The sequence below is a fragment of the Anaerotignum neopropionicum genome (genome assembly GCF_001571775.1).
GTDB classification, from domain to species: domain Bacteria; phylum Bacillota; class Clostridia; order Lachnospirales; family Anaerotignaceae; genus Chakrabartyella; species Chakrabartyella neopropionicum.
The window spans coordinates 173015-230685 of record NZ_LRVM01000003.1 but is presented as its reverse complement, the minus strand read 5'-3'; the positions used below and the strand labels follow the sequence as shown (position 1 = coordinate 230685).

44 protein-coding genes, 1 pseudogene, 1 riboswitch and 2 other annotated features (2 of these 48 running past the window's edge) are annotated in these 57671 nt (G+C 39.9%); of the genes and pseudogenes, 38 read left to right on the top strand and 7 right to left on the bottom strand.

Going from position 1 to position 57671, the window contains the following annotated elements; all coding sequences use genetic code 11:
* The 9 genes from CLNEO_RS06700 to CLNEO_RS06655 form a co-directional block, all read left to right on the top strand.
* Nucleotides 1-316: the 3' portion of an FtsB family cell division protein gene (locus CLNEO_RS06700; RefSeq protein ID WP_066086288.1), read on the top strand. Its footprint begins 224 nt before the window's first position; the window shows 316 of its 540 coding nt (coding positions 225-540); the start codon falls outside the window, past its left edge; it ends in the stop codon at nt 314-316.
* A gap of 5 nt (nt 317-321) precedes the next feature.
* On the top strand, nt 322-2532 hold the full coding sequence (locus CLNEO_RS06695; RefSeq protein ID WP_066086287.1) for a penicillin-binding transpeptidase domain-containing protein: 2211 nt from the start codon (nt 322-324) through the stop codon (nt 2530-2532).
* A 206-nt stretch (nt 2533-2738) separates the two neighbouring features.
* Complete coding sequence (locus tag CLNEO_RS06690) at nt 2739-4682, top strand: penicillin-binding transpeptidase domain-containing protein (protein WP_066086284.1); 1944 nt, start codon at nt 2739-2741, stop codon at nt 4680-4682.
* Between the two features lie 351 nt (nt 4683-5033).
* Nucleotides 5034-6488, top strand: coding sequence for a UDP-N-acetylmuramoyl-L-alanyl-D-glutamate--2,6-diaminopimelate ligase (locus tag CLNEO_RS06680; protein WP_066086280.1), 1455 nt, complete (start codon nt 5034-5036; stop codon nt 6486-6488).
* Nucleotides 6485-7870 carry a UDP-N-acetylmuramoyl-tripeptide--D-alanyl-D-alanine ligase gene (locus tag CLNEO_RS06675; RefSeq protein ID WP_066086278.1) on the top strand — a complete coding sequence of 462 codons (1386 nt, stop codon included), beginning with the start codon at nt 6485-6487 and terminating at the stop codon, nt 7868-7870. The genes CLNEO_RS06680 and CLNEO_RS06675 overlap by 4 nt, the downstream gene beginning before the upstream one ends.
* A gap of 1 nt (nt 7871) precedes the next feature.
* Nucleotides 7872-8858, top strand: coding sequence for a phospho-N-acetylmuramoyl-pentapeptide-transferase (mraY, locus tag CLNEO_RS06670; protein WP_330382572.1), 987 nt, complete (start codon nt 7872-7874; stop codon nt 8856-8858).
* A gap of 223 nt (nt 8859-9081) precedes the next feature.
* Nucleotides 9082-10437, top strand: a complete 1356-nt coding sequence (gene murD / locus CLNEO_RS06665) for a UDP-N-acetylmuramoyl-L-alanine--D-glutamate ligase (RefSeq protein WP_066086275.1) — start codon at nt 9082-9084, stop codon at nt 10435-10437.
* 616 nt (nt 10438-11053) lie between these two features.
* Complete coding sequence (ftsW, locus tag CLNEO_RS06660; protein WP_083531888.1) at nt 11054-12193, top strand: putative lipid II flippase FtsW; 1140 nt, start codon at nt 11054-11056, stop codon at nt 12191-12193.
* Between the two features lie 149 nt (nt 12194-12342).
* Nucleotides 12343-12565: a binding site (T-box leader), on the top strand.
* 369 nt (nt 12566-12934) lie between these two features.
* On the top strand, nt 12935-15568 hold the full coding sequence (locus CLNEO_RS06655) for a valine--tRNA ligase (protein WP_066086272.1): 2634 nt from the start codon (nt 12935-12937) through the stop codon (nt 15566-15568).
* 233 nt (nt 15569-15801) lie between these two features.
* On the opposite strand, the gene CLNEO_RS06650 is transcribed toward CLNEO_RS06655, so the two are convergent.
* Nucleotides 15802-16830, bottom strand: a complete 1029-nt coding sequence (locus CLNEO_RS06650) for a hypothetical protein (RefSeq protein WP_066086269.1) — start codon at nt 16828-16830, stop codon at nt 15802-15804.
* A 362-nt stretch (nt 16831-17192) separates the two neighbouring features.
* On the opposite strand from CLNEO_RS06650, the gene CLNEO_RS06640 reads away from it, so the two are divergent.
* From CLNEO_RS06640 to ligA, 5 genes are all read left to right on the top strand, one after another.
* Nucleotides 17193-18434, top strand: coding sequence for a serine hydroxymethyltransferase (locus CLNEO_RS06640; protein WP_066086264.1), 1242 nt, complete (start codon nt 17193-17195; stop codon nt 18432-18434).
* Nucleotides 18435-18871: 437 nt separating this feature from the next.
* Complete coding sequence (locus CLNEO_RS06635; protein ID WP_066086262.1) at nt 18872-19618, top strand: phosphatase; 747 nt, start codon at nt 18872-18874, stop codon at nt 19616-19618.
* Between the two features lie 56 nt (nt 19619-19674).
* Nucleotides 19675-19980: a YerC/YecD family TrpR-related protein gene (locus CLNEO_RS06630; protein ID WP_066086259.1), complete on the top strand. Its 306-nt coding sequence runs from the start codon at nt 19675-19677 to the stop codon at nt 19978-19980.
* A 141-nt stretch (nt 19981-20121) separates the two neighbouring features.
* The gene (gene pcrA, locus CLNEO_RS15570; protein WP_066086257.1) at nt 20122-22377 is read left to right on the top strand and encodes a DNA helicase PcrA; all 2256 of its coding nucleotides are present in this window, start codon (nt 20122-20124) and stop codon (nt 22375-22377) included.
* Nucleotides 22378-22398: 21 nt separating this feature from the next.
* Entirely contained in the window at nt 22399-24372 is a 1974-nt protein-coding gene (gene ligA, locus CLNEO_RS15565) for an NAD-dependent DNA ligase LigA (RefSeq protein ID WP_066086255.1), read from the top strand.
* Between the two features lie 179 nt (nt 24373-24551).
* Here the strand turns inward: ligA and CLNEO_RS06615 are convergent, their stop codons facing one another.
* Nucleotides 24552-25880 carry an APC family permease gene (locus CLNEO_RS06615; protein WP_066086252.1) on the bottom strand — a complete coding sequence of 443 codons (1329 nt, stop codon included), beginning with the start codon at nt 25878-25880 and terminating at the stop codon, nt 24552-24554.
* 172 nt (nt 25881-26052) lie between these two features.
* Nucleotides 26053-26158, bottom strand: a riboswitch (glycine riboswitch).
* Nucleotides 26159-26338: 180 nt separating this feature from the next.
* On the opposite strand from CLNEO_RS06615, the gene CLNEO_RS06610 reads away from it, so the two are divergent.
* The 13 genes from CLNEO_RS06610 (at nt 26339) to CLNEO_RS06550 (ending at nt 39299) form a co-directional block, all read left to right on the top strand.
* Nucleotides 26339-27880: a putative polysaccharide biosynthesis protein gene (locus tag CLNEO_RS06610; protein ID WP_066086249.1), complete on the top strand. Its 1542-nt coding sequence runs from the start codon at nt 26339-26341 to the stop codon at nt 27878-27880.
* A gap of 822 nt (nt 27881-28702) precedes the next feature.
* On the top strand, nt 28703-29167 hold the full coding sequence (locus CLNEO_RS06605; protein ID WP_066086246.1) for a Na+/H+ antiporter subunit E: 465 nt from the start codon (nt 28703-28705) through the stop codon (nt 29165-29167).
* Nucleotides 29164-29484, top strand: a complete 321-nt coding sequence (locus tag CLNEO_RS06600) for a monovalent cation/H+ antiporter complex subunit F (RefSeq protein WP_066086244.1) — start codon at nt 29164-29166, stop codon at nt 29482-29484. Before CLNEO_RS06605 ends, CLNEO_RS06600 begins: the two co-directional genes overlap by 4 nt.
* Nucleotides 29481-29786 (top strand): cation:proton antiporter, encoded by a 306-nt coding sequence (locus CLNEO_RS06595; protein WP_066086242.1) that lies wholly within the window; start codon nt 29481-29483, stop codon nt 29784-29786. The genes CLNEO_RS06600 and CLNEO_RS06595 overlap by 4 nt, the downstream gene beginning before the upstream one ends.
* On the top strand, nt 29783-30037 hold the full coding sequence (locus tag CLNEO_RS06590; RefSeq protein WP_066086239.1) for a hydrogenase subunit MbhD domain-containing protein: 255 nt from the start codon (nt 29783-29785) through the stop codon (nt 30035-30037). Before CLNEO_RS06595 ends, CLNEO_RS06590 begins: the two co-directional genes overlap by 4 nt.
* 1 nt (nt 30038) lies before the next feature.
* The gene (mbhE, locus tag CLNEO_RS06585) at nt 30039-30944 is read left to right on the top strand and encodes a hydrogen gas-evolving membrane-bound hydrogenase subunit E (protein WP_066086237.1); all 906 of its coding nucleotides are present in this window, start codon (nt 30039-30041) and stop codon (nt 30942-30944) included.
* 2 nt (nt 30945-30946) lie between these two features.
* A complete protein-coding gene (locus CLNEO_RS06580) occupies nt 30947-31321 on the top strand; it encodes a sodium:proton antiporter (RefSeq protein WP_066086235.1) in 375 nt (124 codons plus the stop codon).
* Entirely contained in the window at nt 31321-32826 is a 1506-nt protein-coding gene (locus CLNEO_RS06575) for a complex I subunit 5 family protein (RefSeq protein WP_066086232.1), read from the top strand. Before CLNEO_RS06580 ends, CLNEO_RS06575 begins: the two co-directional genes overlap by 1 nt.
* A 32-nt stretch (nt 32827-32858) precedes the next feature.
* Nucleotides 32859-34325, top strand: a complete 1467-nt coding sequence (locus CLNEO_RS06570) for a complex I subunit 5 family protein (RefSeq protein WP_066086230.1) — start codon at nt 32859-32861, stop codon at nt 34323-34325.
* Nucleotides 34326-34343: 18 nt separating this feature from the next.
* Complete coding sequence (locus CLNEO_RS06565) at nt 34344-35822, top strand: complex I subunit 5 family protein (RefSeq protein ID WP_066086227.1); 1479 nt, start codon at nt 34344-34346, stop codon at nt 35820-35822.
* A gap of 18 nt (nt 35823-35840) precedes the next feature.
* A complete protein-coding gene (locus tag CLNEO_RS06560; protein ID WP_066086224.1) occupies nt 35841-37799 on the top strand; it encodes a complex I subunit 5 family protein in 1959 nt (652 codons plus the stop codon).
* A gap of 109 nt (nt 37800-37908) precedes the next feature.
* Nucleotides 37909-38985, top strand: a complete 1077-nt coding sequence (locus tag CLNEO_RS06555) for an FAD:protein FMN transferase (RefSeq protein ID WP_066086222.1) — start codon at nt 37909-37911, stop codon at nt 38983-38985.
* 11 nt (nt 38986-38996) lie between these two features.
* On the top strand, nt 38997-39299 hold the full coding sequence (locus CLNEO_RS06550; RefSeq protein ID WP_066086219.1) for a hypothetical protein: 303 nt from the start codon (nt 38997-38999) through the stop codon (nt 39297-39299).
* A 50-nt stretch (nt 39300-39349) separates the two neighbouring features.
* On the opposite strand, the gene CLNEO_RS06545 is transcribed toward CLNEO_RS06550, so the two are convergent.
* Nucleotides 39350-39805: a MarR family winged helix-turn-helix transcriptional regulator gene (locus CLNEO_RS06545; protein WP_066086215.1), complete on the bottom strand. Its 456-nt coding sequence runs from the start codon at nt 39803-39805 to the stop codon at nt 39350-39352.
* A 201-nt stretch (nt 39806-40006) separates the two neighbouring features.
* Here CLNEO_RS06545 and CLNEO_RS16750 point away from each other — a divergent pair.
* Nucleotides 40007-40526: pseudogene (locus tag CLNEO_RS16750) on the top strand (HXXEE domain-containing protein).
* A 140-nt stretch (nt 40527-40666) separates the two neighbouring features.
* Here CLNEO_RS16750 and CLNEO_RS06535 read toward each other — a convergent pair.
* Genes CLNEO_RS06535 through CLNEO_RS06525 form a run of 3 tightly spaced genes read right to left on the bottom strand, consistent with a single transcriptional unit; the run spans nt 40667 to nt 42610 of the window.
* Nucleotides 40667-41134, bottom strand: coding sequence for a VOC family protein (locus CLNEO_RS06535; protein ID WP_066086212.1), 468 nt, complete (start codon nt 41132-41134; stop codon nt 40667-40669).
* 26 nt (nt 41135-41160) lie between these two features.
* Nucleotides 41161-42324, bottom strand: a complete 1164-nt coding sequence (locus CLNEO_RS06530) for a UxaA family hydrolase (protein WP_066086210.1) — start codon at nt 42322-42324, stop codon at nt 41161-41163.
* 1 nt (nt 42325) lies between these two features.
* Entirely contained in the window at nt 42326-42610 is a 285-nt protein-coding gene (locus CLNEO_RS06525) for a UxaA family hydrolase (protein WP_066086207.1), read from the bottom strand.
* A gap of 260 nt (nt 42611-42870) precedes the next feature.
* Here CLNEO_RS06525 and CLNEO_RS06520 point away from each other — a divergent pair, with 260 nt between their 5' ends.
* Nucleotides 42871-43143, top strand: coding sequence for a hypothetical protein (locus tag CLNEO_RS06520; protein WP_066086203.1), 273 nt, complete (start codon nt 42871-42873; stop codon nt 43141-43143).
* Between the two features lie 50 nt (nt 43144-43193).
* On the opposite strand, the gene proS is transcribed toward CLNEO_RS06520, so the two are convergent.
* On the bottom strand, nt 43194-44630 hold the full coding sequence (gene proS / locus CLNEO_RS06515; protein WP_066086202.1) for a proline--tRNA ligase: 1437 nt from the start codon (nt 44628-44630) through the stop codon (nt 43194-43196).
* Between the two features lie 112 nt (nt 44631-44742).
* Nucleotides 44743-44942 (bottom strand) — a binding site (T-box leader).
* Nucleotides 44943-45117: 175 nt separating this feature from the next.
* Here proS and CLNEO_RS06510 point away from each other — a divergent pair.
* The 9 genes from CLNEO_RS06510 to CLNEO_RS06470 form a co-directional block, all read left to right on the top strand.
* Nucleotides 45118-45639 (top strand): cysteine hydrolase family protein, encoded by a 522-nt coding sequence (locus CLNEO_RS06510; RefSeq protein WP_066086200.1) that lies wholly within the window; start codon nt 45118-45120, stop codon nt 45637-45639.
* 9 nt (nt 45640-45648) lie between these two features.
* Complete coding sequence (locus CLNEO_RS06505) at nt 45649-46770, top strand: aminopeptidase (protein ID WP_066086197.1); 1122 nt, start codon at nt 45649-45651, stop codon at nt 46768-46770.
* A gap of 143 nt (nt 46771-46913) precedes the next feature.
* Nucleotides 46914-47309, top strand: a complete 396-nt coding sequence (locus tag CLNEO_RS06500) for a glutathione peroxidase (protein WP_334292147.1) — start codon at nt 46914-46916, stop codon at nt 47307-47309.
* Nucleotides 47310-48127: 818 nt separating this feature from the next.
* A complete protein-coding gene (locus tag CLNEO_RS06495) occupies nt 48128-48991 on the top strand; it encodes a response regulator (RefSeq protein WP_066086194.1) in 864 nt (287 codons plus the stop codon).
* On the top strand, nt 48984-49445 hold the full coding sequence (locus CLNEO_RS06490) for a chemotaxis protein CheX (protein WP_066086191.1): 462 nt from the start codon (nt 48984-48986) through the stop codon (nt 49443-49445). Before CLNEO_RS06495 ends, CLNEO_RS06490 begins: the two co-directional genes overlap by 8 nt.
* 515 nt (nt 49446-49960) lie before the next feature.
* Nucleotides 49961-51532, top strand: a complete 1572-nt coding sequence (locus tag CLNEO_RS06485) for a flagellin N-terminal helical domain-containing protein (protein ID WP_066086189.1) — start codon at nt 49961-49963, stop codon at nt 51530-51532.
* Between the two features lie 438 nt (nt 51533-51970).
* Nucleotides 51971-54976 (top strand): EAL domain-containing protein, encoded by a 3006-nt coding sequence (locus tag CLNEO_RS06480; protein WP_066086186.1) that lies wholly within the window; start codon nt 51971-51973, stop codon nt 54974-54976.
* Nucleotides 54977-55360: 384 nt separating this feature from the next.
* Nucleotides 55361-57190 (top strand): translational GTPase TypA, encoded by a 1830-nt coding sequence (gene typA, locus CLNEO_RS06475; protein ID WP_066086184.1) that lies wholly within the window; start codon nt 55361-55363, stop codon nt 57188-57190.
* A 31-nt stretch (nt 57191-57221) separates the two neighbouring features.
* Nucleotides 57222-57671, top strand: partial view of a putative polysaccharide biosynthesis protein gene (locus CLNEO_RS06470; protein WP_066086181.1) — the 5' portion only. The gene runs 1179 nt beyond the window's last position; only the first 450 of its 1629 coding nucleotides appear in the window; its start codon is at nt 57222-57224; its stop codon lies off the right edge, out of view.

Genomic DNA, 57671 nt, shown 5'->3' with positions numbered 1-57671 from the left:
CGGCAGCATTGCGTTTATGGGTATGCATGTAAAGGTTGCCCAGGAAAACTTTGCACTGAGAGAACAAAAAAGTCAACTGGCGGATTTACAGGCCAGCAATAACATATTAGAAGCGGAGCTAACGGAGCAAATTGACTTGGATTATATTAAAGAGCAGGCCGCAACCCGTTTGGGAATGGCTGAACCCCAACCGTATCAGATTGTTTACATAGATGTACCCAAGCAAAGCTATACCATTCAATATGCTGCGGACACAACTGACGAAGAAAAAAACACTGGATTTTTAAAATTTAAAAATTGGTTAAAAAAGGATTGATGCATATGAAAGAATCTACAACAAGAATAAAGGCTAATAATAAGTTTGCTTTTATTCTTTTTGTATTTATGTCAGTTTTTACAATTGTGTTGGGCAGAGTGATCTATCTGAAAGTTGTTCATGGTGAGGAATATGAAGCGGCTGCAAAAAATCAGCAGATAAACCGTTATGATGCGGTAGTTGCGGCAAACAGAGGTAGTATTCTTGATCGAAACCAACAGGTTTTGGCAATTTCTACGGCGGTCTACAACGTTGTTCTTGATCCTTTGGTTTTATCCCAAAACAAGGAGGATGCACAAGAAAAAACATTAACGACATTATGCCAATACTTTCCGGAGCTAGATTATACAACATTAAAGGAATATATTACAGTGAACCCTGCAACGGGAAAAATCAACCTTCCCAACCACTGGAAATATCTAGTTAAGGGGGTTGACCGCTCTTTAAAAGAAGAATTGGAAGCACTAAATTTAAAGGGAATTTACTTTGAGCAGACCAGTAAGCGTTCTTATCCGTTAAAAAATCTGGCTTGTCATTTGCTTGGTTTTATTCGTGGCGGAAGCCAGTGGGGGATTGAGGGGCAGTTTAATGATTATATGGTAGGAACCCCGGGGCGGTCCTTCATCCTTTATGATGGTGCTAACAATATTACCTATCAGGATTACCCGGCTCAAGACGGAGATACAGTGATTACAACAATTGATTATACCATTCAGCAATATGCGGATGATATTGTATCCCAAACCATGGAAGAGTGGCCCGCTGAGAATATTTCGGCAATGGTGGTGAATCCAAATACCGGGGAGATTTACGCTTTGGCGGAGTCAAATAACTTTGACTTGAATGACCCAAGTAAGCCGCCTCAGCTTGAAACCGAGTCTACTTTTCAGGCACAGTGGGAGTTGAAAAGCAGTGCTGAGCAATTGGAATATTTAAATAATATGTGGAAAAACTTTTCCATTAGCAGTACCTATGAGCCTGGATCTATCTACAAGCCTTTGGTTGCGGCGGCTGCGTTGGAGGAGGGCGTAATTACACCTGAAACAACCTTTTATTGCGGTGGATCCATTGATGTAAGTGGAACTGCAATTCGTTGTCATTTAAGAAGCGGACATGGAACGGTGAATGTGGAAGAAATTTTGGCGCAATCATGTAACGTGGGGATTATTCAAATTGCCCAAAGGCTTGGGGCAGAAAAAATATATCGTTATCAAAAGGAATTTGGCTTTGGGCAAAAAACTGGCATTGATTTGCCTGGAGAGGAGGATGCAGCAAATGTACTGCATTCCTTATCTACCATTGGACCTGTTGAATTGGCTACAATCTCATTTGGACAATCCTTTAACTGCACTACAATTCAGATTGTCACAGCATTTTCCGCTTTAATCAACGGTGGAAATATAATGAAACCTTATGTTGTTTCTCAAGTAATTGCGCCCAACGGGGATGTGGTGTATGACAAAAAGCCTGAAGTGGTGCGACAGGTTATTTCAAAAAAAACCTCTGATTATTTGCGCATTGCACTAAAGGCTACAGTGGAAAGAGGAACGGGCAAAAAAATTGATATTCCAGGCTATTCCATCGCATGTAAAACTGGTACAGCCGAGCAGGGTTCCAGAACAAGAGATGACCTATGGGCACTGACGCATATGGCTTATTTCCCGGCGGAAAATCCCCAGTATCTTGTAATGTCCGTAATTTATTTGCCGGAGGATTACGTGGATGGCGTGCAGAGCACAGCGCCCATGACAAAGTCCCTGATAGAAAAGATTATTAAATATAAAAACCTAGAGCCAACGGAAGGTACGGGGGAAGCGGCTGCACAGAAAAATCAGGGAACTGTGGTGATTCCCGATTATGTTGGAAGCTCAACCTATGATGTAGTGACCGATTTGGATGCCAAAGGCTTGACCTATAAGGTTGTGGGGACAGGCAATACCATTACGAACCAAGTGCCCAAAGCAGGGGCAACGGTTGAGGTGGGCAGTGAAATGATTTTGTATGTTGAAAAATCCTCCCAGGATACCGGGAAGGTTGTGGTGCCTAATGTGGTAGGCAAAACTTACAGTGACGCAACCTCAATATTGACAGCGGCCGGCTTTGAAGTGGTTTTCGAGGGCGATACCGACGGTGTTGTTTCATCCCAGGATCCTAAATATGGCGTATCCGTTGAAAAAGGCGGAGAGGTCAAAATAAAGCTTGTTCCTCAGACATAGGAAACAACACACAGTCAGTAACAAAGACCCAAAAAAGTGTGGCGTATACAATAATAAGGGATAGTTTCATATAAAATTTTAGGCGTGGTTTTATTTTTACGGTGCTTAGGGCTTGATAGGCTACGGTGTTTCCTGCCTAATTAAACGCATACACACCCTGTTTTTTCCATATATTTTTTATAAATGGAAAAGACAGGGGTGTTTTTATGGAGCGACCACCCATAGGTGTTAAGAAGAAGCTATTGGTTTTTCTGCTGGGTGCGATGTTTGGATTTTCCTTATTGCTTGGAAGAATTATCTATATTGAACTTTTCCGTGCGCAGCAATGGCAGGAGCTTGCATATGAACAGCAAACGAGAGACAGGCTGATTATGCCGAAAAGAGGAAGTATTTTGGACAGGAATGGCCAGGGAATTGCGTTGACGGAAACGGTAAACGCTGTTAGTGTTATTCCTATACAGGCAAAGGAAAAAGAAAAAACGGCGGCATATCTGGCGGAAAAGTTGAACTTAGATTATGAAACGGTTTTGGAAAAGGTGCGGGAAAATGTTGCCCTTGTACGAATTAAAACAAAGGTTGACAGTGAAGTGGCAGCGGAAATTCGCAAGGCGGAAATTCCCGGCGTTATGGTGGATGAGGATGTTCGGCGGGTGTATCCTTTTTCAGAAATGGCTGCACAGGTCATTGGCTTTGTGGGCAAGGATAATCAGGGCATTCTTGGCCTTGAAGCAAAATATGATGATGTTTTAGAGGGGAAGCAGGGAAAAATTTTAACCCTTACCGACTCCCGAGGAAATGAAGTGGACAGCCAACAGGATCGAATTCCGCCAGAGGATGGGAAAAACCTTATAACAACCATTGATGTGGTGATGCAGCAGTATGCGGAGCAAACCATTGCAAAGGCCGTGGAGTCAAAAAGTGCAGATCATGGGCTGATTATTGTGTTAAATCCTCAAAATGGGGAAATATATGCTATGGCAAATTATCCGTTTTTTGATTTAAACGATCCATTTACCATTAATGATGATGCTTTGGCGGAAATCTGGGATACCCTTTCGGAAAAGGAAAGAAACGATTACTTGAATACCATGTGGCGAAATACCGCTATCAATGACACCTATGAACCTGGCAGTACCTTTAAAATTGTCACCTCTGCCGCAGGGCTTGAAGAGGGCGTTGTTACACCCGAAAGCACATTTTATTGCAGAGGTTATTACATAGCAGGAGATAGAAAGATTAAATGCTGGCGCTATCCCCGCATTCACGGTGCAGAAACCTTCGTGGAGGGGGTGCAAAATTCTTGCAATCCTGTTTTTATGGAGGTTGCCGAGCGTCTGGGGGCAGAAAAATTTTTGAGTTATATGCAAAAATTCGGATTTGATCAAAAAACAGGAATTGACCTTGCTGGAGAAGCCGTGGGGATTATTCATAAGCTTGAAAACATTGGCCCTGTGGAATTGGCAACCATGAGCTTTGGGCAGTCTTTTCAGATCACCCCGCTGCAGCTTTTAAGGGCAGCCTCTACGATTGTAAATGGTGGGTATTTAGTTACACCTCATTTTGCAAAGGGGATTGCTGATGAAGAAGGAAATATGATTGAGGAATTTCAATATGATAAAGGTGAACAGGTGATATCAACCCAAACCTCAGAAACCATGAAAATGATTCTGGAAAGCGTTGTTTCCCAAGGCACAGGCAGTAAAGCATATATTCCTGGTTATCGCGTTGGTGGAAAGACTGCCACCTCGGAAAAACTGCCACGAAAAAATGGAAAATACATTGCTTCCTTTATGTCCTTTGCACCGGCGGAAAATCCCCAGGTATTGGCGCTTGTCTTGATTGATGAACCTCAAGGGGTTTATTATGGCGGTACCGTTGCAGGACCGGTGATGCAGGAGTTATTGAAAAATATTTTACCATATTTGGGAGTTGAACCGGTTTATACTGAAAAAGAGGCGGAAGAGGCAGCGAAGGAACAGGCCATTATGCCTGATGTAATCGGCATGACATTACAGGAAGCAAAAAATGCCATACAAAAAGAGGGGCTTACCGTTAGTGTTCGCGGCGAAGGCGAAGCTGTTCAAAGGCAATTGCCACCTAGTGGAGAAACGATTAACAAGGGAACAGAGGTTATCGTCTATTTGGAATAGGGATACAGAATAATTGGGAAAAAATGAGCCAATGCTATAAAAATATTTGGTAGAAAAACATAATTGTGGTATACTTTTTCCAGAATTAATTTGGAATATTATTGCTATACTTCTCTGTGGGTTAAAATGCTTTGATTGAGCTTGTAAAAGCCTTTTTCCCAGGGGGATAATGGAAAGGATAAATATATTTATATGGTTTGATGGCTTTCTGGAATATAAAGGATTGCAATCACGCTTCATAATGAGTAAAATGGTGAAGAGTTTTTTCATTTGTTTTGTTTTTGTGCTGGAGTGCTTTTGTAGCTACAAGCAGAAGGCGTTAAGCATTGCTAACCAAAGGAGGAAGCAGCCGTGGAATTAAATAAGCTGTTAAAAGGAGTTTCTTATAGTGTATTACAAGGAAATGCAAACATTGAAGTTAAAAAAATTGAGTATGATTCCAGAAAGGTAACTGCGGGAGATGTTTTTGTGTGCATCACCGGGTTTCAAAGGGATGGGCATACTTTTGCAGCGAAAGCGGTAAAAAGCGGTGCGGTCGCTTTGATTTGTGAATATGTTCCGGAGGGAATCGATAAAGAAGTTACAATTTTTCAAGTGGAAAACAGTCGAGAGGCTTTGGCTTTTATGGCAGTACAATATTTTAATCAACCTTCCCCCAAAATGCATGTGATCGGTGTTACAGGAACAAACGGCAAAACCACCACCACATATTTGATGAAGTCGATTTTAGACCATATGGAGAAAAAGGTTGGTGTGGTTGGTACCATTGAAAACCGTATTGGAGATCGAGTGCTTCATACGGAGCGAACCACTCCCGAATCCAAGGAATTACAGGAATTATTGGATACTATGGTGAAAGAGGACGTTAGCCATGTGGTAATGGAGGTTTCATCCCATTCCTTGGATTTACACAGGGTTGACGGCATTGAATATGAAATTGGAATTTTTACGAATTTAACGCAGGATCATTTGGATTATCATAAAACCATGGAAAATTATAAGGAAGCGAAGTCCAAATTATTTGAACGAGCCCAAAAAAGCGTTATTAATTTGGACGATGCCGCTGGTAGCTTTATGAGAGAAAGAGCGAAAGGGCAGGTGCTGACCTTTGCTGTTGAAAACGATGCTGATTTGCGGGCGAGGAATATTGAGATTTCCGCCGAGGGAACGGAATTTTCTTTGACTTGGGAAGAAAAGGAATACCATGTGCACTTAAGCACCCCAGGAAGGTTCAGCGTTTACAACGCTTTGGGCGCAATTGGTGCATGCTTGTTACTGGGAATTTCCATGACAGATATTCTTGTGGGTTTAAAAGAAAACCAGGGGGTAGCAGGACGATTCCAAGCGGTACGCAGTAAGAAAGGCTATCAAGGGGTGGTGGATTATGCCCACACCCCCGATGGCTTGGATAATATTTTAAAGACTGCCCGCGAATTTGCGAAGGGACGAATCATTACCATTTTTGGCTGTGGTGGCGACAGAGATAAAACAAAGCGACCCATTATGGGAGAAATCGCCGGCAATGGCTCCGACTATTGCATCATTACATCGGATAATCCAAGAACGGAGGATCCTTTGACCATTTTAAACGAAGTCGAGGCCGGGATGAAAAAAACCCAGTGTCCATACGAAAAAATTGCAGATAGGAGAGCGGCCATTTTGCAAGGTACAAAAATGGCAAAGACCGGTGATGTTATCATTATCGCAGGCAAGGGACACGAAAATTATCAGATATTCAAGGATTGTACCATTCACTTTGACGATATGGAAGAGATACGAAAGGCTTTTGGTGAGGATTGCATATGAAAAAAATGACGATTCGAGAAATCATGCAAGCAACAAATGCACAGGTGATTGCTGTTGATGGGCTGAATGAGGTTTTGGATAAAACCGTAGCCCATATCACGCAGGATTCCAGAGAGGTTACAAAGGAAAGTCTGTTTTTTGCGGTTCAAGGGGAGCGTATGGACGGGCATCAGTTTATTGAGGAATGTTATGAAAAGGGTGTTGCCGTCTGCTTATCTTCTAAGGTGATTGCACCAAAAAAAGGCAGTGCCTTGCTTTTGGTTCCCGATGTGAAAAAGGCTTTGTTAAAGCTGGCTGCCCATTACAGAAACAAATTTGACATTCCTTTTATCGGTATCACTGGCAGTGTTGGCAAAACAACAACCAAGGATATGGTTGCTTCGGTTTTAGCACAAAAATATGATGTTCTTTGGACACAGGGCAATTACAACAACGACATCGGTGTGCCTTTGACCTTATTCCGTTTGGAGGAGCATCATGAAATTGCTGTCATTGAAATGGGAATGAACCATTTTGGAGAAATTCATGCCTTAGCGGAGGTGGTTCGCCCCCATTTAGGGCTGATTTCCAATGTTGGGGTTGCTCATATTGAATATTTGGGCAGCAGAGAAGGTATCATGAAGGCGAAATGCGAAATGTTTGATTTCATGCCTGAAAAGGGTGTTGCGGTTTTGAATGCCGACAACGATATGCTGATTACCTTAGAAGGAAAGCTTACGCAAAAACTGCGCTGGTTTGGGGTGGAAAACAAAAAGGATGTGTATGCTGATAAACTTGAAATTCTGGGCATGGAAAAAACAAAATGTGCTATTCATACACCGGCAGGCTCCTTTGATGCGATTGTGCCTATGCCGGGGGAGCATATGATTTTGAATGCCCTTTCCGCAGTGGCAGTGGGACTTGAGATGGGTCTTAGCCTTGAAGAAATAAAGATGGGAATTGAAAGCTTTGTACCTACAAAAAATAGAATGAACGTAATGAAGCTGGAAAACAAGATGACGGTTTTAAACGATGTTTATAACGCAAATCCGGTATCCATGAAGGCTTCTTTGGATATTCTTGCAAATGCTGATGGTCGTAAGGTTGCAATATTAGGCTTTATGGGTGAGCTTGGAGAATATGCACTTGAAATGCATGAGGAAGTAGGCGCTTATGCTGCAGAAAAAGGAATTGATCTCCTTTTTTGCATCGGCAAATTTAGCGAGCAAATGGAGCAAGGGGCAAGAGATGGCGGATTAAAGGAAATTCATCGTTATGATAGCCAAGAGGATTTTTGGAACCAAGGTTTAACGCTGCTGAAAAAGGGCGATGCTATTTTAGTAAAGGCGTCTCGAAGTATGGCATTGGAAAAAACCGTAGAAAAAATACAGGGAGTGAACTGAAGTGGGGTCTTTGGAACAGGCAGTATACGCAATTATCATATCGTTTGTAGTGGGGGTTATCCTTTGTCCCGTTATGATTCCTATGCTGCATAGATTGAAATTTGGACAAAACGTAAGAGATGACGGTCCCCAGAGCCATTTGCAAAAACAAGGAACGCCCACGATGGGTGGCATTGCGTTTTTGATTGCTTTTGCCGTTGCAGCATCTTTTTTTATGAAAGACAATCTTGATGGTACGGTAATTCTTTTGGTAACAGTTTGCTACGGTATTATTGGTTTTTTAGATGATTATATTAAGGTGGTAAAAAAACGCTCTCTTGGTCTTCGGGCGGCGCAAAAGCTGTTGCTTCAGTTAATTGTGACCGGGATCTTTTGCTGGTATATTTATAAAAGCGGTATTGGAACCCAGGTTTATATCCCTTTTGGGAATGGGGCGAGGATAGATTTGGGAATTCTTTTTATACCGTTTTTATTTGTTACTGTTTTGGGTACGGTAAATGGGGTAAATTTAACCGATGGATTGGATGGCTTGGCAGGTGGCGTGACGCTGATTGTGGCGGCCTTTTTTGCCGTAGTAGCTTGGGCGGCAGGCAGCACTGTTTCCCCTATGTGTGGCGCTATTGTTGGTGGTTTATTAGCATTTTTGATTTTTAATTCCTATCCCGCTAGGGTTTTTATGGGGGATACCGGCTCCCTTGCTTTGGGAGGTTTTATCGCATCTACGGCTTTTATTTTAAAGATGCCGATTTTTATTCTAATTGTGGGCTTCATTTATCTTTTGGAATCTGTCAGCACCATGCTTCAGGTGGGTTATTTTAAACTGACAAAGCGCAAATATGGTGCCGGAAAGAGATTATTTAAGATGGCGCCTTTTCACCATCATTTGGAGCAAAGCGGATGGAGAGAAACGAAGGTTGTTACGCTGTTTTATGTGGCTACGGCCATGCTTTGCTTGATTGGTTTTTTGGCCTGCAAAAATATTTTTTAGGTGAGATAGGAAAAGGGAAGGGTTTTCTTATAATATAATTCTTTGTAGGTTATATAAATCTCATAAGCACTCAACGTTAAAAGTGGCGAGGACTTGTGGTAACCCATAGAAAATAAGGATTGCAATGTTTGCTCAGAGTAATCTTTCAATAATTTTTCTTTATTATTTTATTAGGGGTTTTGATGTTTTGTGCTTTAAAACGCCCGGAAAGAGGGAATCTAAGTTGGAATATAAGGATAAAAGGGTTTTGGTTTGCGGTATGGCCAAAAGCGGCGTTTCCGCTGCCAAGCTTTTAAATACGATTGGGGCAAAGGTTACGCTGCAGGATATGAAAAAACGTGAGGAGATAAAAGAAGCTCAGTTTTTTGAGAATGAGGGTATTTCTTTATTTTTAGGGGCAAACCCCGATGAAATTGTTTTGGCACAGGATTTGATTGTACTAAGCCCTGGAATTCCCTGTGACCTTTCCTTTATTTTAAAGGCGGAGACAGCGGGTATCCCTGTAATTAGCGAGGTTGAATTGGCATACACCCTAACACCGTGTCCTGTTACAGCAATTACGGGTACAAATGGGAAAACTACCACAACTACCCTTGTGGGACAGATTATGCAGGCGGTGAAGCCGAATACAGCGGTAGTGGGCAATATTGGTGTTTCTTATAGTGGCCAGGTTACTCGGCTGACCAAGGACGATTGGGTTGTGGCTGAGATCAGCAGCTTTCAGATGGAAAAGGCAAAAAGCTTTTGTCCCCATATCAGTGCGGTTTTAAATATTTCCCCTGATCATTTAAACCGACATAAAACCATGGGAAATTATATTGCCATGAAGGAACGTGTTTTTAAAAATCAAGACGAAAAAGATTTTTGTATCCTAAATTACAGCGATGAGGTTTGCCACAAAATGGCGGACAAAACAAAGGCGAGGGTATTCTTTTTTTGCAGCAAGGAGGCCTTGTCCCAAGGAATTTATTTAGACGGTGATATGATTCATTTGCGCTGGGACGGAATCGATGAGGATTTGATTTCTGTACATGAGCTGCAAGTTTTGGGTATGCATAATTACGAAAATGTCATGGCGGCGGTGGCGATGGCAATTGCAGCAGAGGTTCCCTTGGATACCATACGGGAGGTTTTAAGAAAATTTAGTGGAGTTGAGCATAGAATTGAGTATGTAGCAACGGTTGATGGCGTAGATTATTATAATGACTCTAAAGGTACCAATACGGATGCTTCTATTCGTGCAGTGCTTGCCATGAAAAAGCCCATAGTATTAATTGGTGGGGGCTATGACAAGGGGGTATCCTTTGACGATTGGACGAAGCTTTTTCAAGGCAGAGTAAAACATCTTGTTTTGATTGGTGTTACAGCGCAGCAGATTAGGGAGTCTGCTGAAAAATTTGGTTTTACGAATATTTCGATTTGCCATACCTTTGTGGAGGCTGTGAATCTTTGCAAAGAAAAAGCTGCGGAGGGGGATTGCGTTTTGCTTTCGCCTGCCTGTGCTAGCTGGGGGATGTTTGACAATTATGAACAGCGCGGGGATATGTTCAAAGAGCAGGTAAGAGGGTTTAAAAGATAAAAAAGACAAGACCTTAGGGACGCTGTCCCTAACACCTTGCAAGGGCGGTGCCCTTGACCCGATACGGAAAACTGCGTTTTCCTAAGAGGAAAGGGGGAAAATAGTGTTTTTTTATCCCCTTCAAAAACAAAGTTTTTGAGAAAAAGAGTCAAGGGATGAAATCCTTTGCAGAGTTTGAGACAGAGTCTCAAGGTCTTAAGACCTTAGGGACGCTGTCCCTAACACCTTGCAAGGGCGGTGCCCTTGACCCGATATGGAAAGCTATGCTTTCCTAAGGAGAGGGAGAAACTAATATTATTTATATCTCCTTCAAAAACGAAGTTTTTGAAACAAAGAGTCAAGGGATGAAATCCCTTGCAGAGTTTGAGACAGAGTCTCAAGGTCTAAAGACCTAAGGGACGCCGCCCCTAACACCTTGCAAGGGCGATGCCCTTGACCCGATATGGAAAACTGGGTTTTCCTAAGCGGGAAGGGTGAAAAGCAATATTATTTATATCCCCTTCACAAACAAAGTTTTTGAAAAAAGGGTCAAGGGATGAAATCCCTTGTGGGGATTGGGGCAAAGCCCCAAGGTCTAAAGACCTTAACTTGAAATTGAAAGGGAAGGAGTGAGGAAATGGGCAGAGTTAAAAGCCAAGCAAAGGCAATCGCTGGAAAAAGGAAACGAATTAAGCCCGATTCCTTTGACTTTACGGTTTTGTTTGTGGTACTAACGCTAATGTTATTTGGCATTGTAATGATTTTTAGCGCCAGCTATTATACAACCATGACCAGTGAAAAATATAAATTTGATATGTTCTATTTTCTGAAACGCCAGAGTGCTTGGGTGGTCTTAGGCACTGTAGCTATGATTTTCACTATGAATGTACCTTATATTGTTTGGCGGCGGCTATCTCTAGTAGCATATTGGCTTTCGAATTTTTTCTTAATCCTTTTACCCTTTATCGGCATTGAGGCCGGTGGCCAGAAACGCTGGATTGGTGTAGGTATGCTGCAGTTTCAGCCTTCGGAGTTCACAAAGCTCGCCTTGGTTCTTTATTTATCCCATTATATCGTAAACCATAGGATGGAGTTGGCAAAGCTGAAAGGGTTTTTAAGGGCTCTTGTGGTTTTATTAATACCTGTTGCCCTCATTTCCATTTCAAACTTCTCTTCTGCACTTTTGATTTTACTGATGGGACTAACAATGCTGTTCATTGGCAGCCCAAGAATTTGGTATTTTGTTGTGGCAGCGGCGGGTGTCATTCCTTTGGGCGCGATTGCAGTAATTTTCTTCCCGTATCGCTTAAGTCGAATTAGAATTTGGCTTGACCCTTGGTCTGACCCGACGGATAAAGGCTTTCAGACCATTCAGGGACTTTACGCTGTTGCCTCCGGGGGCATTTTCGGCCTTGGTCTTGGGCAAAGCCGACAGAAAACCTTTGTCCCAGAATCTCACAACGATATTATTTTCGCCATTATTTGTGAGGAGCTTGGCATTATTGGTGCAGCGTTGATCATTATACTGTTTGCAGTTTTAATTTGGCGCGGAATCAAAATTGCTATGAATGCAAAGGATACATATGGTACACTGATGGCCACGGGAATTACTTCGGTAATTGCATTTCAGGCAATCATTAATATTGGGGTTGTTACAAACACCATTCCAAATACAGGCCAGCCCCTGCCATTTGTTAGCTATGGCGGTACTTCACTTTTGTTTTTAACAATTATGATTGGTTTGCTTTTGAATATTTCAAGGTATCAAAAAGAATAAAATGAAACGGCACAGCTTTGCCATCAAAATTGGCCTGTGCTGTTTTTTATGCTATTTTTTATTTTTCTTTTTCGGTTTTTGGGTGATTTGTTAAAAAGACTCTTGACAAATTTAGTTGAATTGACTAAAATCTTGAAATATAGAGATTGCGAAAGACCGTGAAAAAGAGGAGTATGTATCGGATAATTGGCAGAGAGAAAGGGTCATCGGCTGCAAGCCCTTTACAAGATAGGATACAGAAGGTAGCTTTTGAGTTGTTTTGCCGAAGGGTTTTCCTGCGTAGGTAAAAACGGGTGACTCCGTTATTGGTTATTGAGTGTCTGTCCTTTTTGGGCAGAAATAAAGGTGGTACCGCGAGTTTTCGTCCTTTTTGGGATGAAAGCTTTTTTTTGTCCGCAAAATGCTTTTTAAGCCGGACATAAAAATAAAAAGGCAGGATTGTGGATATAAATATGCTACATTATTTATGACGTTAACATGGAGCAAATGGCAATCTTTATAAAGGGTGGAAGTGCCTGCCCAATGTTCATTGGGAAAAAAGACAAAGAAGTATTTTTTGAAAATTTTACGTTTTTAAACGGACGGGAAATGAGGTCTTTGCAAAGTCAGAAGCCGTAAGGCTTTGATTTTTATTTGAGATTTGTATTTAGGCCGATTGGTACTTCACAAAAAATTGAAATTTTCTGTTATGAAAGATTGATACAGTTGAAACATTTTTTAAAATTAGGGAGGAGAAAGTTTATGAAGGAATTGGCTAAGAATTATGATCCGTCGATCGTAGAGGAAAGACTCTATGAAAAATGGATGGAAAAAAAATATTTTCACACAGAGGTTGATAAAAGCAAAAAACCTTTTTGTATCGTTATGCCCCCCCCGAATATTACAGGCCAGCTGCATATGGGCCACGCCTTGGATAACACCATGCAGGATATTCTTATTCGTTGGAAAAGAATGGCGGGATTTAATGCTTTGTGGGTTCCAGGTATTGACCATGCAAGCATCTCTACAGAATTAAAGGTAGTTCAAAAAATGGCTTCCGAGGGCTTAACAAAGGACGATGTTGGCCGTGAGGGTTTCTTGGATCGTGCTTGGGCGTGGAAAGAAGAATACGGCGGTATTATCTTGAATCAGCTGCGTAAATTGGGCTGTTCCTGTGATTGGGATAGAGTTCGTTTTACCATGGATGAGGGCTGTTCTGACGCCGTTTTGGAAACTTTTTGCCGCTTATACGAAAAAGGCTATATTTATCGCGGAGAAAAGATTATTAACTGGTGCCCTGAATGTCAGACGACTATTTCCGATGCAGAGGTAAACCATATCGATACGGCAGGACATTTCTATCATATTGATTACCCCATTGTAGGCTCTGATGAAAAGCTGCGTTTGGCAACAACAAGACCAGAAACCATGCTGGGGGATACTGCGGTTGCTGTTCATCCTAAGGATGAAAGATATCAGCATTTAATCGGGAAGAATTGTATTCTGCCTTTGCTAAACAAAGAAATCCCTATTATTGCTGATGAATATGTTGACCGTGAATTTGGTACAGGCGTTGTTAAAATTACACCTGCCCATGACCCTAACGACTTTGAAGTTGGCTTGCGCCATGATCTGCCTTGCATCGGCGTTATGAACGATGATGGCACTATGAACGAATTGGCAGGGGAATATGCCGGTATGGATCGCTATGAATGCAGAAAAGCAATCGTAGAGAGATTGAAGGCAGAGGGCTATTTAATTCGAATAGAAGATATTACCCATGCCGTTGGCTGCCATGAGCGCTGTAATGTTGCCATAGAACCTATGATTAAAATGCAGTGGTTTGTTAAGATGGACGAAATGGCAAAGCCTGCTATGGAGGTTTATGAAAACCAGAAGGTACGCTTTGTGCCGGATCGCTTTGGCAAGGTTTATATGCATTGGCTGGAAAATATCCGTGACTGGTGTATTTCCCGTCAGCTTTGGTGGGGACACCGTATTCCTGCATATTATTGTGCAGACTGCGGTCATATTACTGTAAGCAAGCACACCCCTGAAAAGTGTGAAAAATGTGGCTCAACAAACATCAGGCAGGATGAGGATACATTGGACACATGGTTCAGCTCTGCATTATGGCCTTTCTCTACCTTGGGCTGGCCAGAAAACACGGAGGAATTGCAGCATTTTTATCCTACAAGCACATTGGTAACGGGCTATGATATTATTTTCTTCTGGGTTATCAGAATGGTATTCAGCGGTTTAGAGCAGATTGGGGAAATTCCGTTCCATGATGTATTGATTCATGGCTTGATTCGTGACGAACAGGGACGTAAGTTCTCAAAATCCCTGGGCAACGGTATTGATCCTTTAGAGGTTATTGCAAATTATGGTTCAGATCCTCTACGTTTGATGCTGATTACTGGCAATGCACCCGGGAATGACATGCGTTTTTATTGGGAAAGATTGGATAATTGCAGAAACTTCTGTAACAAAATTTGGAATGCTACCCGTTTCGTGATGATGAACATGGACGAAAAGCAAGAAACAAAGCTGTTGATGCCCACATCTGCAGATAAGTGGATTCTATCAAAGGTAAACACCTTGGCAAAAGAAGTGGCAGACAACATGGAGCATTACGAATTGGCCTTGGCTGCACAAAAGGTTTATGATTTCCTTTGGGATGAATTCTGCGATTGGTATATTGAAATGGTGAAGCCTCGTTTGTATAACAAAGAGGATAAAACAAGAGAAGTGGCTCTTTGGACGCTGAAAACCGTATTAATCAATGCATTAAAGCTATTGCATCCATTCATGCCTTTTATTACAGAAGAGTTGTTTATGCACATTCAGGATGCTGAGGAAAGCATTATGATTTCCCAGTGGCCTGTATTTAAGGAAGAATGGAACTACAAAGAGAATGAAACTGAAATTGATACAATCAAAGAAGCTGTGCGTAATATCCGTAATATTCGCGCAGAAATGAATGTTCCTCCTTCTAAGAAGGTTCAAGTGTATGTAGTATCTGAAAAAGAAGATATTTGCAAAATTTTTGAGCATTCAAAAGTATTCTTTAAAACCTTGGCGTATGCTAGCGAGGTTATGGTTCAAAGGAACCGTGAGGGCATTGGCGAGGATGCGGTTTCTATTGTAATTTCAGAGGCAACCATCTATATGCCTTTGGCTGAGCTGGTTGATATTTCCAAGGAAATAGAGCGTTTGGAAAAAGAGCGTGAAAAGATGCTCAAGGAAATTGAGCGCGTGGAAAAGAAACTGGCAAACCAAGGCTTTGTTGCAAAAGCACCCCAGTCTTTGATTGATGAGGAAAAGGCGAAAGGGGAAAAGTATAAAGCTGTTTTGGCGCAAGTGGAGGAACATTTATCACAGATGAAAAAATAAGCGGTTTTTGTGAACGAAGGGACTGCAAAAATCTATTGAAAATCCTTTAAGTACTGACGGGGATTTGAAGGCTGAAGGTTTTCTTTATGCATTTTTTAGAGACTGGGTTCTATATGATTCAATAGAGCCCAGTCCGTTTTTTTGCTTAATTTCTCAATAAGCGCAAAAAAACCATAGAAAAGCCCCGACCGATGGCCGGGGAAGAAATATGTTACTTGATATGAGAAAATTTGTTATCGACAGCCGCATTTGTTGCTGCCGCTTGCTGCGCTGTTGCGGCCGCTGCCACATCTGTTGTTGTTTGCAATGTTGTTGTTGGCAATGTTGTTGCTGGCAATGTTGTTACAGGTGTGATCGCCTAATTCACAATTAGGAGAACTGTAATTTGGTCCAACCGCACAACAGGACTTCGGTTCATCACAGGGCGCGAACACATTCCAAGGGAAGCTCAGAGCTTCAAAGTTTGCGCAAGGATCGCCAGGGGAAAGAGGTGCTACACAAGCTTCAGGTAAGCATCTGCCTGCGGATTCAACTAACATGTTCACTGTGCGGTACAACTGTACAATAGTGAAAAGGCCAATTGTAACGCTAACAGCCACAGGTGCGCCCATTGCCATGTCACCGCAGGAACCACAATTGCATCCGCTGTTGCATCCGCAATCACAGCCGCATCCGCAGTCACAGCAAACATAGGTGCAGCAAGGATATTTCAGTTCTGCATCTAAGGCCAAAGCCTTGCCTTCAGCAAGACAATATGGCTCTATGCCGGGATTCACATTGCCGTTAAACATGTCATCTACAATTGTAACGTCAGTTTCGCTGCCACCAAAAAGTGTTAACTTTAAGGTGTAACTGCTTGTTGCGTCAATACATCCGATATAGCTGCCATCAGAACGACGGAATTCCAAGGTGTATTCAAAAATATACTTTAGTTCGATATCCCAGCAGCCGCTTTGCAAAGGGCTGGGGGTCTTGCGGATAATTTCAATTTTCTTAAGTTTTAGTTTTTTCATGATAACATCGGTTGCGTTGCAAGGGGGAACGATGATGTCGCCCGGACAAAGCATTTCATTGCAGCAGGGAACGGGATTTGTTGCAACTCGTGCAGGCCCTAAAATATCAGGAGATAAGCACTTCTGAATGCGGCACTGGTCGAAGATTCTTTGCGCGATGATGCAAGCTTCGCCTCTTCCTGCATTGGAGCAACAACCACAGCTACTTGCACTGAGATTGGCATTGTTATCAAATTCAAAAGCTCCCATAAGATTGCCTCCTTTGATTTGTTTGTAGTTCTTATATATAGTATGTAAAGGAGGAAAATGGGTGATAGGGGTAGAACAAATATATTTTGTACTTTGCTGTTTTGCAATGTGTTGGAAAAAATAACTGCATTTTATGTGCAGACAAATGTTTTTTTATTCATTTTCCCAAGTGTTTTTTTTAGCATAAAATGGTATACTCTGGTTATACTCAAATTACAGGTTATATTTTTCATTTTATTGGCGTAGAAGGTATGACTTTAAACATGAATCGCTGTTGTCTTTATGATGTAAAAAGTGACATTTGTTGGGGGTATACTTTTAGATAGAAAAATATTAATTCAGAACAATTAGGAGGAAATCAGATGAGTTTGAACTTTGAGGAAATTAAAAATGTGGACGCAGAAGTGGCTGTTGCAATTGAGGCTGAGCTTTTACGCCAACAACATAATATTGAATTAATTGCATCAGAAAATATTGTTTCAAAGGCTGTAATGTTGACAATGGGTACGCCTTTGACAAATAAATATGCGGAAGGATATCCTGCAAAGCGTTATTATGGTGGTTGTGAAAAGGTTGATATTGTTGAAAATCTTGCAAGAGATAGAGCGAAAGAACTTTTTGGCTGCGACCATGCGAATGTGCAGCCTCACAGCGGTTCCCAGGCAAACCAGGCTGTATATTTTGCAATGCTGCAATATGGTGATACGGTTATGGGCATGAATCTTGACCATGGCGGCCATTTAACCCACGGCAGTCCCGTAAACCTTTCCGGCAAATATTTTAATTTTGTTCCTTATGGTGTGGACGATCATGGCTATATTGATTATGAGGCGTTCCGCAATAAGGCGTTAGAAGTGAAGCCCAAAATGATTGTTGCAGGTGCAAGTGCTTATGCAAGAACCATTGATTTTGAGTTTATGGGTAAGGTTGCAAAAGAAGTTGGTGCATATTTTATGGTGGATATTGCCCACATTGCAGGCTTGGTTGCAGCTGGTTTCCACCCATCCCCTGTGCCCCACGCTGATTTTGTTACAACAACAACACATAAAACCTTGCGTGGCCCTCGTGGCGGTATGATTATGTGCAAGGAAGAATATGCCCAGAAAATTGATAAGGCGATTTTCCCTGGAATACAAGGTGGCCCATTGATGCACACAATTGCCTCTAAAGCGGTATGCTTCAAGGAAGCATTAGCACCTTCCTACAAACAATATATTGGGCAGGTTGTAAAAAATGCGCGGGTTTTGGCGGAAAGCCTGAAGGAAAATGGCGTAGACATCGTTTCCGGCGGTACGGATAACCATTTGATGCTGGTTGATCTCCGTGGACTAAATATTACTGGTAAGGAAGCGGAAAAAATATTGGATGAGGTTGGTATTACTGTGAACAAGAACACCATTCCCAATGATCCGCAATCGCCTTTTGTTACCAGCGGTGTTCGTATTGGTACACCAGCAATTACTTCCAGAGGCATGATAGAGGAAGATATGAAGGAAATTGCAGAAGTAATTGCTATGGTTTTGAAGGATTTTGAAGGAAGCAAGGAAGAAGCGAAAAAGCGGGTAAGAGCGTTAACAGATAAATATCCAATTTATGAAGATTAAATTTTATGGATAATATAAGTCCCTTTGTCATGTTTGGCAGAGGGGCTTTTTTTATGTTTTGGTAAAAATTGGAATTTTAAAACAATGAAATGACATGGAACCTGATTGTAAGCCAAATAAGCGTTTTTTTCTATAGAATAGGCAACTGGAGGATTTAAGATAAATAGTAGTGGGTTTTGCTTTTAATCCTATGGTATGATATAATATAATTAATATTAAATTTAAGCAACGATATAATTTTTTATATTTCACAATTAATGTAGGATTTCGGGGATAAGCTGGGATGCCGTTTTGATGAATCATTTTTGATGATGCTTTAGGCGGCGCTAAGGAATTGATGTTATTCTGATGATATTCTTGAAACGATTCGAGAACCAATGGTTTTACGGGCGAAGTTTCCGAGGTTCGTGAAATTATAGAGTTAGAGAGGGAAAATCATGAAAATTTTAGCGGATACCCATACCCATTGTATTGCTAGCGGACATGCATACAGCACTATACAGGAAAACATAAGAGCGGCGGCAGAAAAAGGCTTGGAGTTCATTGCTCTTACGGATCATGCCCCTGCCATGAAAAATACAACTTCCCATGCTTATTTTGCCAATTTGCATGTCATTGATGATGCGTTGTTTGGCGTTCGTGTATTAAAGGGCGTAGAATTAAATATTACTGACTTTGACGGAAACATAGATTTGGACGAGCAACTTCTCTCTAAGCTTGATATTTCCATCGCCAGCTTACATATTCCTTGCATTGCCCCGGGAACAGAGCGGGAAAACACAAGAGCTTGTATTGGTGCAATGGAAAACCCTTGGGTGGATATTTTGGGACATCCCGGTGACCCCAGATATCCTTTGGATTATGAGGAAATTTTCAATGCCGCCAGGAGAACGGGAACCTTATTGGAAATCAATAATGCGTCTTTGGTGCCGGGGGGATTCCGTGCAGGAAGTGATGAAAACATTAAACGGATTTTGAGAATGGCTATGAAAGAGGATGCGCCTGTTGTGGTGGGCAGCGATGCTCATTTTTATACCGGTATCGGTGATATTTATTATGTGGAAAGGTTAATGGAGGAAGTTGGATTTCCAGATGAGTTGGTTTTAAACACGAATCCAGAGAGCTTATTGTGTGCTTTAAAACGCAATAAAGGGGAAAAAAGAGATGAAAATCCTTTACTTTAACACTTTAGTATGTTAACATATAAAGGAAGTTTAGTGTAAAAGAGGTGGCCTTTGGGATGAATAAAAAAATTAAAACTGAACTTACGGATAAGCTTTTCCAATGTATTTTAAGCATGAATACCATTGATGAATGTTATCAACTTTTTGAGGATCTTTGTACGGTGAATGAAATTCAGGCCATTGCTCAACGAATGGAAGTCGCTGCTATGTTGGATGCAAAATGCACATATGTGGAAATTGCCGAAAAGACTGGTGCTTCAACTGCAACGATCAGCAGGGTGAACCGCTGCCTTCATTATGGAACGGACGGATATAAATTGGCAATCGATCGTGTAAAAGCATTAAAACAGGCAGAAGAATAATAAGTTACAGCTAATTATAAGTGTAAGGGCTGATTGTCGGCGAAGGAAATGGAAAATTTCCGGTATTTGTTGATATCAGCCTTTCTTGCCGCTTTTATCATAATAGCAAGTAGGGATAATAAAGAAGAGGAGAATTGTGGTATGATAGGTTTTGAACAGCTCAATAAGATGCAGCAAAAGGCTGTTTTACAAAAAGATGGGCCTGTTTTGGTTTTGGCAGGTGCAGGCAGTGGAAAAACAGGCGCATTAACTGTGCGCATTGCCCATTTATTGGAAACAGGGGTAAAGCCTTGGAATATTCTTGCCATTACTTTTACCAATAAGGCGGCAAAGGAAATGAAGGAAAGAGTGCATAATTTAGTAAAAGACAGGGCGGATCATATTTGGATCAGCACGTTTCACGCCACTTGCGTTCGGATTTTGCGCAGCGAAATTCATCATTTGGATTATGACGTACAGTTTTCCATTTATGATACCGATGATCAAGAGAAACTTATGCGGGAAGTTTTTAAACAGCTAAACCTTGATACAATGAATAAAAATTTTTCATTAAAGGGTGCACTGGCTATTATCAGCAGCTTAAAGGAAAAAATGATTTCATGGGAGGACTATAGTAAAACTATAGAGCCTGGGGATGAAAAAGCAGGTAAAATTAAAGAGGTTTACCATCAATACCAAAGGCGTTTAAAAGAAAATAATGCTTTGGATTTTGATGATTTAATTTATAAAACTGTTCAACTATTTCGTAATTTCCCTGATGTTTTAGAAAAATATCAAGACAGATTTAGGTATATTATGGTAGATGAATATCAAGATACAAATACCTCTCAATATGAGCTGGTTTATTTGCTGGCATCAAAATATAAAAATCTTTGCGTTGTTGGGGATGATGATCAGAGTATTTACGGATGGCGAGGGGCTAATATCCGAAACATTTTAGAGTTTGAAAAGGATTTCCCTGCAACTGTTGTTATAAAATTAGAGCAAAATTACCGCTCAACCCAAAAAATCTTGGAGGCCGCAAATTCCGTCATTCATAATAATCAAACGAGAAAAGATAAATCCCTTTGGACGGAAAATGACGGGGGTAATATTTTGCATATTTACAAGGGTGAGAATGAATATGATGAAGCTCGCTTTGTTGCCGAAAGAATACAAGAATTTGTGAATGAAGGCAGGAAGTTTAAAGAAATGGCGGTGCTTTACCGTACCAACGCCCAATCTCGTGCGGTTGAGGATCAATTCGTTAAAAAGGGAATTCCCTATCGTTTGTGCGGCGGTGTTAGATTTTATGAGCGAAAGGAAATTCGGGATATTCTCTCTTATCTTAAGGTTTTAGCGAACACTGCCGATACCATTGCGTTACGTCGGATTATAAATGTGCCCAAAAGAGGAATTGGCGAGGCATCTATTGATAAATTAGTGGCATTTGCAGAGGAAAAAGAGATTTCTCTGTTCGATGCACTGGCAAGGTTGGATGAAGTAACAGAGTTGAAAACCAGAATGTCAAAATTCCGTGATTTTTATGAAATTATTATGAACCTGAAAAATGATGCAGACAATTTTTCTGCTGCGGAGCTTATTGATAATGTGGTAAAACGCTCGGGTTATTTCCAGCTTTTAATGACAGAGGGGACGGAGGAAGCTCTTTCTCGCCTGCAAAATATAGACGAATTTGTGAATAAAGCCGTAGAATACGATAAAACTAACCCTGAAGGCGGGTTGGCAGGCTTTTTAGAGGAAGTTGCCCTAGTGGCAGATATTGATAGTTATGAAGTGGGCGAAGATGCCGCTGTGCTTATGACGCTGCATAGTGCGAAAGGGCTTGAATTTCCTTATGTATATATGATTGGTATGGAGGAAGGAATGTTTCCGACTTTTCGTGCGGTAATGTATGGCGGAGAGAAGGATATTGAGGAAGAACGCCGTCTTTGCTATGTTGGAATTACCCGTGCAAGAGAGGAATTGTTTTTAACCCATGCAAAGAGTCGGATGCAACACGGAATTACTCAGTATAATCCGCCATCACGCTTCTTAAAAGAAATTCCCCAGGATTTGGTGGATATGCCTACGCGTCAGATTTCTGACATGGCAAAAAAATATGCAATGCGTGGCAGTATGAAGCTTTCTCCCATTACCTCCCTAAAGAAAAATGGCAAAGGAGCAGGAAGGCCTGGCAAGGATGTGCCTATTATGAAAAAAAACATGCCTGCACCCAAAGACTTTACCTTGGATTATATTGTGGGAGATAAGGTGCGTGCTCCCAAATATGGAATTGGTGTGGTGAAATCCATACAAAACGCTGGTGCTGATTTTGAAATTGAGGTTTCCTTTGGTGAAAAGGGAACAAAGAAATTTATGGCAAAATTATCAAAGCTCATTAAAGTAAGCGAGTAATGGATTAGGAGTTGTGGCCAAATGGTAAACCAAATAAAGGAATTGATTTCTCTTCTGAATGAGGCAAGTAAGGCTTATTATCAACAGGATTCAGAAATTATGTCCAATCAAGAGTATGACCGTTTGTACGATGAACTTGAGGAATTAGAAAAAGAGAGCGGCATTATTTTGGCAAATAGCCCTACACAAAGGGTTGGTTATACTGTTTTAAGCAATTTAAAAAAAATAAAGCACGACAGCCCGATACTTTCCTTGGATAAAACAAAGGAAACGGGGAAGCTAAAGAGTTTTTTGGGTGAAAAAACAGGGATTCTTTCTTGGAAGCTTGATGGCTTAACCATTGTTTTGACCTACGCAAACGGAGCGTTGGTACAGGCAATTACCCGCGGAAATGGTGAAATTGGCGAGGATGTGACCCATAACGCAAAGGTTTTTGCAAATTTGCCCTTGCAAATCAGCTTTAAAGGCAATTTGGTGCTTCGTGGTGAGGGGGTTATTTCTTATTCCCAGTTTAAACGAATCAATGAGGAGCTTTCCGAGGAAGAGGCTTATAAAAATCCAAGGAATCTATGCAGTGGTACAGTGCGTCAGCTAAACAGCGAAATTGCCGCCAAAAGGCGGGTGCGTTTTTTTGCCTTTACCTTGGTAAAGGCGGAAGGGGCAGCGTTGTCTGATAGTAAGGCCAAAAATTTGGATTGGCTTCGGAGCCTTGGTTTTGATGCGGTGGAGCATAGGCTGGTAAGGGCAGAAACTGTAGTGGGGGAAGTGGAATGGTTTCGCTCCCATATACAGAATAATGATATTGCCTCCGATGGTCTTGTGCTGACCTTTGATAGTATTGACTACAGTGAAAGTCTTGGCAGAACAGCAAAATTTCCCAAGGATTCCATCGCCTTTAAATGGGCGGACGAAATGGCGGAAACCACTTTGCGAGAAATCGAATGGAATACATCCAGAACGGGATTAATGAACCCCATTGCAATTTTTGATCCTGTGGAATTGGAGGGCTCAACGGTTAGCCGTGCCAGTGTGCATAATGTGAGTATTTTGCGGGAACTGAAGCTGGGCATTGGCGACAAAATAAAGGTTTATAAGGCAAACATGATTATTCCACAAATTGCCGAGAATTTCACTGGTTCGGACACGGCAATAATTCCTAAGCAGTGTTTTGTTTGCGGGGGGGAAACTGAAATCAGAAAACAGAGGGATGGGGAGGCATTATATTGCACAAATCCCGAATGCTCCGCCCAAAGAATTCAAAGATTAACCCATTTTGTTTCCAGAGATGCCATGAATATGGAAGGGCTCTCGGAGGAAACGATAAAAAAATTTCTGGAGAAGGGCTTCATTAAACAATATCCCGATATTTTCCTCTTACACCACCATGAAAATGAAATTAAAAGCTTGGATGGTTTTGGTGAGAAGTCCTATCAAAATTTGATACAGACTATTGAAAAAGCTAAGGATGTGGAGCTTCCGAATTTTATCTATGCTTTGGGCATTAACCAGGTTGGCTTGCGCAATGCAAAGCTTCTTTGTGAGAAGTTTGATTATGATTTGGAGGGAATCAAAGGGGCAACAGAAGATAAATTGAAAGAAATTGATGGCTTTGGTGAGGTGATTGCCCATAGTATCAGCCGCTATTTCAAGGTGGAGGAGCACATAGCTTTATTGAATCAAGCGGTAGGGTATTTGCGCTTTCGGCTTCCAGATTTCAAGGATACAAAGGATTCCCTTGTGAAAGGGCTGACCTTCGTTGTGACGGGGGATTTAACAAGGTTTTCTAACAGAAAGGCCCTTGCGGACGCAATTGAGGCGCAAGGCGGCAAGGTGACGGGAAGCGTTACGAAGAAAACCCATTATTTAATTAACAATGACACCTATTCCTCCTCATCTAAGAATGGAAAGGCAAAAGAGTTGGGAATTCCAATTATTAGTGAAGAAGATTTTATTGTAAAGTTTGGGATTTATCCGAATGATACCGTAGGGGAGTAAATTTAAAATACTTTTCTTATTAAAAATACGAAAAAGCCCATATTACAAGGTTAATCCTTGGGATATGGGCTTTTTCTGTTGTACTATTTTCAAAACTCTTGTAGGAGTGAGTTTTTTTGCATAAGGCATATGGGGGGAACCATATGCCAATGGGAGAATATGAAAAGCAAAACAAATTTTTACGAAGTTTTCTTTTTGCTTGTTGCATTATAAATAGGTAGGCCAATTAAAGTCACTACAATGCTGCCAATTGATAAAATCCTACTTGTGGAACCCGACATAAATAATTGGTTTAAAACGACATAGAAGCCGCTGATTATTGCTATTGCTGGAATAATGGGATACAAAGGCACTTTGTAGGTTCTTTCAACATCAGGCCAGGTTCTTCTCAAACGAATTACTGCAAAAAAGGTTAAGGTATAGAAAATCCAGCAAGAAAATACCGCCAAATCCGTTAGACGATTAAATTGTCCGCTGATTGCGAAAAGGCAAGAAAGACCGCCAACCATAATAATGGAGTTTGTAGGAACTTGAGCTTTATTTATTTTTGCAAGCTGTGCGCTAAAGGGCAGCGTTCCGTCTTCCGCTAAAGAATAGGTTACGCGGGAGCCAGAAAGAATAAAGCCGTTTGCCGCACCTAATACGGAAATCATGATGCCTACGGAAATTATTTTGCCGCCAATCTCACCAAAAACAGCAATCGCTACTGCAGATGCAGGTGCAGTTAAATTCATCAGTTCATGTGCAGGCAGTACCCATAAGTAGGCCAAATTGATTGCAAAGTACACTGCCATAATTGCGGAAACGCCACCAATAATTGCTATGGGCAGGTCTTTACCGGGATTTTTCATTTCCCCAGCAATGGCTCCAACATTTGTCCAACCTTCAAAGGCAAATAAAATTGCAATCATCAGTTGACCAAGTATAACGGCGGGGCTTAAGCCGTCTGCAACCATAGGGGTGAAAATTGGGTTGGTGCCCGAGCCACGCAGAAAGCCAAAAATCATAAGTAAAATCAGTGGAATTAATTTACAGATTGTGAATATTATCTGTACGCCGCCGCCAACAGCAGACCCAAGGTTATTTAGAATAATAATAAGAATGATAGCGCCAATTGCAATAGGCAATCGGAAGCCTTCGCCAACAAAAAGGGTTGCCTGTTGCGCAAAGATAACAGCCAGTGCGACAATCATGGCGGGGTAAAATAAAATACTTTGCATCCATCCTGCAAGGAAGCCCACTTTTTTGCCAAAAGCTTCTTCCAAATATGTAACCATACCGCCAGTTCTTGGAATCATAATGGCAACCTCCGCAAAGGTCATTGCCGCAGCGATACAAACCAGACCGGTAATGAGCCATGCCAGCATACCCAATCCGGGGGCGCCCCCCGTTGCAGTATAAATAGCTTGTGGCTTAAAGAATACGCCGGAACCGATTACGCAGCCTACAACTGTGGCCATGGCTGTGGATATCCCAAGATTTTTTTTAAGCGCTTGCTTTTTTTCCATGTTTTTCCCTCCAATGTGGTTGAATAGTAACTAAAATTACAAGGTCAGTCGATTTTTCGCAAAGAAAAAAGGACATACAAGCAAAAAAAGCTGCCTGTATGTATATCCTCTGTACCTTCACCTGAAAGCATTACTTCGACGGCGGTCTTTTATAAGACACTCTCCAGAGTTCCATCCACCCAAGGTTCTGTTTACCTGAAAGTTTCTCCAAAAAACGGCTCTTTTGGATTGCTCCATCGGTTCTTATCTCAAAAAATAAGATCTCCCTTGCGTATCAACTGGCTTTATGTAATTTGTAAAATCAGTATATATTTATCATGACAATTTGTCAATAAAAAAATGCAAAATTTTTAATTCACATTACTATTTTTTATTTTCAATCAAAAAAGTAAGAAAGTATTTCTTTATTGCTTTATTTTTTCATATTATGTAACAATACCCGTACATTAGGTGATGAAATGAGCAGAAAAACAATTATTACAGGGACGCTGATTTTAACAGCAGCCAATTTAATTACAAAATTTATGGGCTTTTTTTACCGCGTATTTATGTCTAACGCCATTGGATCTGAGGGCATGGGCTTATACCAATTGATTTTGCCCATATACATTTTGACATGGAGCATTACCTCGGCAGGCTTTACCACAACAATTTCCCGTTTGACTGCACAGGAAAACGCCCTTGGTCAATCTGGCAATATTGGCAGAATCGTAAAGCAATCTATTTTGCTTTCAATCATGATCAGCATTGTGGTTTCAGGATGTTTATTTCTGTTTGCAGATAAAATTGCCCTAGAAATTCTCAAAGATGGGCGTGCCGCCTTATCCTTGAGATTGCTTTCCTTTGCAATTCCGTTTATGTCCGCAGGCTCTTGCTTCAGAGGTTTTTTCATTGGGATGCAAAATGCTTTTGTGCCTGCCTTTTCTCAGGTTTTAGAACAGGCAATACGTATTTTGACGATCTATATATTGGCCAGTATTTTTGTTCCCATGGGGTTAACGTATGCTTGCTGCGCTGCTGTTGTAGGTGTGGTATTAGGAGAATTTTTATCCTTTGTTTTTGTGATAATCAGCTATATCCGTTTTAAACGACGTAAAAAAATGATAAAAAAACCTACTTTTTCTTCATTTGCCACCTGCAACATGATTTTGACAATGGCGCTGCCCCTTTCTGCAACAAAAATTGCAGCTTCCTTACTTTCAACGACAGAAAATATTTTAATCCCTCGGCAATTGCAGCTTTACGGACAAAATGCAAAGGAGGCTTTAAGCGCCTACGGTGAATTAACGGGTATGGCTATGCCTTTAATTTTATTGCCTTCCGCCTGCTTGATGGCGGCTTCGATATCCTTGGTGCCGGAAATTTCTGAGGCGTGTGCTGTGAAACAAAATCAAAGAATTAGTCGAACGGTTTCTGTAACTTTTCTTTTTACGTTTATCATTGGGATTGGAGCGGCAGCTTTATTTGCAGTTTTTCCTAGGGAAATTTGCTATATTGTTTACAATCGTCAGGGGTTGGGGGAATTATTATTCCCTCTGGCATTTCTTTGTCCTTTTTTATATGCCCTAACAACCGTGCATGGTTTATTAAATGGCATGGGAGAGCAGCTATTTTTGTTCCGCAACAACCTTATCACCTCTGCAATCACTATTTCAGGCATTTGGTTCTTCATGCCGGTATATGGTATGAATGCCTTTCTTGTTTCCTGGGCGATGGGGTTGGTTTATTCCGTTTGTTCTTGTTTGCATAAGTTATACATAACGACTGGCGTTTTGCCGGATCTTTATGACTGCTTTGTAAAGCCTCTTTTGGCAGGAGGGGCTTCCGGCTTGATTATTCGCTATATTATTCAAATCTCTACGCCATCCAAAATACTGTTTTTATTATCTTTAACTGCTATGGGATTGTTATATCTCGTTTTTTTGCTCATGCTGGGTTGCTTCTCCCAAGAAAATATGGCCACGTTTTTGGGGAAAAAGAGGAAAGACCGTAAATCATAAAAATAAATGAATCAGAAAAGAGATAAAAATAGCTTGTTTGTTTGAATAATGTGATATATCTACGCCATTGTTTCAGATATGCAAGAATCACTTTTTTGTTTTCATAAAAAATTAATTTTTTTACGAGCTTGAATGAAAAGTATTTTGTAGAAAAATGAAGGATTTTGATGTATATATTATTTTATTAAAAAAATTAAAAATAGCAAAATGCACAAATATTTGTTTTCTATCCCAAATTTAAAAACAAGTTTCATAACAAAAAAATAATTTTCGTATATTTAGCATGCAAATCATTTCGCACAATTGCCGTTCTTGTCAGATAAGAATTAGGTAAAAAAAAATTACATTTTTTACTGATTTTAAAGGAATTCTTCAATAGTAATTTTTTTGTTTTTGCAAAACAGGCTTAAAATTTGGATAATTTAAACAAATATTAATCAAAATAATCAAATTAATATATGGGAAATTCACATTGTTTCCATTATTGAAATGAAATATGTTATAGTTTTATTGTTACTTATTATGAGAAGCTTGACAACTACTCGCTGTTAGACGATAATATAGTAGTTGAATATTTACATATATTTTTGCAGATTTGCATTTTTGCAAATACTATGTTAAGAAATCGTAAAGCTTTATGATTCGTTTTTTGAATATTGAATCAATCAATAAAGTGAATTTTTAAATGTTTAACGTAACATAGGATTTGTTTGAATACAAAGTTCTGTAAATAATGTTTATATTGGTAAGATAATAATAGCGACTTATCGCTTTATATTATACTGGTATTGAATTTTTTTTGACAAGGGGAAGGATGAGAAAATGTTTTTTCTACTTTTTATATTGTGGATTATTTTTAACGGAAGGGTAACAGTGGAAATTGTACTGCTGGGCATTGTTATTTGCGCTTGGCTTTACTGGTTTATGTGTAAACATATGGGCTACCAATCGAAAAAAGAAAAATCAATTTTACGATATATGCATCTTTATATTAAGTATTTTTTTATTTTAGCACTTGAAATCATAAAAGCCAATATTGCGGTTATTCGTATCATCCTATCTTCAAATAAAGAATTTGAACCAACCATTGTAAAATTCAAAACAGATATAAAATCTGACCTTGGCAAGGTGCTTCTTGCAAACTCAATTACTTTGACGCCGGGAACCTATACAATTCAATTGGATGACGATGAATATTTGGTTCATGCGTTGGACAAGTCCTTTGGCAAGGATTTAAATGAATCGATTTTCTCGAAGGAGATAAAAGAGTTGGAGGCTAAGCTATGAGTGAATTAATGAAAATGCTTTTAGAGGTTGCATTAGGAATTCTTGCAATTGGCATTTGTATTGTTTTTGTTCGAGCAATCAGAGGCCCACGATTTACGGATCGAATTGTGGCAATCAATATGATAGGAACCATGACTACTGCAACCATTTGTATCCTTTCGTCATACCTGAATGAAATTTGGCTGATAGATGTTTCGCTGGTGTATACTTTATTAAGTTTCCTTGCCGTTGTAATTATTTGTCATGTGGTTACATTGCATCATAAAGGAAGAGAATTGTTCTTAAATAGAAGAGAAAAGGGGGCAGAAGAAAAATGAGAGAAGCTATAGCGGCAGTTTTTATTATTATGGGACTTATTGTTTTTTTGCTTTCTATATTTGGAATTTTTCGATTTAAGTACGTTTTAAACCGAATTCATGCAGCAGCATTGGGAGACACGCTTGGTCTAGCCTCAATCGTTGTAGGTTTGATGATTTTGGATATGAATTTTTTTGCGGGTGCAAAACTTTTCTTAATCATCTTATTTTTTTGGATGTCTGGGCCAATTGCAACGCACAGTATTGCAAAGGTAGAGGTACTGACGAACAAAAGCTACGAGGAAAGGGTGCGTGAAAAGTGAGTGAAGTAATTCAGATTATATTGTTGGTGTTTTTAGTCGCTTGCGCCCTGGCTGTTTCGCTGACGAAAAATTTATTTGTGGCAGTCATTGTTTTTATGGGCTACAGTTCAATCATGGCGGTAATTTGGTTGTTTTTGGAATCTCCCGACCTTGCAATTACAGAGGCCGCGGTAGGTGCAGGGGTAGATAGTATTTTATTCTTCCTTACACTGAAAAAGGTTCATTATTTGAAAGGAACACGTGAGGGCTGATATGGAAGAGAAAAAAAAATTATGGAAGCATATAAAGGCATGGGTGGATGGCGAGGAAGTCATCCTAGATGCAGATAAATATATTATTACGAGATCAAAAAAAGTGAAAAAAGACTGGCGTCGCCAGTTTTCCGTAGAAACGATAAAAGGAAATACAAAGCTGTATGGCTTTTTAAGTGTTGCAATTAGTGCACTATTTATTGGCATTATGCTCTCTGTTGTGAATGATCTTCCCGAATTTGGAAATCCATCTAACCCTGTGGATAACGAAGTAATGGAGCGCTATCTTGAAAGTGGGATTGAGGAAACGGGTGCGGTCAATTTTGTTGCAGGCATGATTTTAGATTACCGTGCTTTTGACACCTTTGCAGAAGCAAACGTTTTATTCTTAGCTGTTATGAGTGTTGTTCTTTTGTTAAAGAAGGACAAGCAGAATTACAGTGAAAAAGAAGAACGGGAAAATAGGGAGGATGACTTTTTTGATGAAAACGAAAAGCGCCCTATTTTAAAGATTGGCGGCAAAATATTAGCTCCCCTGATTATTCTCTATGGGATTTATGTTGTTTTGAATGGGCATCTTTCTCCCGGTGGTGGATTTTCTGGGGGCACAATTATCGGGGCGGGTTTGATCCTCTATGCATCGGCTTATGGGCAGAAAAAGATGCAAACATTCTTTACTTTCCGTACATTTACACTTATATGCGTGGGAGGACTTTTAACATACTGTGCTTGCAAAAGCTATTCGTTCTTTACAGGAGCGAATCATGTTGGATTTGAAATTCCAAAAGGCATACCCGGAAACATTTTAAGTGCTGGCTTCATTTTGCCGTTAAATATTTGCGTAGGTTTGATAGTTGCGTGTACCATGTATGGTTTCTATGCTTTGTTTACTAAAGGAGATATCTAACTATGAATCATCTGGGAACAAATTTTTACGAGGCGGTTTCGGTCATCCTGTTCGGGATTGGATTTATGAATCTGCTATTGCAAAATAACTTGATCAAGAAATTCATTGGTCTGAATATCATGGATACGGCGGTTTATCTGTTTTTAGCGGCGAAAGGATATGTTATGGGCAGAGTTGCGCCTGTTTTAACCGATGGAATAATAGATGCTTATTATTATATCAATCCCATTCCTGCTGGCCTTGTGTTAACCGGTATTGTTGTATCTGTTAGTGTGACTGCTTTTTCTCTGGCGTTGGTTCAGCGGCTATATAAGCATTACGGGACGTTGAATATGGATGAAATTATGAGAATATCCAGAGAGGAGGAAGGGGAATAATGGAACATATTAATTGGATACATAACATACCCTTTTTCAGTATTTTTCTGGCAATGCTTTGCGGCATTATAACGGCTTTGGTTAAAAACGGAAAAGTTGCTTTTAAAATTCATTCTACAATGGTTTTTATTGTTTTTATCATGTCAGTAATTCTACTTTTAAGCGTTGTTAAAAATAACGAAATTTTTACGTTTATGATGGGTCATTTTCCTGCACCGTGGGGAAATGAATTGAGGGCAGGCCCACTAGAAGCGTTAATGGCGGTAACCTTTAGCCTTGTTATGCTTTTGACAGTAAGCGGCGGTGCAGAATTTGTTTTTAAGGACGTTGTGGAGGAAAAACAATCCCTGTACTTTATTATGTTAAATGCATTATTTGGCTCTATGCTGGCTTTGGTATACACAAATGATATTTTTACAGCGTATGTTTTTATTGAAGTTAACACGATTGCTTCTTGTGCGTTAATTATGGCAAAGGGCACACCTCAGTCAATGGTTGGAACGACACATTACCTGGTAATAAGCCTTCTGGGTTCGGGTTTGTTTCTTCTGGGGCTTTGTATTTTATATAGTATAACGGGACACCTTCTTTTTCCACAAATGAAGGAAGCCATTTTGGAAATTATTAAAACGGATCAATATAGGCTTCCATTATTGGTAGTAACAGGTTTTATGTTTATTGGTATTGCAATAAAAAGCGCGTTATTTCCTTTCCACTCCATGCTGCCTGGAGCTTATCTTGCAGCAATACCCACATCCAGCGGAATTTTATCGGGTTTGGTTTTAAAAAGCTATATTATTTTAGGCATCAAGCTAATTTACTGTGTGTTCTCGGCGGAAGTAATGCATACATTGAAAATCACTGAAGTGCTTTTCGTTTTTGGTTTGGCAGGAATGGTGATGGGTTCTGTTTATGCCATAAGGGAACGCAAAATGAAACGTATGCTTGCTTATTCCTCCGTGGCTCAAATTGGGTATATTTATATGGGCATTGGCATGGGATCTCGCGTTGGTATGACGGCAGCATGCTTTCACATTCTTGCCCATGCAATCACGAAAACGTTGTTGTTCCTTTGCTGTGGTAGCTTTGTAGAGAACAGTGGCGGCAAGGAAAAAATCTATCATATGCGGGGGGCGGCATTGCGCAATCCTCTGGCAGGAATTGGCTATACTGTTGGTGCGTTATCTATGATTGGCGTTCCTCTTTTGGCAGGCTTCATTTCGAAGATATATTTTGCAACGGCATCGGTATATTCATCGGGTAAAATGGCCGCAGTTCTGATTGTTTTAGGTGTTAGTATGGTGTTGAATGCATTGTATTTTTTGCCTTCCGTTATTGCAATCTGGACGCCTGAAAAGGGCAAAGAAAATAAGCCGAATTTTTCGGTTTCACCTTTGTTTGCCGTTTCTATTGTTGGGTTTGTTATTCTGAATTTCGTTCTGGGTATTTTCTATCGCCCAATAACTCGTATCATTCAAATGAGTATTGAATTATTAGCACAATAGAGGACGAAACGGTGAGAGGATGAGGTGAAAAAATGTCTGGAAATACGCTACTGTTGCTTCCGGTAATTCTGCCGTTTATCGCAGGCATAATAATCGGTTTTATGAAGAATGAAAAGCAACGGAATAGAATGGTTTTTGTAACACTTGCCGTTGAACTGGCGTTGGTTGCTTATTTTATGATGGCGGAAGGCACCTTGACGGTATGGCATATGACAAATAGGCTTTCTATTGCCTATCATATAGATGGCATTGCAAAGTTTTTTGCTTGCGTGATCACTATCATTTGGTTTTTGGCGGCGATTTTTTCTATGGAATATATGAAGCATGAGCATAAGCCAGCGCGCTTTTTTATGTATTATGTAATGTCCTTAAGCGCATTGGTCAGTTTGTGTTTTTCTGCCAACATGATGACGATGTATCTCTCGTATGAATTTATGACCTTGCTGACGTTTCCCCTGGTAATTCACACACAAGAACCGCAAGCGGTAAGAGCAGGGATGAAATATCTTGGATATTCAATTTTTGGCGCAGGCTTAGGTCTTTTTGGTTTCTTCTTCTTAAATACCTATTGTATCACTACAACGTTTGAACCTGGTGGAACGTTAAATTTTGCCCTTGTTGCAGGAAACGAGATGCTTCTGCTTTTTGTGTTCTTTCTTATGGCGGTTGGTTTTGGCTGTAAGGCGGGTATGTTTCCTCTTCATGCTTGGCTGCCTACTGCCCATCCCGTGGCACCATCACCTGCATCGGCAGTGCTTTCGGGAATTATCACTAAGGGAGGGGTCATCTGTATTATTCGAGTGACATTTTACCTTTTTGGTGCGGATTTCATCAGGGGCTCATGGGCGCAGACGGCGTTACTAAGCCTAACATTAATTACGATATTTATGGGGTCTATGCTGGCTTATAAGGAAAAAATACTGAAGAAAAGACTGGCCTATTCCACTGTTAGCCAGGTTTCCTATGTTTTATTCGGGTTAATGCTGCTAACACCTGTTGGATTTGCAGGCGCACTGCTTCAGGTGGCCTTTCACGCTATGGCAAAGAACATTCTATTCCTTAGTGCCGGTGCCATTATTTATAAAAAAGGCACTACTTTGGTCAATCAGCTTCGGGGGATCGGAAAGGAAATGCCTATTGTTATGTGGTGTTTCACCATTGCATCTCTTTCCCTTGTGGGTATCCCGCCCACAGGCGGCTTTATCAGTAAGTGGTTTTTGGCACAGGGTGCGCTTAGTTCTTCCCTAGGAACCTTTGCAGTGGTTGGGGTGGCTATTCTTATGGTCAGTGCATTGTTAACAGCCGGATACTTGCTTTCCATTGTAACAAATGGATTTTTCCCAGGAAATGATTTTAACTACGAATCTCTTGAGAAAAAAGAGCCAAACTATTTGATGACCATACCTCTGGTGATTTTATCTGTAGCCGTAGTTTTGCTGGGAATCTTTCCTGCTAGTTTAGAAACATTTATTATCAGTATTAGCGGCGTAATATTTTAAGGAAAGGGTGGGAACGTTTTGAATGGATTTGCAACGATCTTACCGGTGATCTTTCCGATCATAGCAGGTGTTGCGCTGCTCCCGGTAAAGTTTAAAGACAGAAAGCAACGTGAAATATGGGTTTTTTCCATTACATTGATCAATACAATTTTTTCACTCTACGCAATTTACTTTGCGGATGCAGGTGTAGTCACTTTATTTCATTTTAGTGAGAAGCTATCATTAACGCTGCATATAGATGGATTATCAAAGATATTTGGAACCATGGTTTCCATTTTGTGGGTAATCACTACGGTTTATGCTTTTGAGTACATGACCCATGAGGGTAGGGAAGATAAGTTTTTTGCCTTTTTCACAATGACATATGGTGTGGTTTTGGGTGTGGCTTTTTCTGGAAACTTCCTGACAATGTATCTTTTTTATGAATTTTTAACCTTAGCCACATTGCCTTTGGTTATGCATGCCATGGATGATAAGGCACGTCATGCTGGGAAAACCTACATTTTATACATGATGTTTGGCGCAGCATTGGCGTTTATTGGTTTTGTATTTTTATATTGCTATAGCGAGGGAATGGAATTTACTTATGGTGGCGTGCTGATTCCCGAGCTTGTGCGGGGAAATGAGTTTACGTTACAAATCATTTTTTTGGTGGCGTTTTTTGGATTTGGTGTTAAGGCGGCGATTTTGCCGTTCTATCGTTGGCTGCCAAAGGCTTCTGTTGCACCCACGCCTGTTACCGCGTTATTGCATGCGGTTGCTGTAGTAAAGTCAGGGGTATTTGCCATTATCCGTTTGATTTATTTTAGTTTTGGTATAGAGTTTCTGGTAGGTACTTGGGCACAAAATGTGATTTTGGTTGCTGCGTCAATTACCATAGTGTTTGGCTCTACGGTAGCACTGAGGACACCCCATATAAAAAGAAGGTTTGCTTATTCTACTATTTCAAACCTTTCTTATATTGTGTTTGGTGCAGCACTGATGACTCCCGCGGGGCTTACAGCAGGGCTTTTGCACATGCTTTATCATGCAATGATTAAAATAACCCTGTTTTTTACCGCCGGAGCAATTTTATATAAAACCCATAGGGAGTATTTATATGAGGTTGAGGGCTTTGGCAGGCTTATGCCAATTACCTTCCTAAGCATGGCACTGACGGGTGTTAGTTTGGTTGGGGTGCCGCCCTTTGCTGGATTTCACAGTAAATGGGCATTGGCAACAGCAGCAGTAAAGTCGGGCAATATGATTGCGTATTTGGGGATTGTTGCTTTAATTATTTCTGCTGTTTTGACAGCACTGTATATATTTTATGTCATTATCCGTGCTTACTTTCCAAGAAAGAAAGAATATGCTGAAGGATATTATGATCATGTTGAAGATCCCAATAAATATATGACAATCCCTTTGATTGTCTTAACAGCCATTACAATTTTAATCGGACTTTTTCCCTCCAACCTTCTCCATGTTTTAGAGTTGGTTGCCACAGGAATTATTTAAGAAAGGAGGAAACCGAATATGGATTTTGGAATTATTTTGCCTTTATTGGTTTTCTTCCCGATGGTTGGGGCAATTCTAGTTTACTTAATTGGTCGCAAAAATAAGGAAGCCAGAAACAACTTGGCTTGCGTGGTAACTTTTTTGGTCTTATTGGGAGCTGTTTTGCTGTTTGGAAAACATGCAAGTTTTACTATCCCTGGATTTTGTGGATTGGGTTTGCACTTTGATGGTGATGAATTGAGAGTTGTCATGGCAATACTAACTTCTTTCATTTGGTTTATGACCACGGTTTTTTCCAAGGAATATTTTGCGCTTTATCGCAATCGAAACAGATATTATTTTTTCTTGCTTATGACACTTGGTGCAACCCTAGGGGTTTTCCTTTCGGCAGATTTGTATACAACCTTCATTTTCTTCGAAATAATGTCCTTTACTTCCTTTGTATTGGTTATTCATGATGAAAGTGAAGCTGCCATTAGAGCAGCACATACATATTTGGGCATTGCAGTGATTGGCGGTTTGATAACGCTGACGGGCTTGTTTATGATGTATCATATGGCAGGCACTCTTAATATTGATGCTTTGGCTGAATTTGTGGCTTCTCAGGAGGAAAAGAAGGCAATTTATGCAGTGGGTGTTTTAATTCTGGTTGGTTTTGGCGCAAAAGCCGGTCTTTTTCCACTACATGTTTGGCTGCCGGAGGCTCACCCTGTAGCACCGGCGCCTGCCAGTGCCCTATTGTCTTGTATTTTAACGAAATCAGGCGTTTATGGCATGCTGGTTTTAAGTTGCAAGCTGTTTTTGCACGATGCCAACTGGGGCAACTTGATTTTGATTCTTGGTGTGATTACCATGGTTTTGGGGGCTGTTCTGGCAGTTTTCTCTATTGACTTAAAAAGAACCCTTGCTTGCTCATCCTTATCCCAGATTGGGTTTATTGCTGTTGCCATTGGCATGCAGGGATTATTGGGCTCTCATAACGCCTTGGCTGCCGGAGGGACAATCCTTCACCTTGTAAATCACTCTTTGCTAAAGCTGGTTTTATTTATGTCAGCCGGTGTTGTTTATATGAATTTGCATAGACTGCACTTGAATGAAATCCGGGGGTGGGGAAAGGATAAACCTTTACTGAAATTTGTTTTTCTTATGGGTGTTTTAGGCATTACAGGCATTCCTTTTTGGAATGGATATATTAGTAAGACCTTGATTCATGAAAGTATTGTAGAATACATTGAAATTTTGCACCACGCAGGACAGGCGACCACATACATGCAAACAGTGGAGTGGTTATTCCTGTTTTCCGGTGGTTTAACCTTAGCATACATGACAAAGATTTTTGTTGCAGTGTTTGTAGAAACAAACCCTTACCCGGGAAATGCTGCGCATCATAACGAGGGGCCTTATATGAATAGGCTTTCCGCAATTATTTTAGTGGTTTGTGCGGTGATATTGCCGTTGCTCGGTGCTTTGCCACAGTTTACTGGGGAAAAAATAGCGGAGGCTAGTTATCATTTTATGGGTGCCCATGGGCCGGAGCATGCAGTACATTATTTTGCTTGGGTGAATTTAAAGGGTGCAGTTCTTTCCGTTGTGATCGGGGCGTTGGTATATTTCCTGTTTATCAGAAAAGTTTTGATGGAGAAAGATGATAATGGGAATATGGTATATGTAGATCGCTGGCCAAAGGGATTAAACCTGGAAAACAAAATATATCGCCCGGTTTTATTAAGCTTCTTGCCATTTGCTGGTTCTTTGTTAGCTCGCTTCGTAAGTACCTTGACTGATGGGTTTGTTGCTGTTTTACGTATGCTTGTTTTTAATGATGACAGCGGCAGAGTAGTACCGCCGGAGGATAGGTATTTTTCGGCTTATACTGATTTTGATGATAAAAAAGTAGTTTATGGCGAAGGATTTGCAAAAAGTCTGCTGATGATTGGTGTTGGTCTTGCTGTTGCTATGCTTTATATTTTACTTTAGAAAGAAAGGTCGTACTGAATTGAATGGGTGCGACCTTATTTTAATTGACATAAAAGCCAGAAGTAGTTAAAATGGAATAAGACAAGTACTGTGCAGGGAGAACCAATTTATGAAAAAATTAAGAGTTTTAGCCATAGTCCTATGCAGTTTATTTATTTTGGGCGGATGCGTTGAACAAAGAAAAGAAGCCCAGGAAATGCTTTCAAAATATTCTCAGAAAGATTTGCATGAAATGACAACCTTTGCTATGGATACGCTGATGCAAGTTACCCTATATAATGAGAATGGGGAACAGCTTTTGATTGATGCGGAGCAGGAAATACGCAAACTGGAACGATTGTTTTCTGTGACAATGGAGGATAGTGAAATTGCACAGCTCAATGAACAGGCGGGCTTGGAAGAGGTTTCTCTTTCCGAAGACACCCTTAAGGTATTAATGCGGGGGAAGGAAATAGGGGCGTTTACCAATCAAGCGTTTAATATAACTGTGTCCCCGGTTGTAAAGGCATGGGGTTTTACGACTGATGGTGAAAAGCACGTTCCTTCTCAAAAAACGCTGGAAAGCTTGTTATCGCTAACCAACCCTGAGGATTTAGTGATTGATAGAGATGCCTCTACGGCAAAATTATTAAAAAAGGGCATGGCCGTTGATTTGGGGGGCGTAGCAAAAGGGTATACCTCCGATGCTGTTACGGAATTATTAAAAAAAGAAGGAGTTACAAGCGGAATAATTTCTTTAGGTGGAAATATTTCTGCCATTGGAACCAAGCCGGATGGAAAAAAATGGAAAGTTGCCGTTGAAAATCCGTTAGACGTCAACGATTATGTGGGTATTTTAGAGGTGGAGGATTGTTCTGTAATTACTTCCGGCGGGTATCAGCGTTTTTTTGAAGAAAACGGAAAACGATATCACCACATAATTGATTCTAATACTGGGTATCCTGCTGATAAAGGTTTGTTATCTGTTACGATTATAAGTAACGATGGTGCCAAAGCGGACGGGCTATCAACTGCTTTGTTTGTAATGGGCTTTGATGAAGCAGTAAAGATCTGGCGAAACAGTGATGATTTTGAAGTGATTTTTGTAACGGAAGATGGAAAAGTCATCGCCACAGAGGGTGTGGCGGCCATTTTTGCTTTTGAGGGCAGAGATAACGACTTTGCATATGAAATTGTAGAGCGATAGGGAGGGATAAGATGAAAAGATTTAAGGAATTTTTAAACAGCTACATTGTGGAATTTGACTGGAAGGACATTGCCATTTTTAAACTATGTCTTACAGCCTTTGGCATGATGATTGGAATTTCTTTACCTAAAAGGAAGAGAAATTCAATTATGGCAATTTGCGGTTCCGTTTTTGTTCTTACTACAATTGTACTGTTTGCCAGATTGTTTGGCGTTGCGTGTCCGTTTTGTCAAGAGGAAGAAGATTTTGAGGACGATGACGAGGACGAGGACGAAAAAGGCTTTGTTATGAGAATTACTGCGGAAGATGAATAAAAAAAATAAGACTGTTGGCCCTTTGAGTATTGGCGCACAGTCTTATTTTTTTATTCCTCTTTTCCACTATCCGAACTCAAAACATGTTCAATTTCAAATACGATGCGGGACAGATATTGTTGTAAATTATTTTTTTCTTCCTCATTCAAGCAGTCGAATAGCGTAGCTGCATCTTCCATATTACGCCTCATAAATTTAGCGGCATTTATTCCTTGGGGTGTTAAAAAAATGCGTATTGCCCTATGATCATTTTCGCAGGGGGTGCGAAAGATATAACCGTTTCGTTCCAGTTTTTTGATAACTTCACCCATTGATTGGGAGCGAATGTCCAAAAGTTGGGACAGCTCCTTTTGACAAATGCCCGGATTATTATTTAAAATAGAAAGGACACGTCCTTGTCCTCGAAAAGACTCTTTTTCTGAAAAACGGTTTTTTTGATAATGATTACGATGCATTAAACGACTGATGAGGAAAAATTGCTCCATTAATTCCAAATTAGCTTGCATGGCGATCTCCCTTCATAAGGAAAAAAATATTTTCGCTACAATGTAATTATATTATACAGGTACCTTATTAGTTAATCAATAATAATTTTTTTTAGGTGCGTTTTGAGAGGAACGTTGAAAAGAATAGAAGAAAGCACGTTTGTATGCTAAAATGAATGAACTGACACAGAATCTATATGGAAGGAGTGGGTTACTACGGGGATGATGGATAAATATATTTGGCTTTTTCCGGTAGTATTTATTTTTCATGATTTGGAGGAAATGCTTGGTCTTAGCGCATGGATTTTTCAAAATAAATCAATGCTCAATCAAAAATTCCCTAAATTCAGTAAAGTATTTGAGCATTATAGCACAGGGCATGCTCTTTGCGGTATTCGAGGAATTCATATTATGTATTTTAATTTGTATTGTTTCCATCATTTGCCGCCGGTATGAATTATGGTTAGGTTGCTTTATTGCCTATACCATACATTTAATCATTCATTTGCTCCAGGCTATTATTCTTAAAAAGTATATTCCTGCCTTGGCCACTAGTATCATTGCGCTACCCATCAGTGTTTGGCTAATCTATGTTTGCATTGGAATTTTGGAGTATTCCACAGGCTTCATCATTATTTATACTTTGATGGGGGGGATAATGATTAGCATAAACCTTATGTTTGCCCATTGGATGATGCATAAATTTTCGAAATGGCAAGAGAACTTTTTGGGGGAAAGATAAAAGTGTTTAAAACAAGTATTATTACATATAGACAGGGCGGGTACTTAGTGTATTCCGCCCTGTTGTGCAAAAAAAGCTTAAAGTATTATCAAATTTTCTTTCGGGAAGAAAAAGTGAAAAGCGTTACCAGTGGTTGAACGTTATTTCAGCAATTTCTCCACCAGCATTAAAGGAACATCCATCCTTACTGCAATTTCATTTTTAGAAAGGCCGTTTTTCAAAAAACGCAGACAAACGGATTTTAATTTTTCGCCAACCTCGATGATATGTTTATCGGGATCATAAAGGCGCACAACTCTTTGACCCCATCTATGCTCAAACACGTGATGCACAAAATCGATATTCGGCAGGGTTTTAAGCTTTTGAATGAAAATATCAAAATTCTCCTCTTCAAAATACAGTTCTGTGGTTTTATTGTCAAAATATAGCTCCTCTGTTTGTGCATGGATAAATTCAAGCCATGTTTCTTGAGTTTGCAGAGAAACCCCTCCTGTCAGTGTTACATTTGCACCAAAGTCCATTACGACCCGAAGCCCCAGAACTTCTTTGTAAAACTGCTTTGATTTTTCTAAATCAGAAACAACCAACAAAGGATTTTTAAATTTCATTGGAATACACCTCCAAAAAGATACAATCAAAAAGTAAAACCAATTCGATAGATACCAAATTCCTTATGGCCCAATTTTTCTGCTTTTGTTTGCGCACCATTCGCAACTAAAAGTATTTTTCTAAAAATTTCTTCGCCCAGCTCATCAAGGGTGCAATCTCCTTGCATTACCTTGCCGCCGTTGATGTCAATATTTTCTTCCATATTATAATATGTTTCCGGGTTTCCGGTAATTTTGATCACAGGTGCAATAGGACAGCCTGTTGGCGTTCCCCGTCCTGTGGTGAAAACAACCAGCTGCGCACCTCCTGCTACCATCCCTGTGATGGAATCGATATCCTCTCCTGGTGTATCCATAAAATAAAGCCCGGGCTTTTCGGTGGGAACGGTTTCGCCATACGCTAATGCACCGATAAAAGGCGCTGTATTTCCGGCTTTATGCATACAGCCTAGGGATTTTTCTTCAATGGTGCTTAACCCGCCCTGGATATTTCCCGGTGTGGGCTGTGAGCCGCGCAAATCCTCGCCAACTGCCAAGGCTCTTTTTTCTACATTGGAAACCATGGTTAAAAATTTAGACCTTTGCGCTGCATCGGGAAACCTTTCGGCCAAAATATGCTCTGCACCAATTACCTCGGTGGTTTCGCTCAAAATACTGGTTCCCCCAAGGGAAACCAACTGATCTGAGGCAATGCCAATGGCGGGATTTGCAACAATGCCGCTGGTGGGGTCGCTGCCGCCGCATTCCATGCCAAGAATGAGGTGATTGATAGAAAAGGGTACTTTTTGCGCTGTAGCAAGGGTTTCTGCAAACTTTGAAACGATCGAAAGCCCTTGTTCAATGGTTTTTGTTGTTCCACCGCAGGCCTGTATGGTAATAAATTCAACGGGTTTTCCGGTTTTTTTAATTTCTTCTGCAATTTGAGAGGGTTGAATGCCTTCGCATCCTAGGCCTACCACCAAAACTGCACCGACATTTGGATTACAGCCAAAGCCAGTAAGGGTGCGTACAGTCTGACGGAAGTCATCACCCATTTGGCAACAGCCGTGCTGATGGGGCAGGGAAACAGCACCAATCTTTTCGGCAATTCGATTTGCCACTTCAACTGCACAAACTGAGGCAGGGATAATTAAAATATGATTTCGTATACCATATGTGCCATTTTCTCGTGGATAGCCCATAAGCTTCATATCAGCATTCCTCCTTTTTATCACCACGGCCGCGGATGCTTTCGATATTATGCACATGCACATATTCCCCTTGAGAGATTTTTTGCGTGGCAAGGCCGATGATTTGCCCATACTTATAAATTGGGCTGTGAAGTGAAATATCGGCCAAAGCAATTTTGTGATATTGGGGAATTTCCTCCCGAACTATCAGACTGAAGCTTTCCCAATGAACGACTTCCCCAGCTTCAAGCAGTCTTAAGCAAGTTCCTACGTTGTCTTTTTCGTGAATTTTTAAAATGGGGTTCATTTTTTCCTCCTCTTTTGTATTATTGAATATTTCGCAATTATTTGCTGAAAAATAATAAAAAATAACCACGGGTTTAAAATGAAAAACTATTATTTTGTGCCAATAAATGCTATAATATCATCATAAACCAGAGTTGAACGTCTTGCAATATGATTCAAAATAATTATGAAAAGGAATGCTTATTAATGTATCAAAATTAAAGTGGTAACATTATATATGGAAATAAAGGGAAAATCAATTTTATAGAAGGAGGAAAATTTATGGCTGGTTTCATGGATAAGGTGGGAAATATGGCAAAAAAAGCAGCAGATAAAACGGGAGACATGGTTGAGATTGGGATGATTCACACAAAAATCATGTCCCAAAAACAAAGCATTTCCTCGGTTAAGGAAAAAATTGGAGGCCTTCTGTTTGAGAAATATCAGCAGGGCGAAGAATTGTCCACTGACTTGGTGCAGCTTTGTCAGCAGATTGAAGAAATAGAAAATGAAATTGATACGTTGCAAAAAGAAATTCAAGAGATCAAAGAGTAAAAAAAACCGCCGAACCCTTATGGAGTCGGCGTTTTTTTGGGGGGGGGTAATTAATAAGCTCTGCCCCAGTATATCATATGTTTTGCTTTCTTTCCGCAGCAAACGCAGGTATCAGATAGTTCATCTTGTTCAAAGGGGATACAACGGCTGGTTGCACCCGTTTTTTCTTTGATCGCATCTTCACAAGCCTGATCCCCACACCACATTGCTTTTACGAAGCCTGGTGTTTCGTTTAAGGTGCGTTCAAATTCCTCTATATTTGTTGCCGCATAGGTTTTGGAATCTCTTCTTTCTGTTGCTTTTCTTAACAGGTTATCCTGTATTTCTTGGAGTAACATGGGAATTTTTTCTTCCAGCTCATCCAGAGAAACAACGGTTTTTTCTCCTGTATCACGTCTTGCAAGGACAGCCTGATTCTTTTCCAAATCCTTAGGGCCAACCTCCAAGCGAAGAGGAACGCCCTTCATTTCGTATTCACTGAATTTCCAACCGGCGGATTTATCGGAATCATCCAGTTTAATGCGGCAAATTTTACTTAAATTTTCCTTTAAAGCAGCTGCTTTTTCCAAAACGCCTTCCTTATGCTGGGCAATAGGAATGATGATTACCTGTGTAGGTGCCACCATTGGAGGTAAAACAAGGCCGCTGTTGTCGCCGTGAACCATAATTAATGCGCCAATTAAACGGGTAGTCATGCCCCAACTGGTTTGATGCACATACTGAAGTTTATTGTCTTTATCGGTGTACTGAATATTAAATGCATGGGCAAAGCCGTCACCAAAGTTGTGGCTTGTGCCTGACTGCAATGCTTTTCCATCATGCATTAAGCTTTCAATGGTATAGGTTGCTTTTGCACCAGCAAAGCGTTCTTTTGCTGTTTTTTCACCCTTAATTACAGGAATTGCCAAATATTCATGGCAGAAATCAGCATATACGTTAAGCATACGGATGGTTTCTTCCTCAGCTTCTTCGGCGGTTGCGTGGGCAGTATGACCCTCCTGCCATAAAAATTCAGTGGTTCTCAAAAAAGGGCGGGTGGTTTTTTCCCAACGAACAACGGAACACCACTGGTTGTAAAGCTTAGGTAAATCACGGTAGGACTGAATCAGATTTGCGTAATGATCGCAAAAAAGAGTTTCTGAAGTAGGGCGTACACAAATACGCTCCTGCAATTTGGTTTCACCACCATGGGTTACCCAAGCAACCTCGGGCGCAAAGCCCTCAACGTGATCTTTTTCCTTTTGCAGCAAGCTTTCGGGAATAAACATGGGCATATATACGTTTTCGTGGCCTGTTTCTTTAAAACGTCTGTCCAATTCCTTTTGAATCAATTCCCAAATTGCGTAGCCGTATGGACGAATGATCATACAGCCCTTTAACGTAGAATAATCCGTTAAATCTGCTTTTTTTACCACATCTGTGTACCACTGAGGAAAGTCCAACTCCATATCGGTAATGGATTCAACCAGTTTTTTTTCTTTTGCCATTGTAGTTCCTCCTATCATTTCTATGATAATTATTAATTTTGAAAGCAGCTAAATTTTTCCCCTTAAGGCAGCTTTTTAATTTTTTGTCACAAAAAAAGACCTGAATCCCAAAAAAAGGGACCAAGGTCGAATCGGCGGTGCCACCCTCGTTGACGAAAAAATCCGTCCACTCAAACTTGTTAACGCCAAGTACGCCGCATTTTCCCTGCGGAACTCAAGAGGAAGGTTCAAAAAGGCTTGCCAAGGCTTGCATCAACCGCCTATTTTCTGGGGACAAGGGACTCTTTTACTATTCTCTATCACTGTTTATATCAACTATTATCATAAACCGAAAGGAAATGTTCTGTCAAGGGGTGAAAATAATATTTGTAATTTTACTTATTTTGTTCAAAAATTTTAAATGGATGGAAAATTATGTATAGATATTTCGATATACTTGTTGTATGATATTTCTAATAAAAAATCACTGACATTTGGAGGGAAATAAATGAAAAATATACTTATTGTGATTGACATGCAAAAGGATTTTATTGACGGTTCTTTGGGAACAAAAGAAGCGCAAAAAATAGTTGACTGCGTGCTGGATAAAATCAGTCAGTATCCCAAAGAAAATATTATTGCCACCAGAGATACTCATGAAGAAAATTATTTGGAAACGCAAGAGGGCAAAAATTTGCCTGTGGTGCATTGTGTTCGGGGCACCGAGGGATGGGAGTTTGACAAACGTATTGCCCAGGTGTTAGATGGCGTTCGCGTGATTGATAAGCCTACCTTTGGCTCCGTTGATTTGGCCGAGTTATTGTATAACGAGTCGAAAAATAAAGAAATAGAAGTGGAATTGGTTGGCCTTTGCACGGATATTTGTGTTGTTTCCAATGCCATTTTGTTAAAGGCAAAAATGCCGGAAATGAAAATCAGCGTGGATTCCGCCTGTTGTGCTGGGGTAACCCCCGAAACCCATAAGGCGGCACTGACAACCTTAGCCATGTGCCAAATCAAAGTGAAATGAGGTGTTTTTTTGAAGGATGAACGTTTGGAAAAGCTGGCGGAGGTGCTGGTGAATTATTCCACCAAGGTGAAGGAAGGTGATCTTGTTGCCATTTCTGGTGAGGATGCGGCATTGCCCTTTGTAAAAGCTGTAACAAGGGCAGCCTTAAAGAAAGGGGCGTTGATTGAATATTATATAGATGTACCCCAGGTAGATGTGGAAATTTTAAAAAATGGCACAGAGGAGCAATATGCCAGAGAGAATAATCGTTTTGGCGCCTGTGTGAAAAGCGATGTATGGATTAGCGCATGGGGAAGCGAAAATGTGAAGGTTTTTCAATCCATTGAGGGGGAAAAGTTGAAAAAACGCCGTCTTGCGAATCGGGAAAATCGCAAACTATATTCCGAAAGAATGGGAAATGGCTCCTTGCGTTGGTGTGGCACCCAATTTCCCACCAACGGGGATGCCCAAAATGCAGGGATGAGTCTGGAAGAATATGAGGATTTTGTGTATCGCGCAGGTTTTTTGTATGAGGATGACCCTGTGGCGAAATGGAAGGAAATGTCCCAGTGGCAGGAACAGTGGGCAAGATATTTGGACGGAAAAAAGGAATTGCATATTTTAACCAAGGATACAGATATTCATGTTCGCATTGATGGAAGAAGATGGATTAATTGCTGCGGTCAGGAAAACTTCCCTGATGGGGAGATTTTTACCTCCCCTGTGGAGGATGGTACAAATGGATATATTACCTTTTCCTATCCCTCCATTATGAATGGGAATGAGTTTGAAAAAGTACGCCTTACCGTAGAAAAGGGGCGTATTGTAGAGGCAATTTGCGAAAACAAGGAAAAGGAAAGCCAATTATTATCCTACATTGATACGGATGAAGGCTCCCGCTATTTTGGAGAAGTTGCCATCGGTACAAATTATGGCATCAAGCGACATACCAAAAACATCCTTTTTGATGAAAAAATCGGTGGTTCCATGCACATGGCCATTGGGGAAGCCTTCCATGAGGCCGGCGGTAAAAATGAATCTGCCATTCACTGGGATATGATTACGGATATGACGGTGGAAGGAAAAATTTTTGCTGATGGAGAGTTGTTTTACGAAAATGGAAAGTTTATAGAGGGAATTCTAAAAAAATAATACAGTCCCTTTTTTTGCGGATGCAAGGAACTATTTTATGATACTATGTAAAAAATCAGACTATTGACAAAGTTAAAACCTTGAAGGCTTTGCCCAAATGTTTTTATTTTTTTATGAAGGATAAATGTGGAAAAAGTGTAGCGATGAAGGATTATAAAGGCAAGATAGTGCTTGTTGTCAATACCGCTACAAGGTGCGGACTTACGCCTCAATATGCGTCTTTGGAGGAGTTGTACAACAAATACAAGGAGAAGGGCTTCGGAATTTTGGATTTTCCTTATAATCAGTTTTTAAATCGGGTACCGGGTACGGATGAAGAAATCAGCGAATTTTGCTCACTAAATTACGGCACGACATTTCCAAGATTTTCTATAGTTAATGTGAATGGCAAAAATGCCAGTCCGTTATACGTTTGGCTGAAGGAACAGGCACCGGAGGATTGCGGTAACGAAGAAACAAAGGCTTTTGAGGAAAAGGTGAAGTCTTTCACCCTTGGCAACGAGGCAAGTGACATCAAATGGAATTTTGGGAATTTTTGATTGATCCAAGCGGTAATGTTGTGGCTAGATATGCGCCGGCCTATCCTCCCGAAAAGCTTGGAAGGATATTGAAAATTTGCTGGGATAAAGATGGAATAATTTTTATTGTGGTTAAGAATATTTACTGAAACAATAAGTGTGAAAAAAATAGTAGATTTTGAGCCGACTTTAACTAAGGGTTCCTAAAACCCATTTTTAAAAAGTTATTATTTCAAGATTAGTTATCGTTGCATTTAACCAACAAAGAAGTGTCATAACTAAAAATAGGAATAGCAACATTGACTGTCATCCTGCGACTAATAAACATGGTTTATACCAATGATAAGGGTCCAGGCTCAAAGTCCCACTTGCTTGTGCTTGAAAGAATGACGGCACATATAATTATACGGGGTCAAATAAAATTCGCCACTCGCCTCCCCGTGCTCTGTAGTGTATTGCTATTCCTTATAAGAATTATAAAACAAAGATTTTGGGGACACAACATTTTTCATTACTTGTTTGTGTCTTGAGCGAAGCGAAAGAAATGGAGAAAATTATGAAAGAAAAAATATAAGCCCTTTTGTATCTTATTTGCAGAAACCTGCAAAGAGCAATAGGGCTTTTTTATATGAAACGGTTCTCACTTTAGAAAGAACTATATAAGTTAAAAGAATTTTTCAGAAAGCAAAATAAAGTTCTATGCGCAGGAAAAAGAATGGGTTATAATGGTTACATAAAAAGACAGGCTCTTTCGAGGGGTGAACAGAAGGAAGGAAAGCTTGTTTGTTACCCAAAATAGTTGCAGAACCATAGTTTAAAAGGAAAAGGAAAGGTGTAATATGGAAAATTTGAAAATTGTTGTGGTGGATGATTCTCCTTTTTCAGTGGCAATGATCAGTAAAATTCTTGAAGAAAAAGGGTTTGAAGTTGTAGGTAGTGCAAATTCTTTGCCCGAGGCGGTTGAAGTAGTTTCAGCCTTAAAGCCAAATCTGGTGACAATGGATATGACAATGCCTGAGGCAGATGGTATTGAATGCACAAAAGCCATTCGGGAAATAGATCCAAATTTAAAGGTAATCGTAATTAGTTCTATGATGGATGAGGAAATTATGCGAAAAGCAAAGAAGGCAAAGATTTCCGGTTATATTCAAAAACCTGTGGATGGGGACGAACTTTCTTTGCTGATTCGAAGGATTATGGCGGAAGAAGAGCTGTTTGTAGAATTGGAGCAGTTATATGCCACTGCATTTAAAGAAGCTGTAACGGATACATACAACAGATTTTTTAAATCCATTCCTGCTTATAAAAATGAGAATTCATTGAACAGTGAGTTGGTTTCCCAAGGAATTACTGTGGTTATGGGCATCATTGGCAAATACTCAGGCAGAATGATTTTGGATATGTCCGTCGATTCGGCGAAAAAAGTAGCCTGCAGTTTATTATGCAAAGACAATTTGTCAGAAGAATATGTGATTAATATGATGGGAGAAATGGCCAATATTATTGCGGGAAATGCATGCTCCATGCTGAACAAGAAAAATGAAGTTTTTGGATTGCGTGTTGCACCTCCTACGGTGGTATACGGAGAATCTATTACAATTTCAAAATTGAAGCTGGATACTGTAACTTCTGTTGAGGCAGATACCGTTTTTGGCGAAATATATTTGAATGTAGGCTTTAACAGGAGTGAGTGCGATGAATAGAGAAATTATAAGTGCATTTAGCAGCGCAGTTGTAAATATAATGCCCATGCTGGGCATTTCAAATATTAAGCTTGTAAACGAAAGAAAATGTGGAAAGCAAATTGAATCCACCGGTGTCATTGGGATTATTGGTATCATTGGAGAACTGAGCGGAAATGTATTTTTTGCAATGGATGAAGCGTGCGGAAAAAAAATTGCTTCTTATATGATGGGTGGCATGGAGGTGGAGGAATTCGGTGAGCTTGCACAAAGTGCTATTTCTGAATTAAGCAATATGCTGGCCGCGAATGCAAGCATGATTCTTTCTGAAACGGGGAAGATGATTGATATTTCTACGCCCACATTGATTAATGGTGCTTTTACGGTAAGCTCTATTTTTTCGGAGGTAATTTGCCTGGAGATGCTTGTGGAGGACATGGCTTTTAATATTTATTTATCTGTCAAAGAGAACTAAGGAAGCGCTGATTTAATGGAGGGCGTGCAGATAGTCGAGGAAATTTTTCAATTGACAAGGAAAAAAGCACAGCAATAGCAGCGCTGTTTCGAGGCTTTTTGACGCTGTCCAAGTGGAAAATTTACCGATTAGCTATGCAACGGAATTAATCAGCGTTTCCTAAAATATACCATGGCTGCTTGTGACGCTAAAGGGATAGGGAGAAAGGTCTTAGAATGGCCTTAAATATGTGGAGGTGTTTTAAAGGAAAGGGAATTTCTTTTGAGAAACAGTGCTCCATAAAGAAAGAATAATTTTAGCAAAGAAAAAAATATAAAATTTTTTAAAAAACTATTAAGATGTCTAAAATTTGTCCGATAAAATAGATGTACAACAAAAAAGGAAAAATGTTGTATATGCATTGGTAAATTATATAATTACCAGTTTAACAAGTAAAACCAGTGCACGGGTTTTACTTGGATAATAATCGTGGAATGCATGGATGCATTCCTTATGACCAACAAGGAGGTTTTATTATGAGAATTCAACACAATATTGCAGCTTTAAACTCTCACAGACAGTTGGGCTCAAACAACAACGCAGTAGGCAAAAATCTTGAAAAATTGTCTTCCGGTTACAGAATCAATAGAGCGGGCGACGACGCTGCAGGTTTGGCTATTTCTGAAAAAATGAGAGCACAGATTCAGGGCTTAGAAACAGCTACAAGCAATGCGAATGATGGTATTTCCTTGGTTCAGACAGCAGAAGGTGCTTTGACAGAAGTTCATTCCATGTTAAACCGTATGGTAGAATTGGCTACACAGTCTGCCAATGGTACATATGACAATGACGTTGACCGTGCAAACCTTCAGAAGGAAGTAGATTCTTTGCAGTCTGAAATTGACCGTATTGCGGAATCCACAAACTTTAACGGCATTAACTTGTTGGACGGTTCCGTTGGTTCCACAGGCGTTGGCAAAGTTGCAGTTGATGTTAAGTATGCTGGCTTGGCAGGTAATGCAGGCGTGCTTGCATTAAACAGTGCAACAGCTGCACAGTCTACAGTAGATGCAGCGGGCACTTCACCTACATTAGCGGCTGGTGACCATACTCTGAATATTAAATTTAGAGATGCCGATGGTAACCTTGCTGATAAATCAGTTAGCTTTACAGCAGTAGCTGCTGATTTGGATGCTGCAGCTAATAATTCTGCACTTGAAAAAGCAGTACAAGAAGCGTTTGGTGACGGTTATACAGTTACTGCTACAGCAGGCGCATTGGAGATTACATCTAAAACTGCTGGAGCAGATGACAAGCTTGAGATTTATCAGATCAGTTTGAAGGATCCTGATGGTGCTGCTGTTGCTTCTGCATTTGGTGATATTACCAATACAGAAGGTGCGGATGCATACTACACCTTAGACGCTGCTGCATTGGGAGCTTATGATGGAGAAGCTGCAACAAACGCAGATAATTATATTTTTGAAATCAATGGAGCAAAATTTGCATTTGTTGATGATGCAGATGCAGCAAAAGCATTGGATTCTGATGTAAATTATGTAAAGGTTCAAGCAGCTGGTACAGTAGATGATACTGATACAGCAGCCATGATTGCCCTGATTAATGAAAAAACAGGCATTGGCGCTGAAGTAAATGCTACGAACACAAGTATCGACTTAAAAGCTGGTACAACTGCAGCAAAAAGTGGAAATGGCTTGACATTGCAGGTTGGTGACACAGCTGATAAGTTTAACAAAGTTACTGTAAGCATTGATGATATGAGCACAAAGTCTTTGGGTATCAGTGGTATTGATATCAGTACACAACCTGGTGCTTCCGCAGCAATCGATAAAATCAAAGCTGCAATCAACAGTGTATCCTCCACTCGTGGTGACTTGGGTGCTGTTCAGAACCGTTTGGAGCACACAATCAACAACTTGGGTGTTGCAAGTGAAAACATGACAGCTGCTGAAAGCCGTATCCGTGACGTTGACATGGCTGCTGAAATGATGGAGTTCACAAAGAACAACATCCTTACACAGGCTTCTCAGGCAATGCTTGCTCAGGCAAATCAGTTGCCTCAGGGCGTTCTGCAGTTACTTCAGTAATTTTCATTATAACTACAAAAGCCCATACCTCTGGTATGGGTTTTTTGTAGTTCTATATAGTAAGGCAAGGACTGTTTTTTTGGGGAATATTAGTAATAATCATTGCTAAAATAGGTTGCGTTTTGAAAAGAATTCAGCAGAAGCATATAATATTCTTTGTTTTATGTTCGTTGGCACCGACAAACTTTATTGCGTTACAGATTAATTAGTTTAAAGTACTAAATTATTGACTTTTTACGATAAAAATGCTAAAATTTAATGGAAATATGTAACAAAATTAAATATTCTTTGATTTAAATGTAACTCAAAATGTATTTTTTTGTTTAATTCTACAAAAAATGTATTTATTACATGGAAATTACAATTGTGTTTTTTGTGTATTAGAACCAATACATAACTCAAGCTTTGCTTCCAAAAGTTGCTAAGGAGGATATTGCGGTGCCTTTTAAGAAAAATGTCCTTATTGTTGATGACAATAAAATGAATAGACAAATGTTGTCTCAAGTTTTATACTGTCAGTATAAAATATTGGAGGCTGAAAGTGGGGAAGAAGCCCTTGAATTATTACATAATAGCAAACTAAGCATTTCTGTAGTTCTGCTTCGCTTTGCACTGCCTGATATGAATGGGATCGAAGTGTTAGCAGAGATTAGCAGGGATGTTTTTTTGCGCAAAATACCTGTAGTTTTGTTTGCGCGAAATGATGAGCTGGATTCAAAAACCAAGGCAGAAGTCCAATCCTTAGGTGTGCAGAATTTTATTCAACCGCCTTTTACGGCTGAAAGTGTAAGACAGCAAATAGTGAATGCTATTTTATACAGTGAAAAAGCCAAGCTTTTGGATTTTGCCCAGCGGGATAGGTTGACAAGTTTATATGCAAGAGAACCTTTTTATCATTTAATTACGGAAGTTTTGGAAAAAAATCCGGACAAAAAATACGATATTTTATGCAGTGATATTGAGCGTTTTAAATTGGTTAACGAGTTGTTCGGTTCCGAAGAAGGGGATGCGCTTTTAAAATTTGTTGCGCAAATGATTGAGGATAAGGTTAAAGATGTAGGAATATGCGGAAGAATTGGTGGTGATATTTTTGCGGCCTTGATTCCTCATCAAGATCAATATAGTGAGCAATTTTTTTCCGAAAGCGCAGATTTTATAAATCAGTACAATTCAAATTTACATAGTGTAATTAAATTTGGTATATACACCATAGAAGATAGAACTTTACCTGCAAATATAATGTGTGCCCGTGCCTGTCTTGCTTTAGAGTCCATTAAAGGGAAATACGGTATGCACTGCGCATATTATGATGATAGCATTCGCCAAAAATTGTTGGACGAGCAATTTATTTTGTCAAATATGAAATCTGCCTTAGTAAATAGGGAGTTTGTTGTTTTTTTTCAACCGAAGTATGATTTGCTGGATGAAAAAATATGCAGCGCAGAGGCGTTGGTTAGATGGAAGCATCCGGAAAGAGGCTTAATACCGCCGAATCAGTTTATACAAATATTTGAAAATAACGGCTTTATTACCGAATTGGACCTTTATGTATTAGAAGAAACCTGTAAATGGGTGCGTTCATGGATTGACAGGGGTAATCCAATGATTCCGGTTTCGGTCAATATATCAAGAGCTGATATTTTTAATTCTAATCTTGATGCTATTTTACTTTCTTTGCTTAAAAAGTATGGATTAGATCCCAGTCATATCCATCTTGAAATTACAGAAAGTGCATACACTGAGAATGCAGAGCAAATGATACATGGGATTAAGCAACTAAAGGAATTGGGTTTTGTGATTGAAATGGATGACTTTGGAAGTGGGTATTCTTCTCTTAATATGTTATCCGAGCTTCCTATTGATGTTTTAAAGTTGGATATGAGATTTGTGCAAAACTATGATAGGTCCAGGGATAAAAGAAATATCATGAGCTTTGTCATTAGTCTTGCAAAATGGATGAACCTAAAGGTGGTTGCCGAGGGCGTTGAAACCGAGGAACAAGTAAATTTATTAAAGCTCTTGGGGTGCCATTGGGTGCAGGGATTTTTCTATTCGAAACCGTTGCCGTTGGATGCGTTTGAAACCTTGATTGAGCAAGTGAATTTTAGTAATACTGAATATACTTTAGAAACCGCTGAGGGGCGTGCCAAACCGGCACATAATATTTTACGTTTAGACGTTGAGAAAAAAAATATGCTGATTTTAGATCCCACTTCAAAAGAATTTGAACCATTTCAAAGCGTTTTTGATGAAAAGTATTGCATATTAAAAGCAAATACAATGCAAGAAACAAGGGACTGTATTTTTAATCAAAAGCTGAAAATTTCTATAGTGATTTTTTCTGTTACAAAAGAAATTACATTAGAACATATTTCAGAAATAAGTCTTTTATGTAAGCAGTACGATATTCCGTTAATTACCATACATTCATCTATAGAATTAGTAAAGAACGCAGCTTCTCTTGGTGCATTTCATTGTATCGTTAAGCCCTACGTTTTGGAAAATTTGGAAAATACCGTCGAAAATACCTTGTGTCGTATGAAAGTAGTTCAATTGCAAAAAGAAATAAAATTTAGTGATGCAATTATTGAAATGAAAAATAGAGCTGAGATTGATTTTTTATCGGGACTTCTAAATCATTCGGAATTAAAAATCAGAATGCGGGATTTTTATAATCAAAATCATGAAGCTTCAGGCGTATTTATCCTGATAGATATTGATCACTTTAAGTCAATAAATACTTCATTTGGGTACAATGTGGGAAATAAAGTTATTCATGCTGTTGGAAAAATGTTAGAAGCGATATTTAACGATACGAATTTTATTGCCAGAATAGATGGAGACTTATTTGCGGTGTTTATTCCATTTCAAATGGAACGGCAGGTCTTGGAGCAGAAGCTTGAAAGGGTTTGTCATGCCATGGCATATGATAATTCGGATGTGAGCCTGACGATTGATTGCTCCGTAGGTGTCTGTTATGCAGAGAATAATACAACAACCATCGAAGAAATGTTCAATAATGCGGAGATTGCTCTTTTGAACGCCAGAAAAAATCAAAAAGGACGGTTTTTATTTTACTTTGAGGGGATGAAAGCCCCCTTAAATGAGAATATTCAACAACAGACCTTTTCTTTTTTGGATGATGTTTCCGATGGCGTATTCGTCTGTGATGCGTTAAGCGGTGAGATAATCTATATCAACGATGCGGCATGTAAAATTATGAATATGGAAAAAAATAACTGCATTGGGGCAATAGGTTTCGGGCTATTTTGGAATAAAAATAAAAAATGTGAGTTATGTTTACAATTGGATGATTATGACACGACTTTTTATGAACACGACGGATATTTAAATGATGGTGAAACAAAGGCACATATAAAAGTACGAATAGACGACTGGAATGGAAGAACGGTTAAAATTCATTACCTTCAAAAGATTGGATAGCTAAAATATTTTTTTTTATAAATGGTAATTGATTTTTGAAACAAAAAACCGATTATTTTCTGCCAGGACGTTAATTTTCTTGAATCATATACGTATAAAACTCCAACATTTTGTAACAAATAAAGCTTACTTTGTCCCCACTAGGAGAATTTCTTGGTGGGGCTTTATCTGTAATAATGGAAAGATTTATTTCATGGAGATCAACCAATTTCATAAATGAAGGGAGACAACAAATGAAATATATATCCTAAAAATATCTTTAATTTGAAAGTTTAGAATTATTTAGAGAAAATCAGCGGTTTTTGACAAAGAGTAATTGCATAGGGGTCAATGCTGTGATACAATATAACGATGTTTAAAAATTAGAATTGATTGGAGTTTTTTATGGAACAAAAGGTTGAAAATATTAGAAATGTGGCAATTATTGCCCATGTCGACCACGGTAAAACAACGTTGGTTGATCAGTTATTACGTCAAAGCGGTATTTTTCGTTCGAACCAAGTAGTTCAGGAGCGTGTAATGGACAGCGGTGACATTGAACGTGAAAGAGGCATTACGATTCTTTCAAAAAATACAGCTGTTAACTTTGGAGATACTAAAATCAATATTATAGATACGCCTGGCCATGCGGATTTTGGTGGCGAGGTTGAACGTGTATTGAAAATGGTAGATGGTGTAGTTTTGGTGGTGGACGCTTTTGAAGGCCCGATGCCTCAGACAAAATTCGTGCTACGTAAAGCCCTAGAGTTGGATCATCCCGTTGTTGTTTGTGTGAATAAGGTTGACCGGCCCGAGGCTCGGCCTGATGAAGTGGTGGATGAAGTTCTGGAGCTTTTTATGGAGCTGGATGCAAATGACAAGCAGCTGGATTCTCCTTTTGTTTTTGCTTCTGCAAGAGGGGGCTATGCTTCCACAGATGCTTCTGCAAGAGAAGGAGATATGATGCCTTTATTTGATGCCATTCTCAATCATATCCCTTGTCCCACGGGAAATTTAGATGCGCCCTTGCAGGCATTGATTTCTACCATTGACTTTAGCGAATATGTTGGACGTATTGGGATTGGTAAGATTGAAAACGGTACCATTCATGTAAATGACGAGGTTGTTGTTTTAAATATGCATGACGAGGATACGCTGAAAAAGCTGCGTATTACAAAGCTCTATCTTTTTGAAGGACTGCAAAGAGTGGAAGTGAAAGAGGCAAGTGTTGGAAACATTGTTGCTATCAGCGGTATTGAAAATATCATGATCGGTGATACGATTTGTTCTCCCGAAAAGCCCGAAGCCTTGCCTTTTGTTAAAATTTCTGAGCCCACATTGTCTATGAATTTCTCTGTAAATGACAGCCCTTTTGCGGGGCAGGATGGTAAATTTGTTACCTCTCGCCAGGTGAGAGAGCGTTTATACAAGGAATTGAATACAGACGTTAGTCTTAGAATTGATGAAACGGATTCCATGGATTGTTTGCGTGTTTCCGGCAGAGGAGAGCTGCATCTTTCCATTTTGATCGAAACTCTGCGCCGTGAAGGCTATGAATTTCAGGTTTCCAAGCCAGAGGTTTTGCTGAAGGAAATCGAAGGAAAGCAGTGTGAGCCAATGGAATTGGTAACAATCGACGTTCCCGAAGAATTTGTTGGTAACGTAATTGAAAAGCTGGGCTCAAGAAAAGGCGAAATGACAAATATGTATCCTGCCAAGGGCGGATACACACGCTTAGAATTTAGCATTCCGGCCAGAGGTTTAATTGGCTATCGTAATGAATTTTTGACTGATACAAAAGGCAATGGCATTCTGAACTCTATTTTCGATGGATATGAACCCTATAAGGGGGAAATTCCTACCCGTTCACAAGGCTCCTTGGTTGCTTTTGAAAGCGGGGATGCAATCACCTATGGTTTGTATAATGCCCAGGAAAGAGGCAGCTTGTTTATTGGTGCCGGTGTAAAGGTTTATGAAGGTATGATTGTTGGTAGAAATGCACGTGTTGATGACATGGATATTAATGTCTGCAAAAAGAAACAGCTTACCAATACTCGCTCTTCTGGCTCCGACGATTCGTTGCGCTTAACGCCACCAATTCAAATGTCTTTGGAGCAATGCATGGAATTTATAGGTGAAGATGAGTTGCTGGAAGTAACACCATTGAATCTGCGTATGCGTAAAAAGGTTTTGGATAATAACCTGAGAAGAAAACAAAGAGCCCGCAGTAATTAATTATAAAGAACAGTAAGGCAAGAGGTGTGATATGGCAGAAAGAACAAAAAGAAAAGGTTCCTTTGTCAAGCAGGCCGCCATTTTAGCGACGGCTGGTATCCTTGTACGATTTTTAGGCTTTGTTTACCGTGTTCCTCTTACGAATATGATTGGGGATCAGGGAAATGGAATTTACAGTGCAGGTTACTATATCTATACTTTTTTGCTGATACTTTCCTCGGCAGGCTTACCTGCTGCCATTTCGAAAATGGTATCAGAAAGAATTGCCATAAAGGAATATCGAAATGCTCACAGAGTTTTTCAAAGTGCCCTAATTGTTTCCGGGTCTTTAGGCTTGTTGTTTGCAATTTTGCTTGGTGTTTTTGGCAGGCAGATTGCCACGTTTGCCAATGCTCCCGAAAGTTATTATTGTATAGTGACCCTGTCCCCCACAATTTTTATTGTGGCAATTATGTCAGCCTTTAGAGGCTATTTTCAGGGC

What these genes read in the sequence shown, in the direction of transcription:
- CLNEO_RS06560 (WP_066086224.1), top strand. Translation starts at nt 35,841, where the DNA reads ATGGATTTTGGAATTATTTTGCCTTTATTGGTTTTCTTCCCGATGGTT.
- CLNEO_RS06490 (WP_066086191.1), top strand. Translation starts at nt 48,984, where the DNA reads ATGAATAGAGAAATTATAAGTGCATTTAGCAGCGCAGTTGTAAATATA.
- CLNEO_RS06655 (WP_066086272.1), top strand. Translation starts at nt 12,935, where the DNA reads ATGAAGGAATTGGCTAAGAATTATGATCCGTCGATCGTAGAGGAAAGA.
- CLNEO_RS06635 (WP_066086262.1), top strand. Translation starts at nt 18,872, where the DNA reads ATGAAAATTTTAGCGGATACCCATACCCATTGTATTGCTAGCGGACAT.
- CLNEO_RS06550 (WP_066086219.1), top strand. Translation starts at nt 38,997, where the DNA reads ATGAAAAGATTTAAGGAATTTTTAAACAGCTACATTGTGGAATTTGAC.
- CLNEO_RS06570 (WP_066086230.1), top strand. Translation starts at nt 32,859, where the DNA reads ATGTCTGGAAATACGCTACTGTTGCTTCCGGTAATTCTGCCGTTTATC.
- CLNEO_RS06690 (WP_066086284.1), top strand. Translation starts at nt 2,739, where the DNA reads ATGGAGCGACCACCCATAGGTGTTAAGAAGAAGCTATTGGTTTTTCTG.
- typA (WP_066086184.1), top strand. Translation starts at nt 55,361, where the DNA reads ATGGAACAAAAGGTTGAAAATATTAGAAATGTGGCAATTATTGCCCAT.
- mbhE (WP_066086237.1), top strand. Translation starts at nt 30,039, where the DNA reads ATGGAAGAGAAAAAAAAATTATGGAAGCATATAAAGGCATGGGTGGAT.
- ligA (WP_066086255.1), top strand. Translation starts at nt 22,399, where the DNA reads ATGGTAAACCAAATAAAGGAATTGATTTCTCTTCTGAATGAGGCAAGT.
- CLNEO_RS06650 (WP_066086269.1), bottom strand. Translation starts at nt 16,830, where the DNA reads ATGGGAGCTTTTGAATTTGATAACAATGCCAATCTCAGTGCAAGTAGC.
- CLNEO_RS06640 (WP_066086264.1), top strand. Translation starts at nt 17,193, where the DNA reads ATGAGTTTGAACTTTGAGGAAATTAAAAATGTGGACGCAGAAGTGGCT.
- CLNEO_RS06555 (WP_066086222.1), top strand. Translation starts at nt 37,909, where the DNA reads ATGAAAAAATTAAGAGTTTTAGCCATAGTCCTATGCAGTTTATTTATT.
- CLNEO_RS06695 (WP_066086287.1), top strand. Translation starts at nt 322, where the DNA reads ATGAAAGAATCTACAACAAGAATAAAGGCTAATAATAAGTTTGCTTTT.
- pcrA (WP_066086257.1), top strand. Translation starts at nt 20,122, where the DNA reads ATGATAGGTTTTGAACAGCTCAATAAGATGCAGCAAAAGGCTGTTTTA.
- CLNEO_RS06545 (WP_066086215.1), bottom strand. Translation starts at nt 39,805, where the DNA reads ATGCAAGCTAATTTGGAATTAATGGAGCAATTTTTCCTCATCAGTCGT.
- CLNEO_RS06580 (WP_066086235.1), top strand. Translation starts at nt 30,947, where the DNA reads ATGAATCATCTGGGAACAAATTTTTACGAGGCGGTTTCGGTCATCCTG.
- CLNEO_RS06595 (WP_066086242.1), top strand. Translation starts at nt 29,481, where the DNA reads ATGAGAGAAGCTATAGCGGCAGTTTTTATTATTATGGGACTTATTGTT.
- proS (WP_066086202.1), bottom strand. Translation starts at nt 44,630, where the DNA reads ATGGCAAAAGAAAAAAAACTGGTTGAATCCATTACCGATATGGAGTTG.
- CLNEO_RS06495 (WP_066086194.1), top strand. Translation starts at nt 48,128, where the DNA reads ATGGAAAATTTGAAAATTGTTGTGGTGGATGATTCTCCTTTTTCAGTG.
- CLNEO_RS06610 (WP_066086249.1), top strand. Translation starts at nt 26,339, where the DNA reads ATGAGCAGAAAAACAATTATTACAGGGACGCTGATTTTAACAGCAGCC.
- CLNEO_RS06510 (WP_066086200.1), top strand. Translation starts at nt 45,118, where the DNA reads ATGAAAAATATACTTATTGTGATTGACATGCAAAAGGATTTTATTGAC.
- CLNEO_RS06530 (WP_066086210.1), bottom strand. Translation starts at nt 42,324, where the DNA reads ATGAAGCTTATGGGCTATCCACGAGAAAATGGCACATATGGTATACGA.
- CLNEO_RS06600 (WP_066086244.1), top strand. Translation starts at nt 29,164, where the DNA reads ATGAGTGAATTAATGAAAATGCTTTTAGAGGTTGCATTAGGAATTCTT.
- ftsW (WP_083531888.1), top strand. Translation starts at nt 11,054, where the DNA reads ATGGGCAGAGTTAAAAGCCAAGCAAAGGCAATCGCTGGAAAAAGGAAA.
- CLNEO_RS06630 (WP_066086259.1), top strand. Translation starts at nt 19,675, where the DNA reads ATGAATAAAAAAATTAAAACTGAACTTACGGATAAGCTTTTCCAATGT.
- CLNEO_RS06485 (WP_066086189.1), top strand. Translation starts at nt 49,961, where the DNA reads ATGAGAATTCAACACAATATTGCAGCTTTAAACTCTCACAGACAGTTG.
- CLNEO_RS06605 (WP_066086246.1), top strand. Translation starts at nt 28,703, where the DNA reads ATGTTTTTTCTACTTTTTATATTGTGGATTATTTTTAACGGAAGGGTA.
- CLNEO_RS06675 (WP_066086278.1), top strand. Translation starts at nt 6,485, where the DNA reads ATGAAAAAAATGACGATTCGAGAAATCATGCAAGCAACAAATGCACAG.
- CLNEO_RS06520 (WP_066086203.1), top strand. Translation starts at nt 42,871, where the DNA reads ATGGCTGGTTTCATGGATAAGGTGGGAAATATGGCAAAAAAAGCAGCA.
- CLNEO_RS06500 (WP_334292147.1), top strand. Translation starts at nt 46,914, where the DNA reads ATGAAGGATTATAAAGGCAAGATAGTGCTTGTTGTCAATACCGCTACA.
- CLNEO_RS06535 (WP_066086212.1), bottom strand. Translation starts at nt 41,134, where the DNA reads ATGAAATTTAAAAATCCTTTGTTGGTTGTTTCTGATTTAGAAAAATCA.
- CLNEO_RS06525 (WP_066086207.1), bottom strand. Translation starts at nt 42,610, where the DNA reads ATGAACCCCATTTTAAAAATTCACGAAAAAGACAACGTAGGAACTTGC.
- CLNEO_RS06615 (WP_066086252.1), bottom strand. Translation starts at nt 25,880, where the DNA reads ATGGAAAAAAAGCAAGCGCTTAAAAAAAATCTTGGGATATCCACAGCC.
- CLNEO_RS06575 (WP_066086232.1), top strand. Translation starts at nt 31,321, where the DNA reads ATGGAACATATTAATTGGATACATAACATACCCTTTTTCAGTATTTTT.